Here is a 57,671-nt window from a genome sequence, read left to right as displayed (position 1 = left end):
TGTGTTAACCAAAGCCTCTTTGGCCACCCGTGAACGCTCTTCACTTTTGACGTATTTGCGGTCCAGTTCATGCGCGTAAGGGGTGGCCTGCCAATTCCAGGTATAGGGGGTGTCGCACCAGTAGCAGTAGAGGTTGCAACCAGAGGTGCGGATAAACGTGCTGGGGCGGCCGGTGTGCGGTCCCTCGCCCTGAATGGAATAAAAGACTTCGGGAGCCTTCTCATCGTTATTGGAAAGCGTGATGACATTGATATCTTTCGCCATTGACCCATACACCAGACTGATTCATTGCCCCTCTGCCCCGGCGAATAACGACTGAGCCGCCACGCCAGAGTACACCGAAGAGATTCCACACCATGCATATGGCGCCAGCCCCCATTGTAAGGCGAACCCGGACGGCTTAACACTGTTTGCAGCATTTTCGAAGCTCAGAGCCACTCAATCGCTGCAGAGGTTTTCCTGCCAGCCCCGGCAGGAATTGTGTGCATTATCAGCCCCCGGAGGGGGTACCCCCAAATCCACGTGCCAATGCAGTGCCGATACCGAAAGACCGCAAAAAAAGAGCAACAGCCACCGGATTTTCCCCGGAAGCCATCACACGCACTTACCGGTATTTAGACGACAAGTTATTACCAAATGCACGTATTGGCGTGCATTTGGTAACACTTTTTAGCGGATGGTGACACTCTAAATGGGTTTTTAACGGCTTGCTTGACTCTCCACAGCGCCCTGTGTGATAAAGGCACCCGAGGGCGAAAAGCTCAGAGAGAGTGCCCTCCCCCAAAATTATAAAAGCATTAGCTAACAACCCAATAAAGTCATAATAGTTGAAGCTGAAATCATGAAAAAAACTTACATTCAAGCATCACTGGGTATCGCAGCTGTCGCCCTGTTGACCGGCTCCCTTGCTGTCGCACTCGTTCAAGCTGGCAGTTCGGCGGGGCCCTATAAAATGGCCAGCACCAACCTCACAGACCCATCCTCGATGAGTCACGCAGAGCGCGCCACTTACATTCACCAGCAGATGGCCGCCGCGAACATCAAATTTCCCTAAGCAGCTTTAAGCGCACCGTCGCTGCCGGGTTATAGAATTACAACGTTTGGAGCTGTCCTCCCGGCGGCATTCCTTCTGGCTACCGCGCGGGTAACACACTTTTCCAGATAATGCCCCCCCAGAACCACGCAAGTAGCTCCTCACTTACCATACCGATGAGCGAACCAATCCACGCCCTATGCTCCCGGCCCCATAAAGACCGCCCTACACGGCAGGCGCTGCGCCAGGGCTCAGGCCTTCAACCCGCAGGCGGCCCACGTTGTGTGCACCAGCCGGAATTAACGCGGCCAATAATTTACGTCCCGTCAATCCTCAAGCTGAATCAGGCCCACCCCCAGCTGTTGGCGTTCGGCGTCGGTCATGCCGGTTTTGTTCATGAACGGCATGTCCTGAGTGTGTACCGAGCGCGCCAGAATGCGCGGCGCCCATTGGCGAACCTGGCTCTCGGTATCCAGTATCACTCCGGCCGGCGCCACCGTAAACACATCATCCGTTGGCTCGGCGCTGTGGCAGCTGCCACAGCGATGGCTCACAATCGTGTGCATCTCTGACAGGGTCGGAATAGCTGAGGCCGCCTGGGATGATCTTAGCGACGGCGGCGTGATCAGAGCGGCCAGCACCAGGGTGGCCACGACGGAACCGACCAACAGCGCCGGCTTGACGATGCCTTTGTGGCGCAACACAAAAAACTGCCGCACACAGGCGGTGATCGCGGTGATCGCCAACAGGATTAACCAGTTGTATTCATGCCCATAGGTCATGGGGTAGTGATTGCTGATCATGATAAACAGCAGTGGCAGGGTCAGGTAGGTGTTGTGAGTGGAGCGCAGTTTGGCCTTGGCACCCCAGCTGGGATCCACCTCGCCGCCCTGCTCAATGGCACTCACCAACGCTCTCTGGGAAGGCATGATGACCGCGAACACGTTGCCCACCATCATGGTGCCAATCATGGCACCAATATGAATATAGGCCCCGCGCCCGCTGAACAAATGCGTCAGCGCGTAACTGCTGGCCACCAGCATGAGCAGCAGCAGCGAGCTGAGCAATGCCGTGTGATTCGCCACCCGACTGTTACAAAGGACATCGTAGATAAACCAGCCCAGCACAATAAACGCCAAACCAAGGCCAATGGCCGCCGGCGCGGACAGGTCGGCCACGCGCCGATCAATCAGGTAAGCATCGGCGCCTAAATAGTAGACCGCCGCCAGCAACAGCATGCCGCTGATCCAGGTGGTGTAGGCCTCCCACTTAAACCAGTGCAGCGTGTCGGGCATCTGTTCTGGCCCTTTCCGGTATTTGCCGACTTCATAAACCCCACCGCCGTGAATGGCCCACAACTCACCGCCAATCCCGCGCGCCTGCTGCCACTGAGGGGCCGTTTGTAAATGATTGTCCAGCCAGACAAAATAAAACGAGGCGCCGATCCAGGCAATGCCAGTAATCATGTGGGTCCAGCGCAGAACCAGCTGCAACCAATCGACAATATAGGCTTCCATCAAAAAATCTCTTAATCAACTTGAAGGGTTAATCGCGGTAATCACGGCAACGTTTTAACTTACGGCGTTTGGGGCACGGCGTTTGAATCACGGCGATGGCGCAACTGCCCGGCCGCGTAGGTTTCTTGCACCGCCCGATCGTCGCCCAGCATGGTGAACACGAACAGGGTTTCAAATAAATTCCGGCACTGCTGCAAACGAAACTCCATCAATGGCGTGCAGGCTTTGTCCAGCACGATAAAATCCGCCTCTTTGCCCGGCGTGAAATTGCCGATCAGGTCGTCCATATCCAGTGCGCGGGCACCGCCCAGCGTGGCCAGGTAAAAACTCTTGAACGGTGACAATTTATCGCCGCGCAGTTGCGCCACCTTGTAAGCTTCGTTAAGCGTTTGCAAAATCGAAAAGCTGGTGCCGGCACCCACGTCTGTGCCCACGCCCACCTCGATCCCCTCGGCCTCGGCACGGGTTAAATTAAACAGGCCGCTGCCGAGAAACAGATTCGACGTCGGGCAGAACGCAATCTTGCTACGGCTGTCACTCAGTGCTTGCCACTCACGGTCCTGCAGGTGAATGCAGTGGGCGAAGACGCTGCGTTTACCCAGCAGGCTGGCCTGATCATAGGTGTCCAGATAATGCTCGGACTCGGGAAACAGCTCACTCACCCAGACCACTTCATTGGCGTTCTCGGACAAATGGGTGTGCATGTAAACATCGGGAAACTCGCGCAACAAGTCACCGGCTTTTTGCAACTGTTGCGGGCTTGAGGTCGGCGCAAACCGCGGCGTGACCGCGTAGCGCTGACGGCCGCAATTGTGCCATTTTTCGATCAGCTCACGACTGTCACGATAGGCACTGTCAGGAGTATCGGTGAGAGCGTCCGGGGCGTTGCGATCCATCATCACCTTGCCGCAGATCATGCGCAGATTGCGCTCAGCACTGGCTTCGAAAAACGCGTCGACCGACTGTTTGTGCACAGTACCGAACACCAGCGCGGTGGTGGTCCCCGCGCGCAGCAATTCATCCAGAAAACGCTCCGCCACACCGCGGGCATAGTCTTTATCGGCAAACTTTTGCTCGGTGGGAAAGGTGTAGGTATCCAGCCATTCCAGCAACTGTTCGCCATAGGCGGCAATCATTTCGGTTTGCGGATAGTGGATGTGCGTATCGACAAACCCGGGCGTCAGCAAGCCTTGGGGATAATGCGTAATGGCCGTGTCCCGGGGCAAGGTCGGCAGCAGTTCGCTGGCGTGACCCACCGCCTGGATCTTGCCGTCTGCCACCAGCAGCAAGCCGTCTTCAAAATACTCATAGGACGAGTCCAGCTGCCGGGCCGGATCGTCCAGAAAATGCAAAATCGCGGCCCGATAAACGGAGAGAGTCATGGCGTTATTCCCGCTTCAATATAAATGTTAAGTTCAGGGTCAATGGTCACTTCATCACAGTTGTGACCGGGACCACCGCGATCCACCACCAGGAAGTCGCACGTACGTTGCAGACACAAACAGTAATGGTGCCAGGTACCCTTGTGATAATTGACGCCCTGGTGAGGCAGGGCAAAAAACGCCTGCAACTGCAGGGGCTTCAGTTCACCGGCGCGCCCCACCACCACCACATAAGGATTGCCACTGAGCATGGTGAGCGACTGACTGCCCAGGGGATGACGCTCCATTTGTCGCACTCGAAACGGCAAGGTCACCGGTTGCGAACGAAAAATATTGATGATGGGGTAGCCGCCCGCATCACTGACATCCACTCGCGCCAGCTGATGGTGACGCTCGGTAAGCCCGGCGTTGATGGGGTAGTGCTGGTTGCGCTCACTCACCTCCAGCACATCGCCATAGGGGGCAAAGGCTGCTGCCGTGAGCGGTTGCAGTTTCAAGGTCACAGTGTGCATCAGCTGCCTCGATAGGTGGAGTAGCCAAACGGCGAGAGCAACAGTGGAACGTGATAGTGCTGGCCACTGTCGTCGAGACAAAACACGACGTCAACGTAGGGGTAAAACACCGCACACCCCTGGCGTTGAAAATACACTGCGGTGGCAAAATGCATACGGTAGGTTCCGGCCGGCAGCGGTCCCTCCGGGCAGAGCCCCGGCAGGCGACCATCGCTGTTGGTCGTGCCCGTACCCAGAGTGAACCAGTCGTCACCGCGGAGTTGTGCCAGCGTAATGTCGATACCTTCCGCAGGTGTGCCCAGGGACGTATCCAAAACGTGGGTGGTGATTTGACTCATAACAGTTTCTCCAGCCGCAGATGAAAAATTTTGCGCTGTTCTTCGGCGGCGTTGTTCAATTCCACCGCACGCTCATTGGGCAGACGCGCTTGCAACAGCTCCGACATTTGGGCAGCACTTTTGCCGGTGGCACAGACAATAAAAATAAACCCAAATTTGTCTTCGTACTCGCGGTTGCCTTGCGCCAGGGCCTGAATTACGTCATCGCTGGCAACCGCCACACTGGACTGCTCGCCCGCGGCCAGTGCTTTGGTGTTGCGATACTTTTCCTTGAGCGAATCGACATCACCAATTTTCGGGTGGCCGTCAAACGCCTGCAGAAAGTCATGTTCATTCAGATTGCGCCAGTGCACATCGGCGGCGGCGTGCAAGTCGGCAGCACTGTGATAGGGGCGCGACTCCACCATACGTTCTACCCAGCGCTCACTGCTGCAGCACTGCCTGAATTGTTGCCCGGCGTCCTCGTCAGACAGCTGGTTAAGTTGCTGTAAGGTCACGGCGTTATCCTCGTTCGGGGTCTGAGCTGGCGTTAACTTCAGAGCTATCGTTAACCTCCGAGCTACCGTTAACCTCCGAGCTGCCGTTCGAACCGGAAAGGATCGTGTTCGAGGCCGACCAGTTGGGTGTCCCCCAGACGCGCAAACGACTGATACCGCCATCGGGAAAAATGTTGACCTTCACGTGAGTAAATTCCGCCTCGGCCGGCACCTGTATCGGCTGAATGAACACATGCTCCTGGTCGGCATAGAGCTTTGTTTCCGCGATCACCTCGGTCCAGGCGATGTCGTCAGCCTCAATATCCTCGCGTGTGGAAGCGGTGGCCCACAGGGAAAAACGATCCGGGTAGTTGCCTTTAAAATGAGCGGTGTCCAATACCACTTTTCGTATGCTGCCAATGAGCCCCAGTTTGACGATCGCCCAGTCGTTATTGTCGTCGCGGCGGCGTTTCGTTTCCCAGCCGTCGCCCATGTTGATGCCGCGATTGGGCATCAACAAATTACTGGGCGAACTGTAAAAGCGATCGCTGCAGGCCAGTCCGCGACCGCCGTTGATGACACAGGCCAGATCCACCAGCTCACCCTCGACGTAGTTCGCCGGGTTCGCCCAGGGCTCCCCGTACACCCGCAACCGCGCCACGCCACCATCGGGAAAGATGTTCAAGCGCACGTGCGTCCACACCGGCTCGCTGTGCACATCAAACAGATGTTGTGCGTGCGGTTGAGTCGCGCTGTTCGGCAACAATTCGTGCCATACCGTTGTTGCGTCCACGTCACCGGCGACACAGGCAACGTCTACCGACACCGACTGCGGGGCGTTACCGCGAAAATGATTGGTGTCCACGTCCAGCCCGCGAATGACACCGGGGATGCCCAGTTTCAAAATGCACCAGTCGTGATCGAGGCCGCTGGGACGTTGACGGCCGTAACTGCGCCGCGATTCCCAGCCGTCCATCCACTGCCCGGTGTCGACAAAGTGGCCCGCTTTAAAAATACCCCGCCCGGGTTTCACCAGATTGCTGCAGGGCGCAAACCATTCGTCGCTGCAGGCCAGTGCCTTGCCACCCACGCGCTCGCTGAGCAGATCGATGTAGTGTGCGCTCAGGCGGTCGTCGTGGGGTTGTTGTTCGTTTTGCATAACGGTCTCGGTCAGTCTCGGTGTTCTTTATTTAAAGTCTTGCTCGTTTAAATCTTTGTTGGTTTAAACCTGTGTGCGTTTACACCTTGCCTCGTTAAAGGCGGTGTTCATTAAAAGCGTTCTGCATTACCGCGATTCGTCAAAAGCTTGGCCGGGAGCACGGCGGTGCAATATGGGCTGTCCCAGCGGTGCCCCCACCATGGCGCCCTCGGCGAACACTTGGTGTCCACGCACGTAGGTGCGCTCGACGCGACCTTGCACCGCCTTGCCCTCGTAAGGGGTGATTTTATTGCGGTACAAAATATCTTCGGCCCGCACGGTGTAGTGATGAGCATCGTCAAACACCACCAGGTCGGCGTCATACCCGGCCGCAATCCGCCCCTTACTCTGCCCAAGTCCGGCAAACTCTGCCGGTCGGCGCGCCATCCAGTCCACCACCTGGGGCAGGCTGTAGCCGCGCTGGTGAGCTTCGGTCCAGATCAGGGCCAGGCCAAACTGCAGCGACGAGATGCCGCCCCAGGCCTTCTCGATGTTGCCACTGTCGATGTGTTTTAACTCCGGCGTGCACGGTGAATGGTCAGAGACAATAAAATCAATGTGACCTTCGGCCAGCCCCTGCCACAGGCGCTGGCGATTTTCATCTTCGCGAATCGGCGGACAGCATTTGTACAGGGTTTTGCCGTCGGGAATGGTTTCGGCAAACAGCGTTAAGTAGTGGGGACAACTCTCGCTGGTGAGGCGCAAGCCCTGCGCTCGCGCCTGGACAATGGTCGGGATGGCATCGGCCGAAGACAGGTGCACCACGTGCAAGTGACCGTTCACGCCCCGGGATTTGGCCTCCTCAAGCAGCTCCACCATCATGGCAACGGCATTGTTTTCCCAGCTGCGAGGCCGCGACGCCAAAAAAGATTGATAGCTGTGGCCAATCCTGACCGGCTGTTGCGGCGGCTGCTCCAGTTCGGCGTGAATCAAGTAAGGTACTTCGTACTGCGCCAGCACCGGTATCACCCGGCGCATGTCAGCGGCCGTCACCTGGGGGAATTCGTCGATGCCCGAGTGGATGGTGAACGACTTGACGCCGAGCACCCCCGCCTCCAGTAAGGCCGGCAACTGATCAATGTGAGCGGGCACCACACCGCCCCAAAAGCCGGTATCGATCCACAGCTTGCCCTGCAAGCTGTCGAGTTTTGCCTGCAGCGCGGCGGCGGTGGTGGTGACCGGGCTGCAATTGAGCGGCATGTCCACCACCGTGGTGATCCCGCCCGCGGCGGCGGCGCTGGTGGCGGTGTTAAAGCCTTCCCATTCCGTGCGACCGGGCTCATTGACGTGCACGTGCGTATCCACCAGACCGGGCATCAACACCTGGCTGCCCAGCTCTTCGACGGGAACGTTTTGCAGCGCCACGGGAATCGCGTCCCCATCGGCAATGACCGCCACAATTTTTTCATCCTGCACGTACACCCGGGCCGCCAGCAGTTGCGTATCGACCACCACCCGCTGGCTGTGCAGGGCAAAGCTCGCAGAGCTGCCAGTATCAGGGCTGTCAATATCTGGGTTGCCAATATCAAGGTTGCTCATGAGGCTCTTCTCGAATGTCTGGGCTCGGGGATGCGTCACGGTTCAGCGCCGCCTGCACCTCTGGCCACGCCACACCGCGACGGGTTGGCCGCGGTTGTTTCGCTTGCTGTTGCTGATAGGTGTGAATGATCTCGGCGGCAATGCTGACCGCCACCTCCATGGGCAACTTGCCGCTCACGGCCGACAGCCCTACCGGGCAGTGAATGTGTTGATACTGCTGGGCGTCGATGCCGCGGTGATCAAAGCGCAGTTTGAAACGCTGCCATTTGGTCGCTGACCCAATCAGGCCGATGTAGCGGGCATCGTCGCGCTGCAGGATGGTCCGGCACAGGTCGTAATCCAGCTGATGGTTGTGCGTCATGACCAGGTAATAACTGTTGCCGGGCATGCGCGCCACCGCGTCCACCGCGTCGGTATCACACACCGCCGTCACGTTATCCGGCAAGGCCGCCATCTCAACGTCTTGCTGCAACAGCGACTCGCGTTCGTCCACCCACCACACCCGGCAGGGTAACTCCGCCAGCACCTTGATCAGGGCCCGGCCCACATGACCGGCCCCAAACAGCATCAGGTTCACCGGCCGCGGCACAAAACTTTCCAGCAGCACCGACGCCGAACCGCCACAACACTGACCCAGTTTGGCGCCCAGCGGAAAGTCTTCCAACTGCTGGCTGGCGCGGCCCTGACTGAGCAGCTCGCCGGCGCGGGCTATGACCAGATACTCCAGGTGGCCGCCACCGATACTGCCGATGCACTGCAGGTCACCCTGATCATCGGCGCTGACCACCATCTTGCTGCCCTGGTCACGGGGGGTGGAACCGCGGGCGCCGATGATGGTGACCAGCACATAGGCCCGCCCTGCAGCGTCCAGTTCGGCCACGGCCCGGGACCAGTGGCCACTCTTGAGAATAGGCGTGTTTGGCTTCATGAAGCACCTCGATTCTGCTGCTGCAGAGTGGTGATGGCCTTGATGGAGTTGATGGCGTTGAGCACGCGCTCCGGCGTGGCGGGCGTATCAAGCCGCGGGCTGAGCTGATAATCGGCCAGACTGGCGATCGCATCGCGCAGCGCCGACCACACCGAAATGCTCAGCATTAACGGTGGCTCGCCCACCGCTTTGGAATGAAAGATGGTCGCTTCGACATTGGGACTGTCGGCCAACAGCGCCACATTGAATTCGGCCGGCGTGTCGCCAATGGCCGGGATCTTGTAACTGGCCGGCGAGTTGGTTTGCAGGCGGCCATCGCCCCCCCACACCAGCTCTTCGGTGGTGAGCCAGCCCATGCCCTGAATGTAGGCCCCCTCGATCTGGCCAATGTCCAGCGCCGGGTTCAGTGACTGCCCCACATCCTGCAGAATGTCCACCCGGGTGACCCGATACTCACCGGTGAGCGTGTCCACCAACACTTCGGACACGGCGGCGCCATTGGCGTAGTAAAAAAACGGATGCCCCTGGGCCTGCTCGCGGTCGTAGTAAATTTTCGGGGTGCGGTAATAACCGGTCGCCGACAGGGAGATGCGATGCAGGTACGCCAGCTGCGCCAGCTCGCCAAAACTGAGCACTTGGTCCTCGGCGATGTAGACCCGATTGTTGTGGAAGCGCACCCGCTCGGACGTGGTCTGAAAATGTTCGGCGGCAAAGTCGGTCAACCGCTGCTTGATGGTTTCGGCGGCATTGCGGGCCGCCATGCCATTCAGGTCGGTGCCGGAAGACGCGGCCGTCGGCGAGGTGTTGGGCACCTTGTCGGTGCGGGTGGCGGTCGGCAGAATGCGCGCCATATCCACCTGCAACACCGTGGCGACAATCTGCGCGACCTTGGTAAACAAGCCCTGGCCCATTTCGGTCCCACCGTGATTGAGCTGGATACTGCCGTCGGTGTAGACATGAAGCAGCGCCCCGGCCTGGTTCAAATGCTGGGCGGTAAAGGAAATGCCAAACTTCACCGGTGTCAGGGCCAGCCCCTTGCGCAGGATCGGCTGCGAGCGGTTGAAGGCGGCGATATCCTGGCGGCGCTGGCGATAGTCGCTGGTCTGCTCCAGCTGTTCGATCAGCCCCGGCAAAATATGCCGCTCGATCGTCTGGCCATAGTGGGTGGTATCCCGACCGCCCTCGGGGCCGTAGAGGTTGTCCTTGCGCACATCCAGCGGGTCGCGCCCCACCGCACGCGCGATGTCGTCCATCACGCATTCAATGGCCACCATCCCCTGCGGCCCGCCAAAGCCGCGAAACGCGGTGTTGGAGACGGTATCGGTTTTGACCCGATGGCCGGTGATGGTGGCGGTCGGCAAAAAGTAGGCATTGTCGGCGTGAAACATGGCGCGGTCGACAATCGCATCCGACAGGTCCGGTGAATAGCCACAACCGGCACTCAAGGACATGTCGAGCCCCTGGATGAGCCCCTGGTCGTCAAAACCGACGTCGTAATCACTGACAAAATGATGTCGCTTGCCGGTGGCGGTCATATCGTCGGCCCGGGCCAGACGTACCTTGACCGCCCGCCCGGTCTTGCGCGCCAGCAGCGAGGCAATCACCGCCCACTGATTGGCGTTAGTCTCTTTGCCGCCAAAGCCGCCGCCCATCCGCCGCATGTCCACCGTCACCATACTGATGGGAATCGCCAACACCTCGGCGATCAGCTTTTGCACTTCGGTGGGGTTCTGGTTGGAGGTGTAGAGCGTAATGCCGCCTTCCTCGTCCGGACAGGCCAATGACACCTGGCCCTCCAGATACATCTGCTCCTGACCGCCGATGTGCATGCGATCACTAAGCCGGCGTGGCGCCCCGGCAATGGCCGCGGCGGCGTCACCGCGCCGTTGCGTGTGACTGGGCCGCACAAAGCTCTGTGCGGCCAGGCCCTGTTCGATGGTCAGATCGGCGGGCCAGGGCTCATAGTCCACCTGCGCCAGCCGCGCCGCTCGGCGCGCCAGGGTCTGGCTGGTCGCCGCCACCGCAAACAGCGGCTGGCCGTGGAACAGCACTTCGCCATCGGCAAACACCGGATCCCCCGGGAACACCGGACCGATATCGCGATGACCGGGAATGTCCTCCAGCGTCACCACGCTGACCACACCCTCGGCCGCCAGCACCCGACTCAGGTCCATGGACAGAATTTTGCCGCGCGCGATGCTGGCCAGCCCCACATAGGCGAACAGCGTGCCCGCAGGCACCGCCCGGTCGTCGGTAAACAGGGCTTCGCCGCTGACGTGGCGTTCAGCACTTTCGTGACGCACACTCTGTTGCACGCCGCCGCTGATCTGCTCCCGCTTGATCGGCTGCTGGTCGGTGCCGGTGGGGGTTGAGGTCTCAGGTAAGTTACGCATGTTGATTCACCCTCGACAGCAGCGTGGCGCTGGGGCTGTTGAGCTCCAGCTGCAACCGTTTCAGCAGGTTCTGGCTGACTTGCAGGCGATAGTCACTGCTGGCGCGAAAGTCACTGATCGGCGTGAAGTCCCGGGCCAGAGCGGCCATGGCCGCCGCGATGGCAACGTCGTCCAGCGGCTTGCCCAGCAGGGCCTGTTCACACTCAAGGGCGCGGCGGGGAATGGCATCCATCCCCCCAAAGGCCACGCGTACCCGGGTGACAATCTGCTGATCCAGGCTTAACAGGAAGGCGCCGCAGCTACTGGAAATATCGTCCTCAAAGCGCTTGCTGATTTTATACACCCGCAAGCTGTCGCCCGGCGCCGGCCGGGGTACCAGAATGGCTTCAATGAATTCCCCGGCCTGCAGCGCCGTGCGCTTGTAACCGAGGAAAAACTGCTCCAGCGGCAGCTCGCGCACCCGTTCAGCACCGCGCAGGCGCAGACTGGCACCGAGGGCCAGCAACAGCGGCGGCATGTCACCAATGGGGGAGGCATTGCCGATGTTGCCGCCGAGGGTGCCTTGATTGCGGATCTGACGCGAGCCGAGCCGCTCCAGCAGCTCGCGACACTCAGGGTAGAGCGCCGTCAGTGCCGGACCAAACTGGTTGTAGCTGGCCGCTGCACCAATGATCAGGTGAGTGTCGGTTTCGCTCACCCCGATCATTTCCCGCACGCGGCCGGTATAAATCAGGGTATCAATGCTGCACAGTTGCTGAGTCAGCTCCAGCGCCAGATCGGTGCCCCCGGCCACCAACCGCGCGGCGGGATAGTGCTGCAGCAGTTGCGCCAGCCGTGCGGACGTCGCCGGGGCCACATAGTGGTGACCGCCGCCACTGAGCTCTACGTCCTGGTCGCGATTCATGCTCTGCAAGACCTTAACCCACTCGGCTTCGCGCTCAGTGAAGGGATCCCGTTCCGCCTGCAGAGCCGGGTCAAACATCTGCACCGCCGCCTCGATGATGGGGCGGTAGCCGGTACAGCGGCACAAATTCCCCCCCAGAGACTCTTCGATGCGGTGTCTATCGGGTGCACTGATCTCATCCCGTCCCAACACAAACAGCGACATCACAAACCCCGGGGTACAGAAACCACACTGTGACCCGTGACAATCGACCATTGCCTGCTGCGCCGGATGCAACTGCTGCCCCTGCTTTAACTCCTCAACCGTCACCAGGTGTTTGCCGTGAACATTGCCCAACGGAGTAATGCAGGTATTAATGCTTTTGTAGTGAATCGTCTCACCGTCCAGCTCCCCAAGCGCAGCCGTACAGGCCCCACAGTCGCCGGAGGCACACCCCTCTTTGGAACCGGTGTGGTGCAGGCGATCCCTCAAGAAATCTAAAAGAGTGCAGTTGGGATCTTCATCAGTGATCCGCAGGGGTTCACCGTTTAACAGGAATTCAATCATAGGCTCTGTCTGTGTCAGGCGTTGCGCGGGCTCGGGCATGGCCATCCTCTTTTAAGCATAGGACGCGACACGCTCATCTCGCTTACATTCTGCATATTGTATGCCAAACTTGACACAAGTGTCAGGATATTAAAAGCCAATGGCGTGGCACGCTTCCTGCTTAAAACCTGACACAAGTGTCTAGTTTTTGAGTGGGAGCGATTCCCTGATGACAAGCTCTCAAGAGTAGAAGGGGATCGTGATGGAACAGACATCAACATCGGAGCTGATCTATCAGCTGGAGGACCGCCCGCCGGTGCTCAAAGCCATCTTTGCCGCCAGCCAACATCTGTTGGCATCGTTTGTCGGGATTGTCACCCCCTCACTGGTGATTGGCGGCGTCCTGGGGCTGGAAAACTACATCCCCTACCTGGTCAGCATGGCCCTGATCGCTTCCGGGATTGGCACCTTTATCCAGTCGTACCGGCCCTTTGGCATTGGCGCGGGCATGCTGTGCGTGCAAGGCACCAGTTTCTCATTTCTCGGGGCCATTCTGGGCGCGGGCTTTTTGGTCCGCAGCCAGGGGGGCAGCGATGAACAGGTGATCAGCCTGATTGTCTCACTGAGCCTGGTGGGCTCGCTGGTTCAAATGGGGCTCAGCCTGTTCATTCCTTATCTGACCCGGGTGATCACGCCCCTGGTGACGGGCATCGTCATCACCACCATCGGCCTCAGTCTCATTAAAGTGGGCATGACCGACCTGGCCGGCGGTTACCAATACCCCGACTTTGGCAACACTGAAAACCTGTTGCTGGGGCTCGGGGTTATTGCCGTCATTCTGGCCTTAAGCGTGTCCCGCAATCACTGGCTGCGCATGTCCTCGATCATTATTGGCTTGTTCGTCGGATCTCTGGCGGCCTGGCTCTGTGGCTACTGGGAGATGAATCTGCCCCGGATTGAAACCGCAGTGCATCTGCCGGTGCCCTTTCAATTCGGCTTCAGTTTTGATGGCGCCAGCTTTGTGGTGATGGCCTTGATTTATGTGATCAGCTCGATCGAGACCGCCGGCGACCTCACCGCCAATTGTGTGATCTCGCGGCAGGCGGTGAGCGGGCCCGGGTATTTACAACGGATTAAGAGCGGTGTGTTTGCCGACGGTGTAAACTCCCTGATCGCAGCGCTGTGCAATTCCTTTCCCAACACCACCTTCAGCCAAAACTCCGGGGTGATCCAGCTGACGGGAATTGCCAGTCGATATGTGGGGTGTTACGTCGCGGCGGGCCTGGTCCTGCTGGGATTACTGCCCGCCATCGGCAGCCTCCTGCAACAGGTGCCCAAGCCCGTGCTGGGCGGCGCCACCCTGGTGATGTTTGGGACGATCGCGGCAGCGGGCATCAAAATCATCAGCACTGAACAGCTCGACCGGCGCAAGATGATGATCATTGCCGTGGCCTTCGGATTCGGCTTTGGAACCGCACTGGTACCAGAGCTGTTGGCAAAAACACCGCAGATATTGCAGAATATTTTCAGTTCGCCGGTGGCGGCAGCCGGGCTAAGCGCCATTGTGTTGAGCTTGCTGCTGCCCGAGCCCCCCGCTGCAAACCAGCAGGCCGGTGAAGCCACGGCCGCAAAGCAACACGCAGCAGAGTCAAAGATGGAGACAGGAACACAATGATTGTCGAGGTAGCCTCTCACCACCCCCATAAAACCGACACCAAGAAACGTGCCGGTCGGGTGCGGAAGAAAAAAGAAAAGATTATTTTTGACGCGGCGGAACTTGAATTCGCCGAAAAAGGCTACGAAGGTGCGACCATGGACAGCATTGCCAAGCGGGCCGGGCTTGCTCGTCCCAACGTGCACTATTACTTCGACAACAAGCTCAAGCTTTACGCCGAAATTCTCTCCAGCATCCTGGAGCTTTGGGACACCGCGCTGAACGACATCCGCTGCGACGACCACCCCTACGAGGCGCTGCGAACCTACATCACCCAGAAAATCGAATTTTCCCGCAACCATCCCTTGTCTTCACGCATTTTCGCCCGTGAAATCATCTCCGGCGCGCCCCACCTGAAAGAGTACTACCAACAAGAATACCAACAGTGGTTCGGTCGTAAACTTGAAATCTTCGAGAGCTGGAGCCGTTCCGGCAAGATCGATGCGGTGGATCCCGCTCACCTGATGTTCCTGATCTGGAGCTCCACCCAGCACTACGCCGACTTTGAAGCCCAGGTTGCCGCGGCAATGGGCAAGGCCGAATTGGCCAATGAGGATTATCGCTCTGCGGCCGAAACCCTGACCGCAGTGATCACCAAGGGCATCGGCTGTTCACCCCAGGCAACCGCGGTCACCGAGTGAGCCGCCCGCATGCCCTGGGGCTGCTAACTTCCGGAAGAAGGCTCTGGTGAAGGTGGCTCTGACGAAGGCGGCGCGGGTGAAACGGATGCTGCGGAAGGCAGCGTGACCGAGTCCAGAATCGATTTTAAGCCGGGCTTATACTGGGCAATTTCCTCTTCCGAGAGCCCGACCATTTCGTAGGGAAACACCAGCCAGCAATCGGTTTCGTGCAGATAGAAGTCAGGCTTGCGCCCGGTGCGCACCCGGCCGGGTTTAAACCAGGGCGCGGCGATGCGGATCTGCTCCGGCATGTTGCGCTTGGTTTTCGCGGCCAGCTGATCAATCACCGCCTGAATACTGACCCCCGAACTGTAGGCATCGTCCACGATCAGCAGGCGATCATCCCGGTTCAGGTTTTCCAGCAGATATTTGAGGCCATGGACCTTGATGCCATCCTGACTGTCAATCATGCTCTGATAGCTCGGCAGCCCCTGGTAAGAGGTGCGAATGGCGATATGATCGGTTTTGATGCCCAGGTATTGCAGGCACTCCTGCACATAGATGCCCACCGTACTGCCCCCCCGCCAGATACCCACGACAACATTGGGCTGAAAATCACTCTGATAGATTTTTACCGCCAGGCGAAAGGCGTCCTGGATGAGTTCATGTTCGGTAATAAAGCGCTTTTTGGTGTCCGTCATAGCGTCGTGCCGCCCATCCGTTCTGATTAAAAATCCACAACCCCAACGACTGTGGGCTGTCTCTGTGTGAAGGATTCTCCTATAATTGACACAACTGTCAAAATATTTATTAAACCATGACCCATAAACTCTATCTGGACCCGCAAACCCTCCTCGAGGATTCCTTTCGCCTGGGAGCGGCCATACTCAACGACGGCTTCTACCCCGACTACATCATTGCGATCTGGCGGGGTGGCACCCCCATCGGGGTGGCGGTGCAGGAGTTTCTCGCTTACCACCAGGTCAAAGGCGATCACATCGCCATCCGCACCTCGTCTTACAGCGGAATTGATGGCCGCTCAAAACAGGTCCGGGTGCACGGCTTAAGCTATCTGGTGAAGAACATTCGCCACACGGACCGGCTGCTCATTGTCGATGATGTCTACGATACCGGACTCACCATTCAGGCCGTGATTGCCGAACTGCGTCAGCGCACCCGCCTGAATCAGCCGCAGGACATCCGCATCGCGGTGCCGTATTACAAGCCGACCCGCAACCAGACCGGTGTGGCCCCGGATTACTACATCCACGAGACCGACGCCTGGCTGAAGTACCCCCACTCGCTGGAGGGCCTGACCCACGACGAGGTTGCCCGCCATCGCCCGGAGTTATACCGCATCATTCAACCCTGTTTGCCCAACACCCCCAAATAACACACTCCCGCACAGCACACTAAAGGTGCACCAATAATCAGGTGCCTGATTAAAGTGCACCCATTCTTTGCTGCCTCCTCGCGGGCCCCTCCCACGGCCTTGACGCCGCACCCGGTTACGTTCAACCGAGGTCCTGGTGGCGGCTTTTGAGTTCCATACGCTGCAAAAACAGCTCCATAAGCGGCAAAATCCCTCAAACGCCAAAAACTGACGACCCTGTCAAGAAATGGCATATTTGTTGCTAAATTGATTTCAAGTTTTACCGCGGTGCGGCCTTCAGCAAGCCAGCAAAAGCATTTCACCCACGAACAACCACTTGCCAGCTAAAGCTTTATAACTGCAGCGCTATAACCACAGCCTTATTAACCGCCGTTTTTACTGCAGCTTTATATATTGTCACTTAAGGAAATTTTGCCATGAGCATGAACTGTAAATCCCTGTTGAGCGCCGCCATTGGCCTCGCGTCATTGTCCACGGCTACCACAGCCCTGTCAGAAGAGACGTATAAGCTGGAAGAAGTGGTGGTGATGGCGCAAAAACGCAGCGAGAGCCTGCAGGGGGTCTCCCAGGCCGTCACCGCCCTGACCGGAGACAGCCTCGACACCAAGAACATCAACTCCTTTGTCGACCTGAGCGGTCTGGCCCCCGGGGTGAACATCACCAAGAACGAAGGCTTTAAAACCGTCATCGCGATTCGCGGCCTCGGCAACGAAGCCAACCAGAACGCGGTCGCCAACCCCTCCGTGTCTTACCACATGGACGGCATTTATGTGGCTTCGCCGTTTGCCATTCAGGCCGACTTCATTGATGTGGATCGCATCGAAGTGCTGCGCGGCCCCCAGGGCACCCTGTTCGGCCAGAACTCTACCGGCGGCGCAATTAATGTGATCAGCAAACAGCCCGACTTTGACGGCATCAGCGGCAAGACCGACCTCACTGTGGGTAATTACGACCTCACCAAGCTACGCGGTTCCATCAACGTACCGCTGAGCGACAATGTGGCCATGCGCACTTCGGTCTCCCAGTACCGTCACAGCGGCTTTTCCGAAAACAAACTGACCGGCCAGGAGCTGGATCAGGCCGACAACCTCAGCGCGCGCACCGACTGGCTGTTTAACCTGGGCGAAAGCACCAGCTTGCGCCTGTTCGGCCAGTACTTTAAAGAAGATTCCAATGGCGCGGCGATCAAGGGCATCTATGACCCCGCCAGCGACCCGCGGGAACTCTACCAGGACACAACCGCCAAGTATGAACTGGAGTCTCAGGTCTATGGGGCTATTTTCGAATGGGACACCGGCCTGGCCACCGTCAAGGCGCTGGGCAGCTGGCAGAAAGACGACATTCTGGTGGTGCGCGATAACGACCGTCACTCCTACGCCAAGAATCCGGAAATCACCATCAGCGAGTTCAACCCCGAGATCAATGTTCAGGAAACCCAAACCTACGAAATCAATGTAATTTCCAATGAACCCCTGTTTGGCAGCGTCGACTGGATTGTCGGTGCCTTCTATCTGGATACGGACATCGACATCACCATTCGCGAGGAACTGGATGTGAACGGCAACGGGGTGCTGGACGGCTACCCCACCACCTTCCCGGAGGTCTACAGCGGCGATGTGGGCTTTGTCTCCGATGCACACCCCAGCCGGGAGTCGCTGTCACTCTACGGTCAAACCACCTTTCACCTCACCGAAACTCTGCGTCTGGTGACGGGGCTGCGCTACACCGAAGACGACGTGGTAAGTGAAGTCTCCAATTTCTTTATTCCCACACCGGACCTGATCCAGACGGAAACCGACGCGGTCACCGGTCGGCTGGCGCTGGAGTACGATGTCAATGAAGACAGCATGGTCTACGCCTCCTATACCCGCGGCTTTAAACCCGGCGGCAGTAACCTCACCTACGGTAATAGCAGCGATGGCTCGCCGGCGCTGGTGGATGAAATCTACGCCGACGAAAGCATCGATGCCTACGAAATGGGCCTGAAAACGGAAATGTTTGACGGTCGTATGCGCGCCAACCTCGCCGCCTTTTTCTACGAGTACAGCGACATGCAGTTCCAGGGCACCGACCCCGATGTCTTCCAGGGTGGGGTTGCCAACATTCCCGACGCTGAAATCACCGGCGTGGAACTGGAATTACTCGCCCTGTTGGGTGAAGCGTGGACACTGGATGTAAAACTGTCCGCCATGGACACCGAGATCACCTCGTCCTATGAGGCTTTGGACAACGTCAAGGCACAGCCTTATTTCTTTGGCGACGAGCTGATTCGCTATGACTTGCGCGAAGATGTGGTGGGTAACGAACTGGCCAAGGCCCCCAACCTGACCGCCGATGTCACCCTCAGCTATGAAACCCTGCTGGGTGACAACATGCTGTTTAACAGCAGCCTGCAATACACCTACCGCGGCGGCTTCAGTCAGCGCATTTTCAACAACGCCGAGGTTGATCGCGTGGGCTCGTATGACGTGGTCAATCTGGTGGCCTCGCTCGATTTGACCAGCAGCGGCTGGGGCTTTGATCTGATGGCCATGAACCTGTTCGACGAGGAAGGGGTCAACTCAAGCATGACCGATGTGTTCGGTGTGGCGGCGACCGGTGTTGAATTGATTGCGCCCCGCCAGCTGATGGCCAAAGTGCGTTACGAGTTCTAAAACGCTTGCTGGTACTGTCCCGAACCTGTCAGACCGGTGAGGCATTCACCGTCCCTGGCAGGTTTTTTATTGCCCGGTGATGACCCCTTTCACACCTGTGCTGCCGCGCGACACAGCCCACGCGTTTCCCGCCTTTCGGGACCGGGCCTGACGGCAGAAATCAACACGCGGATTGGCGCCGGCGAATTGGCTTTGGCTTTGGCTTTGGCTTTGGCAACGACAACGACATCGAAAGCCTCGAAGAATTCAGTCACAACCGAACAGAAGAGAAGAGAAGAGAAGAGAAGAGAAGAGTTTGACGGACCGGGGATCGAACCACCCGGCCCATCCGGCAAGCCCCCGCTGAGTGGAACTTGCCGCCAAGGCCGAAGAGGGAGCCCCAATGCGACCGATCACCGACCTTAAAAACACAACGTCAGGATGGGTAAAATGAAGCGACGGAAAACCTCAAGTCACTCCTCGCTCAAGTCATTCCTCGTAAGGCAGACGATGCTGGTAGTCGGACCAGTTGTTGACCAATTCATCGACCACCTTACCACCAACCCGATAAGCACTCTCCAAAGCCAACGCCAGACCGGCATAGCTCTCCCCTTCATGCAACAAACTCTCTGCTGCACTCAAGCCGGGCGCCGGCACGGTAAAATTACTCGCGGTGCGCAGCACCATCAAGCGCTGGTAATCGGCCTTGCCGGCGCGATCAAGATAAAACAAAGACTGGGCGGTACCGGTGTCTTCCATCGCCGAGGAGACAAACTGGCCCTGCCCCTCGGTCCAGTACTCCACCCACTGATTCGCCCAGCGATTCAGGTGCTGGCCGTGCCAGAACGTCATCCCTGCCAAATTGTCCCCTTTCAGTATTTGCGGTGGCAATTGCGCCTTGGGGTATTGCGTAAAGAGCGCGCGACTTTCGGCAATGGCAGGATCGTCGGGTAACTCGGTGTCTTTGGTGAACTCGTAAGCCCAGTCGGTCAGCTTGCCATTGAGGTGGAATACTTCACCCTGGTTGGGCGGCCTTTTTTCCGGGTAGGGCCCTTGACTGAACAGCGGGAAGATACCGGTGGTCCAGTCTTGCGGCAGCTCGCGCGCATCGATTTCATGCCCAAGGTCACCATCGACGACCCATTCCGCCCAAGCCGCCGAGCCGATAGAGGCGTCTTCCGGGTCAAAACCGGCAATGCCCACCACCAGCCAATAGGCTTTGCTCAGATCAAATCGGGGGTCCAACCCCAGCGCCATGATGGCCGAAGACGAGCGGTTGGTGCCCATGCCCGTCACCATGCCCAACACACCGGTATCCGGATTCAAAAACAGGTCATGATGCGACTGCGGAAAGGCAAAGCGCTGGCTCAGCTGCTGACGCTCTTTCCACAACTGAAACTCACCCGCCGCATCCCCCTCATCTTCACCCAACTCAAACATATTGACGACCACCACCTTCACCGCAATGGGCGCCGCTGTCGTCAGCAGCTCTTCCTGGCCTGCCACGTGTGGCGCACTGGATTCGCGGCAAGCAGCCAGGAAAACGATCAAAGACACAATAAAAAGACGGTTCATTTTGTTTTACTCTTGATTAATTCTTAACGAACTTTTTAACTCACTTTGCAATCACTCTGGCTTAATACCTGAAAGACTCATACCGCAAAGGGGATGTGCTTCCTCAGGGTTGCAGACAGACGCTGTAATACCGGCAGGAAAAGCCGTAACTGACCGGAGTGGTCCCCTGCAGTGCTGGCAACCCCTTGCGTTGAAACGCCTTGCTGAACTTCCCTACCCGCTGCTCATACTCATCCAGCAAGTCGGCTTTGGACGCGTCATCCAGAAAACTGAAACGCAGGGAATTTCGTCCCAGGGAAACCAACTCTCGCCAGGACAGATTAAACTCTTTGACCGCGACAAAATATTCATCCGTCAGGTTCGAATCCCACATGCCCCGGTCATCGGTACTCAGTGCCACTGGAATGCCCAGTCGTAAATATTCCGGAAACGGATGTTCACTGAAGTCATTGACGTATTGCAGCAGCAAGTTACTGATCAGATTAATCTCTACCAGATACTCACTGTTGCGCATCATCAACAGGGTATCCGGGTCCGAAATCAAGTTGACGCCATGACCGATTCGCGAGGCGCCCAACAACAGCGTATCGCGCACATGGTGATTGGGCTCGTCCACCTCACCGGCATGGATGGCCAGGGGGATGGTCGGTATTTTCTGCCTTAAGCTGCGCAACACCGGCAAAAATCGCAACGGGTAGCCTTTATCGTTGTCTTCCCGACCCACCATATTAATGCCAACGAACAAATCCCGATGGCGATCGACGAAATGGTAAATCCATGCCAGATCCTCTTCCGCATTGGGAATAAACCGCAGCAGGTAATATTGCAATCGCACCGTGACACCGGTTTGCCGGGCGTCGGCCTGATTTAGCCGGTCACGAAAAATATCCGCCACCGTATCCGGATCATATTCACTGCCATCGGGCTTTTTAAAACCGCGCATACCCTGAATAGATTCGAGGTAGGTCACACCCTCGCGGGCGAAGGCCTGCATATTCAGGTACAGCGTTTGCGCCACCAAATGCGGGTTGGCCGTGAGGTCATTCAAGCGCTGCCAGTGGGTCTGGAAAAACTCGTCCCGGCTCTCATGGGATTTGTCCAGCCGCAGACTGTTCAGCCAGCCGTCTTTCTCTTGCTCGGTGAGGTCTTCAAGGCGCTTGTATTCTGACTTCTCACAGTCACTGAGTTGATTAAAACCGCTCTCCTGAATATTTCGAAAGTACATTAAGTAAGGAGAAAAGCCGAACATGTCTGAGCCGTACTGGGCACAGTTCTCGATCGTCACCCGGGTGTAATAACGATAGCCACCGTTTTGCTCTGGATGCGTGGCTAACTCATACCACCACTCGCTAAAGTTGGAACCGGTCAGATGATTGTGCAGGTCACCGCCTTTGGGCAGCGCGTACAAAAACGAGTACAACTCTTCATCGGTTGCACTGCGCTTAAAATCTTCAAACCAGTCATCCACCGTTAGGGCGTTGACCGACAGCGGCAACACCAGTAATACTGATGCGACCGCCCGGTAAATAATTGTCAACATAGTCCGTTTAAAAACGCTTGCTGAGCTCAACACCGACAAAGCGCGGTTCATTGGTAAACGCCGTCAGGTTGAGAAAGTCGAGAGCACCATCAGCCACGATTTCGTCGGTAATGTTGCGGCCCACCAGTGCAACGTCAAGAGTTCCATCAGCCGAGGTGTAACCCACCTTGGCACCGCCAATCCAGCGCTCTTCGGCCACAAATTCCACCGATTCATAGAGAAAAATACTGGACTCACTGCGATAATTCCAATCGGTCTGAAGGTAGATCTCACCGGATTGCAGTGGAATGGTGTAATCCAAAATAATGTTATACATCCACTCCGGTGCCCGCGGTAATGCATTGCCATCCACAGACACCAGGTTTACCGGGCCATAAAATCCGGCAAACGTGTCAACTATGGGATCCAGAGAGGTACACAGTGGCGTGGCAGAACACAACTCGACGTTAAGATTGGAGTCTTCAATTTCGGTTTTATTGTAACTGAGGTTGAACGACAATTTGAAATTGTCCGTCACATAGGCTTCCAGATCCGTCTCGAATCCTGAGCCCGTGGTTTTGTCGGCATTGAGTAATTCGTTGGTATTACCGACACCCCCAGTGGCGGTCAGCTGCTGATCTTTCACCTCGAAGGTATAAACCGTGGCGTTCCAGCGCGCACGACCATCAAACAAATCCATTTTGGTTCCGATTTCAAACGAGGTGTTTTCTTCTGTATCCGCCTGACTGGTAAAACCAAAACGCCCCAGAGTTACCGGCCCACGTGATGCGGTCGCGAGGCGACTGTACACGGTGAAATCCTCCGTCACATCGTAATTGGCAGCCAGCTCCCAGCTGACATATTCATCACTGGCGTCGATGGTATCCGCCGGCGCCGTTGAGCCTGGACCGGGGATCACTTCCAACTCTTTATCATCCTCGGTGTAACGCAGACCTGCGGTGACCGCCAGCTGCGAGGTCACGAAATATTCGATCTGCCCAAAGATGGCCGCCGACGTGGTCTGTTGCTCTTGTTGCGTTAAATCCAGAAGCGTTCCGGCGTTATCGTAGTTGATGCTGTCGACGGTTATTTCTTCATCCATATAGTAGAGACCGGCCATATAGAAGAACTTATCCGTCTCCCCGGACAATCGAAATTCCTGGGTAAACTGGTAGTGATCCGACAAACCATCTCCCGAGGAGGAACTGAAAAACGCCTGTGCATTCAGTACCCCAATGGCCTCGGGACCACCCTGTATGCCACCATCCACATCCGCCAGGGAGAAGCTTTCCACCGTATCATAGGAGGTAATGGAGGTAAGCATCACGTCATTGAACTGGTACTCGATCTTGGCACTGCTGCCAAACTGATCCATCTCGTACCCACCCTGGGCATCGTGCCCCGCACGCTCCACATCAAAGCCCGACCTCAGGCCCTCCACACCCGGTGTAAACGCATTGGCATAAAACACTTGGGGTTGGTCACCGTCCTGATTAAAACCGTGAACTTTCACCAGCGCCGTCAAATCATCACTGGGCTTGTACAAGAACTGCAGCCGGTATGCCAACTCGTCGAATCCACCAAAATCATCTCCCGAACCATTGGCGGTATTGTCGATCCAGGCATCGCGCTCCTGATACTTAATCGATAATCGAGCGGCGAGCGTATCCGTCAGGCCTCCGGATATGGCCGTCTCGGTACTGATGGTGTCGCGGCTGCCATAGCTCAACTTGGCATAACCTTCCAACTCATCACTGGGCTTGACCGAATCAATTTTAATCGCCCCTGCGGTGGTACTGCGGCCGAACAAGGTTCCTTGAGGACCTTTAAGCACCTCAACTTGCGCGACATCGAAGAGGGGAATACTTTTCAGAACCGAATTTTCCAGCGCCACATCATCATAAATCATGGAAACCGGTTGGGTCGCGTTGACATCAAAATCGTAATTGCCCAAGCCGCGAACATAAAACCGCGGAGACTGGCGTCCATTGGAGGACTCAATTTGCAGACTGGGTACACGCCCGGCCAGCGCGCGAATATTTTCACCTGCGTCGAGAAAGTCTTCCACGTTTTCTGCGGTGATGGCCGATACCGCTGCGGGCACGTCGCGCAAGCTCTGCTCTCGTTTCTGCGCCGTCACAATAATTTCTTCGAGCAGAACGGTTTCGGCCTGTATCCCCGGGGCGACCGCAGCCGCAAGCGACAGCAAGGCTGGTTGAAAATATTTCTGTTTCATTCGAGTGACTCCAGTAAGGAAAAATGGGCTTTGCGGCTGAACGTCTCATGGGCCGGATTGCAGCTGCTAGCGACGAAGCAAGCGCCATGCCATTTGTTAACTACTTAGTCAGGTTTTCTCGTAACCTTATGCTTTTAAATACTTTTTTCAAAACCCTCAAATCTATATTGCCGGCCTAAATCCACCGTACACCCGTTTTCGCCCCCTCTCAGGGCATAAAGTCTCTCAGGGTAAACCCGCGCACCAATATACAGCCCCTGCGAAGCCAAATTGGCTGACGCACGGAACCGTGTTGAACTGTCGAGCTGCTTTATTGGCTCGACTGGGGCCTCTCCAGAAACACAGCCAGGGCACGTCATTACCCGACCCTCAATCCCCCTCGCGGCGGCCACCCCCCGCTGTCAATTATTCAACCAACTGGACAGCTTTTAAGTGCCCCCCACTCTAATGGGGCTTTCCCACTGCTCGGTCACTGCGTCAATACACCATGCACACGCCCAGAAATTGGTTCGAAAATTGCACCATTTGGTCAGGTTTTCAGAAGGCACTATGATAGTCATGCAAAAACCGGGACTGTTTAGCCCCGTTCTGGACCCAGACCTCAAATAAACTTCCGCTCCGATCATGCCCCTGAATGAGACAATCCATGCTAGATCAACTGTTCAAACTGAAAGCCCACGGTACGACCATCCGCACCGAAGTGATTGCCGGCCTCACCACGTTCGCCGCCATGTCCTACGTGCTGGTCGTGAACCCCAGTATTCTCGGCGCCAGTGGCATGCCCATCGAAGGGCTGATAACGGTCACCGCCCTGGCGGCTTTTTTTGGCACCCTGATGATGGCGCTCCTCACCAATTACCCCATTGCTCTCGCGCCAGGTATGGGGCTGAACGCGTTCTTTGCGTTCACCATCTGCATTACCCGGGAAATTCCCTGGGACGCGGCCCTCGGATTGGTTTTCTGGAACGGTCTTATCTTTCTTTTGCTCTCCGTCACCGGAGTACGTACCAAAATTGCGAACGCCATTCCGCCGGCGCTCAAAATTGGTGTGCAATGTGGCATTGGCTTGTTCATTGCTTTTTTAGGGCTGAAGAATGCCGGACTGGTGGTCGATCACCCGGCCACCTTCGTCACCATTGGTGATTTTTCACAGCCACCGGTCTTGCTCGCACTGGTGGGTGTCGTACTGACCATGGTGCTGGTGATTCGCCAGGTTACCGGTGCGATCTTGCTGTCGGTCATCATCATTTCACTGATTGGGCTGATCATACCGACAGCAAACGGTTACCTCACCCAGCACCCCGATTCTCTGATCGGCATGCCGGCAGGCATTGGCGACACCTTCCTGGCCATGGACTTGATGTACCCCATCGTCAATCTGAAAGACACTTGGGATATTGTCTTCGCTATGATCTTTGTCAACATGTTCGACACCATTGGTACGCTGATCGGGGTCTCCCGCCGCGCCAACTTACTCGATCGTGATGGCAAGCTTCCCAAAATGGGCCCGGCCCTGACGGCCGACGCCGGTGCCAGTGTGGTTGGCGCAATGCTCGGGACATCGCCGGTGACCTCCTACGTAGAATCCGCCGCTGGGGCTTCAGCGGGGGGCAAAACCGGTTTAACCGCGATCGTCGTCGGCATCTGTTTTTTGCTGGCGTTGTTCCTGACGCCGATCATGAAAGTCATCCCGCTCATGGCCACCACACCCGCCCTGATTATGGTGGGCATCTTAATGATGGATTCGATCCGTCACATCAACTTCGATGACCTTGCCGATTTTTCCACGGCCGTGGTCGCGCTGCTGGCCATGCCACTAACCTTCAGTATCAGCGAAGGTATTGCACTGGGTTTTATTACCTATGTCGGCATCAAGCTGGGCACGGGCCAATACAGACAGGTGACACCCTTCACGTATTTTCTTGCAGGGGTTTTCGTCATTCGCTATGCCTTTAACCTTAAGTAATATTCAGCCTGATTAGATTTCAAGATAGAGGTTTAATAACCTGGTTTCGCAGCAACGCGTTACATCCACAGTTTCTGCGAAGTTTCCTCTTGGGTTTACACCATTCTGATAGGGCCACATAAACCCTGCTACTCGTTGTGGCAGAAATCATAAAACGCAATTAACCCAAAAAAGATGCTATGACTCGGGGAAAGAAGTACCAGCCAGGAAAAATCCGGGAGCGCAATATTGAGCAGATCCTTAACGCTGCTGAACAGGAATTTGTGCTGCACGGCTTTAAGGGTGCCAGCACCCAGGCAATTGCCGAACGCGCAGGCCTGCCAAAAGCCAACCTGCACTATTACTTTAAAAACAAACTGACACTATACAACGCGGTACTGGAAAACATCATCGACCTGTGGAATTCAGGCCTTCAGGATATAACCGCCGCAGACGATCCAGCGGAGGTTATTGAAAAATTTATTCGCTTTAAAGCTCGACTGTCTTTCACTCACCCCAGGGCATCCAAAATATTTGCCACAGAAATCATCCAGGGGGCACCGCAGCTCAAGGAACATCTTCGCACCGACCAGCGGGAATGGGTCAAAACCCGAACCCAGGTCATTCACACCTGGATCGAAGCCGGAAAAATGCGCCCCATTGATCCAGCCAACCTGATATTCCTGATCTGGGGCGCGACACAACATTACGCCGATTTCGACTGCCAGGTACTGACCGTCATCAACAAGGCCGAGTACGACGAAGAGTATATCGAGCACGTCAGTCAGCAGTTGTGTGAAATCATCATGCTCGGCTGTGGGCTAACGCCGTCGCATTTGAAATAGACAGAGCTTGCCTACACCATCTGTTAATATGTCGGTCACAGCCACACGCCCGGTCAGCCCCGACCGATTGGGCGGCCCATTTGAGCAAACGTTTAAGGATACGACATCATGCCGTCAGACCACCCCACCCAGACTACTCCCCTGCGCGTCGGGCTGATCGGTTTCGGACTGGCAGGTTCGGTTTTTCACGCGCCCTTGATAGCCGCTGCCAGCGGCTTGCAGCTGACGGCCATCGTCACCGCCAACCCCGAAAGAGCGGCACTGGCACAGGCCACCTACCCACAAGCGACGGTGTACGCTCAGGCACAAGACCTGTGGCAGAACCGTGACGAGCTGGATCTGGTGGTGATTGCGTCCCCCAATCGCACTCACAAACCCTTGGCGCTGGAGGCGCTGAATGCCAGACTGGCGGTTGTGGTGGATAAACCGCTGGCCGTGTCTGCCGCGGATGCCACAGAGCTTGCGGAGCTCGCCGAGCAGAACGGGCTGTTGCTGAGCGCCTATCAGAACCGCCGCTGGGACGGCGATTTTCTGACCTTGCAGCGATTGCTTGCAGAGGGAACGCTGGGACAGGTACGCCGCTATGAATCGCGCTTTGAACGCTGGCGGCCGGAACCCAAACCGGGCTGGCGCCAATCCGGGTCCGCGGATGATGCCGGCGGGGTGCTGTATGACCTCGGCAGCCACCTGATTGATCAGGCGCTGACGCTGTTTGGCCCGGTAACCACTGTCTACGCCGAACTCGATCAACACTACCCCAACGCTTGCGTCGATGACGATTCCTTCGTCGCTCTCACGCACCGCAACGGTGTGCGCAGTCACCTGTGGATGAGCAGTGTTGCCGCCCATGACAGTCACCGCTTGCGGGTGTTGGGCAGCCGCGCGGCCTATTGCAGCACGGGGCTGGACGGTCAGGAAGCGGGTTTAAAAGCCGGCATGAGACCCGATCAGCCCAGCTGGCACGACAATATCATCGGCACCCGTGGCAGCCTGATTATTGGTGATGACCGTACTGAGTTTGCCAACGATCCGGGCCATTACCTGGCCTATTATGAACAGGTCGCCCAGGCCCTGCGACAAGGCACCCGACCGCCGGTGGATCCCCGTGACTCTGCCAGCATGCTGGCGATTGTCGAGGCCGCGCAGCAATCTGCGGCAAGCGGACAGGTGGTTACGCTGGTCAAGACCTAGTGACGCAACAGCGACACCAACTGCCAACTTGAAGGCATACCCGATGGGTCAGCTCCCGAAGCAATGAATGCAGCAGCCACTTACGGCAGCGCTTTCAATTAGGCAATGATGGCGCCGCGGCTGTTTTGATCACTGCCCCCTGAAAAATTCATGGTCATAACAGGGACCAGCTCCGAAGACTGCAGCAATCATTAATCCAAGGCTTGCTCGGTCCAGATAAAACCCCGCTTCAGCAATGCCTCTCAATAGCGAAAAGTCTCCAGTGAACTGGTTTGGCGCTCATGAATTTCGTAGCGAGGGCAGGCATAGCTGTGCCGAGTTTTTAGCAGGCATAATCACAGCAGCTGCTCAAGAAAAACGCTGTCGAAAAATACAATTTTCTCAGGGCAACTTAGGCCGCCTCGCAACGCTTGACAGAAAATCATCCCGGCATAGAAGCTGAGATCATGCGCGGTGACTTAATCAAAAAATATTCATTTAACGCACAGTTCGAGAACGACTTTTCCATCCACCAGTGTTTCTGGCAAAGTGGCGACGCACTTTCATCGCCGACAAGAACTAATGAAAGCGACGACACTGCCAACGGCGATAAAAACGAAGAAACCAAAAACTATCTCTCAAATGCTGCCCGCGTTTTCAATCATGCCATTAACCATGGCGCCTCAATCCCAACCACTGGCCTTACATGCCAAGGCGCCCGATAAGGTCTACTCTTTTAGCAAGACGCTTCCCCACCGTTAACGACCATGTAAATGCCGCATAAAGGGTATTATTGACCTGACGCTTTAAATTGAAGGGATGTAGGCCATGCACTCTCAACAGGAATCCTTATTGACGGCCATGTGGAGAGCCACAGGTGTCACGGAACACTGGCTGGAAAAATTCGGCGGCTCAGTGGACCACGCCAGCATGGCCAACCATCTGCGAATCAGTCAAGGCAGCCTGACGAATAAAGTCCAGACTTACAAAGTTTTCAGGGTGAGTGATAGCACGGGATCCTCTTGGTATCCTTTGTGGCAGCTCGGTTACCATGCGGATCCGGTGGATGGATTGACCGAAGTGCTGGTGACTCTGCGCAGGTCGCCTTATATCCATAGCGATTGGACCAAGCTCAGATTCTTTGTGGAGACCAACCCCTATCTGAGGATGAGCCTCGGCCTGGAAGTCCCCATCACCCCCGTCGAGGCATTGCGATTTGGCTACATTAACGAGGTGGTCGATTCGGCCCAAACCTATCTGAGCCACGGTGCAACTTAATGCTTGAAATACCACCCGATGATCTGGATGCAGCTGAGCTGGACTTAGAGTTGCTGGGCCCCGGAACCGCACTGCACCGGATTCATCTACTGAAACATGACGCCATAGATTATGAGACCTCAGGGCTGAACCGTTTTGATTGCCCCAGACAACACTCAAGTCTGTTCACCTGGATCAAAACCATCACTCAAAGGCTGGCAGGGAATAAGCCTGAAAACGGTGTCTGTTATTTTTCCACTTCGGTTGAAGGCGCCGTGATCCAAACCCTCATTGATGGCCAACAGGAAGATCCGCTACCCAATCTGCCCGAGAACCTGGATTGCCGCTTCGCCATAGACCGGCTCGAACTCACCACACGATCCTGCGCCGAAGTCACCGTTTCATCCCCGTTGAAGCTGGTCAAGCTCCATGCCGATGGACTGCAGAAGAACGGAATAGACGACTCCATTTACCGCTGCAAACACTCCGTTTCCCAGGCCTGGAGCAAGGTGTTTATGGACCACCCGGCCATGCCAGATGGCATTATTTATAAAATCAAAACCACTGAGCAGTTAATGGGTGTGGCGTTATTTGAACGCGCAAGGCATAAAGTCTCGGAGCCGACCTATCGAGACTCCCCACACGCCGAGCCGTTGTTTGCGAGCGATGAAATCTGGGAGGTGCTGGATTATCACAAGGTGGGGGTTGTGGATTGGTAGATACGGCATCAGGCGCACCGTCATTCACAGAGGTACAGGCAGAAATCGCAGACAATAAAAAAGGCCGATTTCCGTTGAAGGAATATCGGCCTTTTCAATCAGCAACTGTTATTGAAACAGTCACTTGAAATTGGTGCCCAGGAGAGGACTTGAACCTCCACGCCCTTGCGAGCACTAGCACCTGAAGCTAGCGTGTCTACCAATTTCACCACCTGGGCTCTTAACAGGCATCGCCTGTTGAGGACGCGCATATTAGTGATCGGAGGCCGGCTTGTCAATCGTTTACCCGCACTTTTTTGGCTTTTTTATCACTCTCTTAACGGAAGCCAGCGAACGGCCTCATGCCCCCTCAAGATCCCCCTGCAAAGCGGCAATTACAAACCGTATTCCTCGTACAGCTCCAGCACCTCCGGCTTGTTCTTGATAATCTCGTCGCGGCTCAAGCCGTCCAGCTCGTGAGGAAACACCAGCCACTGGTCCGAGACGTGCAGATAATAATCAGGGGTGATGTCGGTCTGGTTATTTTCCGGCTTGAACCAGGGCGTGGCAATGCGGATGTCTTCCGGGGTGTTGCGGCGCGATTTTTCCCGCAACCGGTCCAGCACGGCCTTGATGCTGAGCCCACTGTCGAAGACGTCATCGACAATCAACAAGGAGTCTTCCGCATTAATGTTGTGGATGATGTAATCCAGACCGTGTACTCGTACGTCTTTTCCCCGGGAAGCAATGCCACTGTAGGACGAGGTTCGGATGGAAATGTGGTCAGTGTGGACGCCACAGACGTGCAGCATTTCCTGCACCGCGATGCCCACCGGGGTGCCCCCACGCCAAACACCGACAATAAAATCTGGCTGAAATCCACTTTTATGGATTTCCAGCGCTAAACGAAAAGAGTCCTTTAACAACTCATTGGCACTGATGTAATACTTCTCGGACATATTAAGGACCCTCTGCCGGCGAAGAAAAAGCGCGCATTATAACCGCACCGCTGAAAATATATACACCCGAATGCACTTTACTCGCATCTCAGCCCGGGGCGCCCCATAACGTCATTAGGAGCAGCGCCCGTCTGTAAAAGGACACGCTGCGCCCCCGCTAACTTTAGCCCCCGGCATCGGTCTGGCCGCGGCTTGACCTTCACAGCATTGACCCGGCTGGGACCCGCTGATACTTTGGCGGAAGGTGAAAGCATAGACTTCTCCCCCCGCCTGGCGCTAGAATACCGAACTATTGTTCAACTTTAACATTCACACCGCCAACGTTCAGGTGCCCCATGACATCACAGCGCTGCAATTCTTACTACACCGCCAGTATCAACAACGAAACCGATTACCCCGAATTAGAGGGGGAACTGCGCGTCGATGTCGCGATTATTGGTGGCGGTTTTACCGGGGTCGCGACTGCGGTGGAACTGGCCGAAAAAGGCCTCAAGGTCGCCATTATCGAGGCCAATAAAATTGGCTGGGGCGCCACCGGCCGCAACGGCGGCCAGGTCACCGGCAGCCTTTCCGGCGACCAGGCGATGACCAAACAACTGCGCAAAACCTACCATGGCGACGCCGAAGAGTTCGTCTGGAACATGCGCTGGCGCGGGCACGACATCATTCAAAAACGGGTGGCAAAGTACGGCATCGACTGTGACCTGAAGCACGGCCACCTGCAAGCCGCCTACAAGCCCTCGCACATGACAGAACTGGAGGCGATGCACGAGGAAGCCTGCCGTCGCGGCATGGGTGACTCAGTCAGCCTGCTGACCAAGGCCGACATCCCGGAGTATCTCGAGAGCCCCATTTACCATGGCGGCCTGCTGAACATGCGCAACATGCACCTGCATTCGCTCAACCTGTGCATTGGTGAGGCCCGGGCGGCTGAATCCCTGGGAGCGGTGATCTTTGAAAATTCACCGGTGGAGGACATCATTCACGGCGACACCCCGGCAGTGGTCACCGCCAAGGGTCGGGTCACCGCCAATTCAGTCTTGCTGGCCGGCAATGCCTACCACAAGCTGGCCCGCCAACAACTGATGGGCACGATCTTCCCGGCATCCTTGGGCAACCTGGTCACCAAGCCCCTGGGAGACGAGGTGGCCAACGCCATCAACCCGAAAGATCTGGCCGTGTACGACTGCCGCTTTGTGCTCGACTATTATCGCCTCACCGCAGACAAGCGCTTGATGTTTGGCGGTGGCACCAACTATTCCGGCCGCGACTCCAAAAGTGTCGCCAATGAGCTGCGCCCCGCCATCGAAAAGACCTTTCCGCGGCTGAAAGGCGTCGAGATTGAATACGAGTGGACTGGCATGGCGGGCATAGTCATTAACCGGATCCCGCAGCTGGGCAAGATTTCCGATCACGTCTTTTACTGCCAGGGGTATTCCGGTCACGGTGTCGCCACCACCCACATCATGGGTGAGATCATGGCCAACGCCATCACCGGCTCCCTGACCGAGTTTGACGCCTTTGCCAACATGAACCATATCCGCATCCCGCTGAATGAATGGTTTGGCAATCAGGCCCTGGCGGCCGGCATGTGGTACTACAAAATGCTGGAAAAACTGCGTTAAACCCTAACGCTCCAATTTCTGCAGCCAGTAATACGGTCAAAAAAAAGCCAGCGGGTTCAGCGCTGGCTTTTTTCATTCAGGTGCAGAACTCAGGCGATTTTAAACCCCCATCACCTTCAGCAGCTCGTCCCGCTTGGCTTCCATCAACGCAAAATCACCGCGGGTTTCGACGTTCAAGCGCACCACCGGCTCGGTGTTGGACATGCGCAGGTTAAAGCGCCAGTCGCCAAAGCTCATGCTCAAGCCATCGGTGTAATCCACCTCCGATGCGCTGCTTTGGTAGTGGGCTTCCACCGCCGCCAGGGCCGCTTTCGGATCGTCAATCTTGTTGTTGATTTCACCGCTGCACGGGAACTGCCCAATACACTCATCCACCAGCTCCGCCAGGCTCTTGCCGGTGCGGCTCATCAATTCGGTCACCAGTAACCAGGGAATCATGCCGCTGTCACAATACGCAAAATCCCGGAAATAATGGTGCGCACTCATTTCGCCGCCATAAATGGCGTCTTCAGAGCGCATACGCTCTTTAATGAAGGCGTGTCCGGTTTTGCTCTGGATCGCCACGCCACCCATTTTTTCGCAAATCGCCTCGGTGTTCCAGGTTAAGCGCGGGTCGTGAACGATCTTGGAGCCCGGGCTCTTGAGCAAGAAGGTCTCGGCCAGCAAACCGACCAGGTAATAACCCTCGATAAAGCGTCCGGTGGAATCAAAGAAGAAACAGCGGTCAAAATCCCCGTCCCAGGCAATGCCCAAATCGGCGCCGTGTGCTTTGATCGCCGCTTCCGTCGGCGGACGATTTTCTTCCAGCAGCGGGTTGGGCACCCCGTGCGGGAAGTTGCCATCCGGCTCATGGTGTACCTTGATAAATTCAAACGGCAGGAAGGGTTCAATGGCATCGATCACCATGCCGGCGCCACCGTTGCCGGCGTTCACCACCACTTTCAGCGGTTTCAGCTCAGCGCGCTCCACATAGCCCAGCAGGTGCTCAATGTACGGCGCCCGATTGTCCAGATGCTCCAGAGTCCCACGCTCGCCCACCGGGCCAAAGTCATTGGCTTCAGCCATGGCCTTGATGTCGTTCAGGCCGGTGTCACCACTGATCGGGCGGGACCCCTCCTTAACCAGCTTCATGCCGTTGTAATCTTTCGGGTTGTGACTGGCGGTCACACAGATGCCGCCGTCCACGCCCAAATGAAAGGTCGCAAAATAAATCTCTTCGGTGCCACACTGACCGATGTGGATCACATTGACGCCAGCGTCCATCAGTCCTCTGGCCAGCGCATCGGTGAGCTCGGCACTGGACAGACGAATGTCATGCCCCACCACCACCTTGTTAGGCTTCAGAAACTCGGCGTAGGCGCGGCCGACCCGATAGGCCACATCTTCATTCAGCTCGTCCGGCAAACGGCCGCGAATGTCATAAGCCTTAAAACACGTTAATTCCGTCATACGTTACCTTCTTTACGCCTTGTAAATATTTTCATACACGTGGTTTGTGGCTTCCACAAAACCTTCCACACTGCCACAATCGAAACGGCGGCCCTTGAACTTGTACGCCAGTACGCAACCGTTTTTGGCTTGTGTCAGCAGAGCATCGGTGATTTGCACTTCGCCATTTTTACCCGGCGGGGTCTCCTCAATGATGTCAAAGATGTCCGGCGTGAGAATATAGCGGCCAATGATGGCCAGGTTACTGGGGGCGTCTTCCAGGGCCGGTTTTTCCACCATGCCGGTGACCTGAAACAAACCGTCTTTGATTTGCTCACCTTCAATAACACCAAACTTGTGAATCATCTCGTCGGGCACTTCCTGAATGGCGACGATGCTGCAGCGGAACTGCTTAAACAATTTCACCATCTGCGCCATGACGCCTTCGCCATCTTCTTCGGGCAGGCACAGGTCATCCGACAGCACCACGCCAAAAGGCTCGTCACCAATCAAACGCTTGCCGTTGAGGATCGCATCCCCCAGACCGCGCATTTCCACCTGGCGGGTAAAAGAGAAAGCCGCTTTATCCATCACCTCGCGAATGCTGGCCAGATACTCTTCCTTGTCACTGCCGGAAATCTGATGTTCCAGCTCGTAGTTCACATCAAAGTGATCCTCGATAGAGCGCTTACCCCGACCCGTGACCATTCCGATGTCGACCAACCCGGCCTCAATGGCTTCTTCAACCCCATATTGCACCAAAGGCTTGTTCACAATTGGCAGGATTTCTTTGGGCATGGATTTTGTGGCGGGAAGGAAGCGCGTGCCATAACCGGCAACGGGGAAGAGACATTTTTTGATCATATAACCATTTCCTTGCTGTATTTTGGTGCACTCTAACATCATTGTAGAATGCCTTAAGGATACTACACTTAACCTGCAATTTGCCGGCCAATCGCAGAACGCCCCCCCTGGAGCAGTGATATTTTGCCCCTACTGCGGAGCTTGGCGATTATCAGGAAGCCGCGTGGCCGAAATACCAGCCTCCTGATGACCAATCAGTCTAGACATGCTACCAACAACCGGTAGAATGGGCTCCCTTTGTGGCTGCGTATTGGCGGCCACCTGACTTACGACTGTAGAGCCAAAAACCTTATGATGGATGTATCCAACAGAAAGAACGCTTATAACCGCGATGACCTGCTGGAATGTGGCCATGGCCGCATGTTCGGTGCAGGCAATGCCCAGCTGCCTATCCCCAACATGCTGATGCTTGATCGCATCACCAGCATCACCGTTGATGGCGGTGAATTTGGCAAAGGTGAAATCGTCGCCGAACTGGATATCAACCCGGACCTTTGGTTCTTTGAATGTCACTTTCCTGGCGACCCGGTCATGCCCGGTTGCCTCGGCCTGGATGCCATGTGGCAATTAGTTGGCTTCTTCCTTGCTTGGAAAGGTAATGAAGGCAAAGGCCGTGCACTGGGTTCCGGCGATGTGAAATTTACCGGGCAGGTGTTGCCAACGGCCAAAAAAGTGACCTACCGCATCACCCTGAAGCGCGTCATTGAGCGCAAACTGGTTATGGGCATCGCCGATGGCAGCGTCAGTGTGGACGGTCGGGAAATCTACACCGCCAAAGACCTGCGTGTCGGTTTGTTCCAGAGCACAGATAACTTTTAAGAGTTTTACCTGTCTAAACTCTACCGGCTCTGAGCCCCAAAAGTCTTAAATCAGAGAAGATGACACAGCATAGAGGAAGCTTATGAAACGCGTTGTGGTTACTGGCATGGGCATTGTTTCCTGCCTCGGTAACGATAAAAATACTGTCCTGGACGCCCTGAAAGAAGGGCGCTCCGGAATCTCATATCAACCCGAGTATCAGGAAATGGGATTCCGCAGCCTCGTTGCGGGCAGCATTGATATCGACCTGAAAGAGCTGATAGACCGTAAGACTCTTCGCTTCATGGGTGAAGCTGCCGCTTACGCCTATATCGCCATGGAGCAGGCCATTACCGACGCCGCTCTCAGCGAAGAGCAGGTGTCTAACGAGCGGGCGGGCATCATTATGGGCTCCGGCGGCGCATCCTCCAAAAACCTGGTGGAGTCTGCGGATATCCTGCGCGAAAAAGGCCTCAAACGAGTGGGCCCCTATCGCGTCACCCAAACCATGAGCAGCACCACCTCAGCGTGTCTGGCCACCCCGTTCAAAATCAAGGGTGTCAACTACACCATCTCCTCCGCCTGTGCCACCAGTGCCCACTGCATTGGTAACGCCATGGAGCTGATCCAGCTGGGCAAGCAAGACATCGTCTTTGCCGGTGGCGGCGAAGAGGAACACTGGACTCTGACCGCACTTTTTGACGCCATGGGTGCCCTGTCGACCAAGTACAACGACACCCCCGACAAAGCTTCCCGGGCCTATGACGCTGATCGCGACGGCTTTGTCATCGCCGGCGGCGGTGGCTGCCTGGTGATCGAAGAGCTGGAACACGCCAAAGCCCGTGGCGCCAAAATTTACGCCGAGCTGGTTGGCTATGGTGCCACCTCAGACGGTTACGATATGGTAGCCCCTTCCGGTGAAGGCGCCGCCCGCTGCATGCGCCAGGCCTTGCAGAATGTCGACGGCGAACTCGACTACATCAACGCTCACGGCACCAGTACTCCCGTGGGTGATTTGGCTGAACTCAAAGCCATCGCCGAAGTCTTTCCCGAACAAACGCCGCCCATCAGCTCAACCAAGTCGCTAACCGGCCACTCTCTGGGTGCCACGGGTGTCCAGGAAGCCATCTACAGCCTGCTGATGATGGAAAACGATTTCATCTGTGCCTCTGCCAACGTCGAAAACCTCGACGAAAAAGCGGCCAACATGAATATCGTCACCCAGCGTCAGGACGGGGTGCGCCTGAATCGCGTCATGTCGAACAGCTTCGGATTTGGCGGCACCAACGCCAGCCTGGTGTTCCAGCGCTACGAAGACTGATCATCGACGCACCTCGGTGACTACCGCTTCATAAAAACCCAACCTTGTGTTGGGTTTTTTATGCCCGGCTTTTCCCACTCAAGCTGCGATGCGCTCCATAAGCACTCTTTATCCCATAACAAGGTATGAAGTGAGGCGTAAAAACTGCAAATTCACTGCAATAGTGCACACCAAGGGTTGATTTGCCGCCGCGCCAGACCTAACCTGCAGACTTCGACAAGGATGCTCGAAACACAATCATCGACAAACACGGAGCGTTTACCGATGCCCTATTCTGCGCCTCAATCGCAACGGCCCATCAAGTCCGCTGCTCGCCCCTCGCTTTCCCCCGACGACCTCAAACGCCTGTGCCTGTATTCACCGGTTCGCAGTATCGATAACATTCTGCTGTCGCAAGAGATTCAGCAGGCCCTGAAACTGCCCTGCCAACTGGCCACACACCCCAGCACGCTGAGTCTGCGCGAACTGATGATTTTTGACTGCCATGAGATTTCGGCAGTGGATTTACAGCAGTGGCTAACCTACTTACACAACAAAAATGACCACCACGACTTTTTCTGCGCGCTGATTAATGTCGAGCGTGAATCCGCCCACGAGCAACTGATGGAATGGCCGCAAATCAAAGGCCTGTTTTACGCCCACGCCCTGAGGCCTCAATTGTTTGAGGGCCTAAGGGCCATTCGACAGCACGGTCTCTGGCTGCCGCGGCAGCTGTGTTACGACTTTCTGTCACGCCGCCGGAGAACCCCTACCCACTCCATGGTCATCAACCTGCCCGTCAAACTGACCCCTCGGGAAATGCACGTACTTGAGGGGATTTACGCCGGACAGAGCAACGCCACCATGGGGGACCGGCTCAATTTGAGCGAGCACACCATCAAAAGCCACCTCTACAATGCCTACAAAAAGATTGGCGTGAACTCCCGTCTGGAAGCCAGCAATTGGCTGAGGGATCACTACGGTTTACTGGATCAGTTGACGGTTGGCTGAGTGGCCACCGCAGGGTGCAGGCTATTCAGAGGCCACCCCAGGGTGCCTTCTCTGGCTGCGCAATTCACCTTGGGCGAGTGGCGAGTGGCGAGTGGCGAGTGGCGAGTGGCGAGTGGCGAGTGGCGAGTGGCGAGTGGCGAGCATCAAACCGTTTAACCCGAAGAAGAGTCACACCAGCCCGTTGAAAGTTTCAGGTAATCTTGCTGGGGGCGGCTTTTTCCGGCAGCAAACGCTGTTGCACCAGCCAGGCTCGTACCAGGCCGGTTAGCCCCTGGCGCCAACTGCAAATTTGATAGCCAAAGTTATCCCGACAGCGTCGCACGGTCAGAGCCGCACTGTCGGGTTCCCCCAGCTTGGCCAACTGTTCTTCGGATAAGGTTTCTACCCGCCACTGGCGCTTGAGCAACTGCTCGCGCTGCAGAATGTCACTGACCGCTTCCGCAACATCGGCCGAAGAACAGGGGTCGCCAGACGCCAAATGAAACACCCCCCAGTTTTCCGCCCCACACAGGATTTGGTGGGTCATTGCCAGTATCACTCGGCCAATTTCCGCGGAGCTCAATGGGGCTCCGCGGCGCTGATGGGTAATTTCCAGCTCTGGCCCCTCACTGGTTAAATCTTTCAACAAACGCCAAAAGATCGACTCCCCGATGATGTCCAGCACCCAACTGACCCGCACACAGAGGTAGCGCTCCATGCGCGCCTCAAAAGCCCGCTCGGCGTCCAAAAACGCCTGCCCGGCAGCGTTCAAAGGCACAGGCACATCGTCTTCGTCGTAGGAGGATTTATTTTCCCCCCCAAACACACGGTAACTGGACAGGTGAATCACCACACAGCCCGCTTCTGGGGCCGCAGTTGCCAGGGCCGTGGCCGCTTGCACCAGCGTCAGCTGCTGGTCTTTATTTGGGGCTTCATTCCAGCCGGCCGTGTTGATCACCACGTCCACAGTGTTGTCGACCAGATACTGTTGCACAGACGCCACATCGGTCCAATCAAGACTGTTTAACGGCGGCGACAATACCGCATAGGCGCTGCTTTGAAAAACGCTGTAGATGGCTCTTCCCACTGAGGAGAAGGCGTCGGTGATGAGAATTTTCCTAGCCACAAAAAACGCGAGACTCTGTCAGGTTGACTCCGCCAAACCGCTCACTGATGGCAGCGAGCGGCGCTTGTATTCGATGCCGCTCCTCAGAACGGAATGTCGTCATCAAAGTTATCAAACCCCGGTGCAGGCTGGGGTGCCGCTGGAGCCTGACGCGGAGCTGCCTGGGGCTGGCGAGCCGGCTGCTGCCCCGGGGGCTGATGCGCTGGCGGCTGATGTGCCGGTGCCTGACCCATCCCATTCTGAGGTGCATTCTGGGGCATACCTTGCGGCATCCCCTGCGGTGGCATTTGCGGTGCGGGCTGCTGCGCAGGCTGTTGATAAGCTTGCTGAGGGGCTGCTTGTGCGTAGCCTCCCTCGTAGCCACCCTGATTCATGCCCCCCTGGTTCATACCATTGGAGTCGCCGCGGCTGTCGAGCATCTGCATCTCATTGGCCACAATTTCGGTGGTGTAACGGTCCTGGCCGTCCTGCCCCTGCCATTTGCGGGTACGCAGTGAACCTTCCACATAGACTTTTGACCCTTTGCGCAGGTATTCACCGGCAATCTCGCCCAGACGGTTGAAGAACACCACCCGGTGCCATTCCGTGCGCTCCTGCTGCTGCCCGGTCTGCTTGTCTTTCCAGCTCTCAGAAGTGGCAATGCTGATGTTGGTGACGGCATTGCCGCTGGGCATGTACTTCATTTCAGGGTCCTGGCCAACATTTCCCACCAAGATCACTTTGTTTACGCCACGCGCCATAACCCTACTCTCCTAAGATCTTTGCATGGGCCCACAGGCGGGGCCCTCATATAAAACAAATGTGTACTGCCTTTAACCCCATTGAGCCCCGAGCAGCCAGCCCAAGGATCTTCAAAAGACGTTACCCCTTCGATCAAAGCGCAAACGCTTTAACCCAAGTCAGCCTGGCCACAGCCTAAGCGACTCTGGCCCTGTGCCGGGGACCTCCATCAGGGAGCCCGCTAACCACGAAACAACAGGTGAATATGACTCTTGTCGGAGAAAGGTTAACCGGGAAAAGGCGAAACCACGAGCTTACACCAGCCAAGGCTCAACAGCCAGCCCCCGCGGGGATCCAGCGCATGCTCTTGTGTACATTTCAACAGAATGTATGAAGCTTCAGTGAGTTTGACAAAGGGCTTCGGCGGGTTTTAATAAAGCGCTTCAGCGGGTTGCACACACAAGCCTTCAACGCAGGCTTATGGAACGCCCGCCATCGCAGGTGACCGTGACACTCAACCCCTTCCGTTTACCACTCGATCCCGGCCAGGCTGTCACGGCGAAAAAACTCCGGGTCCACTTTCAGGTAGGCCACAGCTTCATCCCTGATCAGCACCACCTCCACCACACCCGGCAAGCTGGACAGCTTTTCATTGGCGCGAGAAAATTGCTCGGCCGCCAGCGGTACCTGCAAACCCTTCAGGTAGCGGGGAGAACGCATGGTTGAGGCCACCAGCACCCACAGGCCGATCATGACAACGCACAACCCAAACACGGCGGTCACTCCCTGGCTCTGCAACAGCCAGCCACCCGCCGTGCCGCCGCAGAACGCCCCCAGAAACTGACAGGTGGCATACACTCCCGAAGCCGTACCTTTCGCCCCCGCGGGAGCCAGCTTGCTCATCAGGGACGGCAGCGTGGCCTCTAGTAAATTAAAGGCCATGAAGAAGAAAAACAGGCCAACCATAAAACCGACACGCTGATGCTGCTCCAGCGCCATCACCCCCATCATCGCGCCCAACAACACCACCGCCGCCACAAACACCCATTTCATTTTGCGTTTTTTTTCTGCGATGATGATGAAGGGCACCATAGCCACAAACGCCAACACCAATAGCGGCAGGTACACCATCCAGTGTTGATTGCGGGAAATATCGAGTTGGCTTTCGAGAATGGCCGGCATCACCAAAAAGGACGCCATCAGGACAAAATGCAAAGTAAAAATGCCCCAGTTGAGTCGCAACAGCTCTTTGTTGCGGATCGTGGCGCCGAGCAATTTCGGTACGGTACCGGCATCGCGATGACGCGCTGTGGCCACCGGGGTTGGTACCCATTGAAACAAGATCCACAAGCCAATGACCGCCAGGCCCACAGTCACCCAAAACATCAATGCGAGGCCGCCCAGCCCGGCCAGTATTGGCCCGGCCACGAGGGCAACGGAAAAGGACACGCCGATGGAGGCGCCGATGGTGGCCATGGCTTTGGTGCGACTTTCATCACTGGTGAGATCCGCCACCATCGCCATAATGGCACTGGCGATGGCCCCCCCCCCCTGCAGCGCGCGCCCCAGAATCAATCCGTACACCGAGTCTGCGGAGGCCGCTATCGCCGAGCCGACGGCAAAAATAATCAATCCCAGGGCAATCACCGGCTTGCGCCCCCAGCGATCGGACAGCATCCCAAAAGGAATCTGCAATACCGCCTGGGTCAACCCATAGGCCCCCAGGGCCAGCCCCAGCAAGAACGGGGTACTGCCCGCGTAATCCTCACCATAGAGCGCCAACACCGGCAGCACCATGAACAACCCCATCATCCGAAATACGTACAGACTGGCTAATGAAGCTACCGTGCGTCGTTCAAAAGAGGCGGCTGAGGGAGTCACTGAGTTTTTCCTGATGATTAACAAAGCGAGGGATTTTACCGGATATAGCGCCTGACAGCACCCGAATGATGGGCACCGCAACACAAAAGAGGGCAAATCACTCGGCCTTGCCCTGGTCGGCCTTTATGACCGATCAGTCTTTTCTGGGCAGAGAGCTTTCCGCCGGCCAAACACTCCCCCCCTGGCCACCGAAGCCTGTACAGAACAGCACCGCTGACCGGCCCGCCCCCGCACCCTGAGCGGCCGTGAGTCATCGACATTGGTCGCCCTCCCCGCCTCAACGTTCGGCGTGGATCATCAGGTTTCGGGGGGTCAGCGCACGCTCACAGAATTCGCTCAAGGTCACGGTTGCGCCACTGTCTTGCAAAAACAGCACCCGGTCCAGGGCCAACCAGATTTCCAGGGGACGCCGAAACAAATGAGCGATCAACTCCATGCGCGTCACCAACGCTAAACGCTGCTGTCCCCGCTGCAGCCAATGATCCGCAACCGCGCCTCCCGGCCAGTCAAGCTGATGATGCGCCATCACGGCTTTGCAAAATTCAGTAAACGTGCCACTCAAATAACGGCGCGGCAACGCCGGTGCGGGCAGGTAACGATCTACACCTCGCAGCTCGCGCTGCCACTCATCAAACGACAAGCGCCACAGCAACTCCTGTTCCCGCCGTCGCCGATCGCCCTCGCCCGCGGTAACCGTTTCCTGCAGCGGCAAGCTCAAATCAGAGCGCTCCAATTGCAGCTCCGAGGCCTGCGCCGAAGACGACAGCGGCTGATACTGTGGCGTACGGATGAGGTGATAGCAGCAGGGGGACACCGTCAAGCTGTGCCCCCGCTGCGCTACCCAGTGTTGCATCAGGGTGACGTGCAAATCGCCACAGGCGTGCAGCGCAACGGCCTGCCCATCCCTAGCAAGCCACTGCCCGGACTGCGGAGCAAACGCATCGCCACAGGCAAAGGTTTGCCCGATGCCCAGGCGCTGCGCCAGCAGTGTTCCGGCGTCACACAGACTCTGCTGCCACTCAAAACTGGTCACCGCACAACCGTCGACAGACGCCAGTAAACGTCCCAAATGGCCCTTGCCGGAGCACCACTCCAGCAGCGGCCTGGCGGAAGCCGGACGCGCCGCCACGAAGTGACAGGCCTGCTGCCATTTACGGCCCGGCACAGAGACCTCCAGACGCTGCGGAATCTCCAGCCCACGCTGCGGCGATGCTGGCAACTGACACAATTCCAGCAAGCGCTTTCCCCCGCTGATCCACGGCTGCAGCCACGTCGCCAACACTTCAGGGGCTGCGTCCAGTGCGCGCAGCTGGTCGTCAGTCAGCGCCAGCAGCGCTCGCGCCAGCTCGGGGTGAGACGCCTCCCACGGCATGCTCTGCTGATGAAAGGGGCGAAACTGCCACCACGGTCGATGGGCCACCAGCAGGGCGTCCAGTTCCGCAAACCAGGCTTGATAAGAGGGAAGTTCGAGCATAACAAGAGTATCTATGGGCGTCGTTGAATGCGCAACCAACACCCGCCTTTCACAAACGGCAGCGGTCGCCCGCAAGCCTCGCAACAAAAAGCCCGGCACTGGGCCGGGCTTTTTAACGTGGCGCTAACGTCACGGGATTGGAGACTGATCCAGTGATCGCACGATCAGAGGCTCAACACCTTCTCACCGCGGGAAATGCCCGACACGCCGGAGCGCACCACTTCCAGAATCGCCGCATCGCCAACCGACTGCACAAACGCGTCCAGCTTGTCACTCGCACCGGTGATCTGAATGGTGTACACCGTGCTGGTGACGTCGATAATCTGGCCGCGGAAGATATCCACACAGCGCTTGATCTCCGCACGCTGAGCACCGGAGGCCTTTACCTTAATCAGCATCAGCTCGCGCTCGATGTGCTGACCCTCGGTCAGGTCCACCAGCTTGACCACATCGATCAACTTGTTGAGGTTTTTGGTGATCTGCTCAATCTTGTGATCGTCGCCGATGGTGGTGACGGTCAGGCGAGACAGCGTCTCGTCCTCGGTAGGCGCGACGGTGAGAGTTTCGATGTTGTAACCGCGCTGGGAAAACAAACCAACCACTCTCGACAAGGCGCCTGGCTCATTTTCCATGAGTACAGAAATAATACGTCTCATCTTAAGTCCGCTCCGTCTTGCTTAACCACATATCACGCATGGAACCGCCCGGGGCGACCAGCATGGGATAGACGTGCTCCGTAGGGTCCACGTAGACATCCATAAACACCACGCGATCTTTCATGGCAAAGCACTCTTCCATCTTCTCGCGCAACTCTTCTTTCTTGTTTACGCGGATACCCACGTGGCCGTAGGCTTCCATCAATTTTACGAAATCCGGCAGCGAGTCTTCGTAGTGAATCTCGGAGTAACGGCTGTCGTAGACCATATCCTGCCACTGCTTCACCATGCCCAGGGCCTGGTTGTTCAGGCAAATGATTTTCACCGGCAAACCGTACTGCGTCAGGGTCGACAGTTCCTGAATACACATCTGAATGGAACCTTCACCGGTGACACAGACGATGTCCTTATCGCGGAACGCAAACGCCGCCCCCATGGCCGCAGGCAAGCCAAAGCCCATGGTGCCGAGGCCGCCAGAGTTGATCCATTGGCGCGGGCTTTTGAACGGGTAGTACTGAGCCGCAAACATCTGGTGCTGACCAACGTCAGACGCAACGATGGCATCGCCGTTAGTCACTTCGTACAGCGTCTTGATCACATCCTGTGGCATGATCATGTCACCGCCGGTGTTGTAACGTGGCTGCGTGTAAAGACCGTGACGCTCGCGCCACTCGCTGATCTGTTTCCACCAGTCCGACAAGGCAGCCTCATCCGGCGTGTCCTTGGCCTCTTTCAGCAGGTCCAGCATTTCACTCAACACGCTGTCCACGGACCCCACTATCGGCACATCGGCCGTAATGGTTTTGGAAATGGACGCAGGATCAATATCAATGTGAATGATCTTGGCGTTCGGACAGAATTTGCTGGTGGTGTTGGTCACACGGTCATCAAAGCGCGCCCCCACCGCCAGAATCAAATCACAGTGGTGCATGGCGGTATTGGCTTCAAACGTCCCGTGCATGCCCAGCATACCCAGAAACTGCTTGTCATTACCGGGGTAGGCACCCAGGCCCATCAGCGTATTGGTCACTGGATAGTTCAGTGTCTGCGCCAGCTCGGTCAGCAACCGGCTGGCCTCACCCTGAATCACACCGCCACCGGCATAAATCATCGGGCGCTTGGCTTTCAGCAACATGCTGACCGCTTTCTTAATCTGGCCGCTGTGACCTTTGGCTGCCGGAGTATAAGAGCGTATCTTCAGCTTCTTGGGATACTCAAACGGAAAGGTTTCCATGGGGTCGACGGTGTTCTTGGGCACGTCAACAACCACCGGCCCAGGCCGCCCGGTGGAGGCAATGTGGTAGGCCTTTTTTATGATCTCGGGAATCTCGGAAGCGTGCTTGACCATAAAGCTGTGCTTAACGATCGGGCGGGAAACACCCACCATATCCGTTTCCTGAAACGCATCTTCGCCGATTTTATCCGTCGCCACCTGGCCGGAGATAACCACCATCGGAATCGAATCCATATGAGCGGTCGCAATGCCCGTGATGGCATTGGTCGCCCCCGGCCCCGAGGTCACCAGCACGGTACCCACTCGGCCCGTCGCACGGCTGTAGCCATCGGCCGCGTGAGTCGCAGACTGCTCGTGGCGCACCAGGATGTGTTTGACTTTGTCTTGTCTGAAAATTGCGTCGTAGATGTGCAAGGCTGCCCCACCCGGGTAGCCGAAGATGAGATCGACACCTTCTTCTTGCAGGGAGCGAATTAGCATATCGCCGCCAGAGAGCATTTCCACCTGTTTTTCCTCTTTCAAAAAACCAATAGTTAACCCTTACAGAGTAGGCCGCGGAAACCTTGTGAGCTCCCATACCCTTTTGCTGGCTAGCTTCACACTAGACACAGCACTCTATAACGATCCATAAATAAAACAGTGATGACTGAAGCTTCCCCGACTCAACTGCCCCTGTTGGCGCTGCAGCAAGCCAGGTAGGCAACGTCGGATGGACGTACCTACGCAACTGGGATGGTTCGGCAAGCGGTTAGCTCACCGGAAAGTAGATGCCAGAATCCATGAAAAACTCTGAGCTAATGACCGAGGTTACGGCTGTGATCTACACGCCATCTAGCGAACCCGCAATTCTGGCAACTTGCCCGGTAAAGTCAAGGCCCTGAAGGCTGTTTGCCGGGGTATTTTGCGGGAAACTCCCCGATTGCGACCTAATCCTGTTATTCCTGTGACTCCGGTGCTGGTGAATGGCACGAATAACAGCAATAATGGGCTAAACCGTTCAACGCCTAATGCTCGAAATTCCAAAGACCACATCGCCAAAGGAAGGATCGCTCTATCATGGCTCTACCCTATCGCTCGCTCACCCTTGTTGCCCTCGGTTTCACCCTGACCTGCCTCAGCGGCCAGGCCCTGAGCAAGGACTTCTACAAATGGGAAGACGCGGCCGGCGTAACGCACTACTCCGCACAGCCGCCCAAAGACCGGCCGTCAATCAAGGTCCGAGCCACCAACATTCGCGATACGGCCAGCGCCCCTCAATCCAGTAACGCCCCAGCCGACAAAAAAGCCGCGGCCGCCAACACCGCAGCACCCGCCGCTTATCAAAAAGACCCTGAACGCTGTGCGGCGGCCCAGAAAAACCTGAAGACCATGCAGGAACATGCCCGCATCCGAATCAAAGAGGGCGACGAATACCGCTACCTGACACCGGAAGAAATCAGCGAACACCTCAGCAACGCCCAGGCCGTCGTCGCAGAGGATTGTTAAGAGCCCAGGAACGAGTCAGCCCAGGCTGCCCTCTCTTGCTGCGCAATTCACCTTGGGCGAGTAGCGAGGAAAACACTCACGTCTCGTTACTGTCTACTCGTTACTGTCCCCTGCCCCCTGCCCCTAAGCTGTTATTTTACCCAAATTTCGACGCGCTGATTTTTCAGTTTGCCCTTGCCGCTGTTGGAGGCCACAGGCAAATAAGCCCCGAAGCCTTCCACCGGCTGACTCTTAATGCCCTCTTTGTGCAACTTCGTTTTCACCGCTACCGCTCGCAGCTTGGACAAGATCAGCGCCCGACTGTCGCTGTCATTCGCGTCCCCAAAGCCCACCAGGGTTAACTGCTTGTGCTGATTTTCTTGCCGCTGCATATAATCCACCACTCGGCGAATATCGTGCAGCGCTTTGTTATCGAGACTGGCACTGCCCTCCGAGAAGCGGAAGTTGACCGACAGGCGGCTGGCGCCTTCTGTGGCCTGCAGGTAATCCAAGGGACCCTGCCTGACCTTTTGCGCAGCAATCGCCGTTAGCGACTGGGACACAAACCCCGTCCGCTCTACCTGTTTCTGACCGGCATCCGTTTGAACAAAGTGGACAAAATCACGAATTGCAGCCGTTTTTAACGTCGGCGGTGTATAGAGGAACAAGCGCCGGGACAACACATAATCTTCGGTGGCCACACTGACCTTGTGGGGCAGCAGCGGCGCGGTGCCCTCATCAGACACCCGCAGGGCACGAGCGTGCCTCACCGAGGCCAGCCCGACAAAACCAATCCCCCCTGGATCCGCAGCCACCAAATCGGACAACTCATCATTGGATTCATACCGGCTCGCCTGCGCTGACAAGGTGTAGCGCTTTCTCAACACCAGACTTTTGAAGGTATCCCAGGTACCGGAGCGATCGTCCCGGGCAAACACGTTGATGGGCAGGTCTTCGCCGCCCACCTGCTGCCAATTGGTCACCTGCCCCGAGAAAATCGCGGCAATCTGATCCAGTGACAATTGCGTCAGTGGATTGGCCCGACTGACAATGACCGCCAACCCGTCAATGGCAATCACATGCTCGGCTTCAAACGCCCGCATGTCGCCATAGGACTGCATCCGCGCCACTTCGGCGGCCTTAATGGGGCGCGAAGACATGGACAGATCCGCGTCGCCCGCCAACAGCGCCTGAAACCCCGTGCTGGATCCGTGAGCCGCCACATCCACATACACGAAGCGTCCATTGATCGTCCCCCCCACCCGATACTCGTTCGCCACCAGGGAGGGCGTCACGTCAATATCCGCAACACCCTGCGCCTGAAAATAACCCACCAACAAGTTTTTCATCAGACTGGCCCCCACCGTATTGGAGCCCTGCACATGAAACAGGCGCCCACTGGCGTCTCCGGAAAAAGACTCAGCCGACAACATCGGAGGGAACAACAAAACGCCCAGACAAACCAGCGGGGCGGAAAACATTTTGATCAATGACAACACAGACATTTACTCACGCCAGTTAGAAACGTGACAAGAATAAGACGGTTTTATGACAAACACATGACTGACGAGTGAAGATTTGAAGATTCAGTGGCGAGTCGGCCCAGGGTCCCTTCTCTGGTTGCGCCATTGACCTTGGCCGAGTAGCGAGTAGCGAGTAGCGAGTAGCGAGTAGCGAGTACAGTATAAAACCCGTCATTGCGAGGCGCACAGCGCCGTGGCAATCTCAAGCAGCGTGGCACTAAGGCGATGAAGTGGCGAGGAACACATTAAGAAGAAAGACCCACAACAAAATCGAAAATAAAAAAAAGGCCGTCGCGGGGGCGACGGCCTTTTTTTGAGTTGCGGCAGAACGTCTGTTCTGGAGCAATTACTTCTTGGCGCGTTTGCGCTCGTTTTCAGTCAGCAATTTCTTGCGCAGACGAATGCTGATGGGGGTCACTTCCACCAGCTCATCGTCTTCGATGAATTCCAGTGCCTGCTCCAAGGTGTGCTTGATGGGTGGCACCAGGGTCAGGGCTTCGTCAGTACCAGAAGCGCGAACGTTGGTCAGCTGCTTACCCTTCACCGGGTTGACCGCCAAATCGTTAGCGCGCGAGTGAATACCGATCACCTGGCCTTCGTAAACCTCAACCGCGTGCCCCAGGAACAGGCGACCGCGACTTTGCAGGTTGAACAGAGAATAAGCCGCTGTCTTACCTTTCAGCATGCTCACCAGAACACCGTTCTGACGAGTGAATCGCTCACCCGCTTTGACCGGACCGTAGTGATCAAAAATGCTGGTCATGATGCCGGAACCGGAGGTCAGGGTCAGGAACAAACCGCGAAAACCGATCAAACCGCGCGAAGGCATGATGAACTCAAGGCGCACACGACCTTTGCCATCGGGCTCCATGTTGGTCATCTCGGCTTTGCGCAAGCCCAGTTCTTCCATGATGGAACCCTGATGTTGTTCTTCCACATCAATCACGACTTGCTCGAACGGCTCCTGGATCACGCCATCAACTTCTTTCTGAACCACTTCCGGACGCGAGATGCTCATTTCAAAGCCTTCGCGACGCATGGTTTCAATCAGCACCGACAAGTGCAGCTCGCCACGACCGGAGACAATAAATTTGTCCGGGGTATCGCCCTGGCGCACACGCAAAGCCACGTTGTGAATCAATTCCTGATCCAGACGGTCTTTGATGTTACGCGTGGTCACGAACTTGCCTTCTTTACCGGCAAACGGTGAATCGTTGACGATGAACGTCATGCTCACGGTAGGCTCGTCCACACTCAAAGCGGGCAGCGCTTCCACGTTCAGAGGATCACACAGGGTGTCGGAAATGCTCAGACCATCGATACCGTTGATACACACGATGTCGCCAGCTTCGGCCAGTTCGGTCTCAACCTGCTCCAAACCCAGATAGCCTTTGACGTTCAGGACCTTACCCTTGCGCTCTTTACCGTCCGCCGATTTCACCACCACCTGCTGGTTGGGCTTGAGGGTACCGCGGGTAATGCGGCCCACACCGATAACGCCTACATAGCTGTCATAGGCCAGGGCAGAAATCTGCATTTGGAAAGTGCCTTGCGGGTCAACATCCGGTGCCGGCACCTTCTCCACAATCATTTCGTACAGCGGGGTCATGTCTTCCGCCATATCTTCGGGATCCAGACCGGCGATACCATTAATGGCCGAAGCGTAAATCACCGGGAAGTCCAGCTGCTCGTCAGTGGCACCCAGGGCATCAAACAGTTCAAACACCTGATCCATCACCCAATCCGGACGTGCACCCGGGCGGTCGATCTTGTTGATGACCACGATGGGCTTCAAACCCTGCTCAAACGCTTTCGAGGTCACGAAACGGGTTTGCGGCATAGGACCGTCCACGGCGTCAACCAACAGCAACACCGAATCCACCATTGACAGTACGCGCTCTACCTCACCGCCAAAGTCGGCGTGTCCCGGGGTGTCCACGATGTTGATGCGGTAGTCATTCCAGCTGATCGCGGTGTTTTTCGCCAGGATGGTAATACCACGCTCTTTTTCCTGGTCGTTGGAATCCATGATGCGCTCAGCGCCGGCATCTTTACGGTCCAGTGTGCCAGACTGACTCAGGAGTTTATCAACCAGGGTAGTTTTACCATGGTCAACGTGGGCAATAATGGCGATATTACGGAGTTTCTCGATCACAACGGAGGTCTCAATGCGGGCCTGCGACCCGGTAAGAGGGGACTGGCCAAGGAAAAAAGGTGCGGCATTATACCTGTGAACCGTCGCCGATAAAATAACCAATCCGAAATTAAACCGTGACGGGGCCCCTCTCCTGAGGGCCAGAGCCTTTTTCTGGACCTTCCCCCAAGAGCAAAGACTATAAATACCCCCAACAGAAAACACCCTTTGAGACACCAGCGCCCAGGCATTTCAACACCTGGGCCTTTATTTCAACACCCGGGCCTTAAGGAGACCCCCGATGAGCAAGATTCCAGCAAAAGCCATAAAACCCCGGTTCAACAACCGCTTCAGCCGCCAGATCGCCCCGCACGTCAACCGCGAACTGAAACTGGCCCAGCGTGCTGAACGTGCGGGCAAAAATCGCCAAGCCTTCCAGCACCTGGAGAACGCGCATGTGCTGGGGCAGGCCTCCACCTACTGGCACGTCAAAGCCCACTGGCAGATGCTGCAATGGGCCGCTCGCCAGAGGCAGCTCTCGGAATTCATCGGGCAGGTAATCCGGGTCTTCGGGGCCGCCACCAAGACTGTCTGGGGACTGGTGCCACAGGGCAATACCGGCGGCGCCAACATCAGTCCGTTCGCCACCCTGCCCATCAACCCGAGACTGCAGCAGCTCATACACGCCGCCAAACAGTCATCCGCCAGACAGTCGTCATCCGCCAGAGCCGGCCACTGAGCCTGGCAGGGCCCGTCATTCGAACGCAGGGGGTGCACATCAAAGGGCAGGCGGGCGGACGGCTGCAACGGGACCTTGCAAGTCAGAAAACAGGACCGCCACAAAGCCAGAGACGAGTTAAGCCCGTTTTACCACGGTGCGCAAATAGTCCAGCACCTTTGCAGCCGGCAGAGGGCGGGCAATCAGGTAACCCTGACCCTCTCTGCAGCCGTGCTCCAGCAGGGTATCAAACTGCTGATGGTTCTCAATGCCTTCGGCCACGGTATTGAGCCGCAGCTTCTCACACAATTCCAGCACCGACAGCACAATGGCCCGGGACTCCCCTTCCTCCTGCAACCGCATGACAAAACTGCGATCGATCTTAACCGTGTCAATGGGCAGGCTGCGCAGGAACGTCAGGGACGAATAACCGGTGCCAAAATCATCCAGACAAACTTTCACCCCCACCGTGCGCAGGGCGTAAAGATGCTGTCTCACCAGTGCCTCGTCAGTGAGAATGCTGGTCTCGGTCAACTCAATTTCCAGCCGGCTTAACGGCACGTTGAATTGTTCCGCCAACGAAATCAGGTGTTCGGCAAAGTTTTCCTGAGCCATTTGCCGGGCCGAAATATTCATCGCAATGCGCACACCGGCGGGCAGCTGGTCGCACCACTCATTCAATTGATGCAGCACTTCGGCCATCATCCAGTGTCCCAGTTCGTGGATCAGCTGTGACTCTTCCGCCAAAGGGATAAATTCCGCCGGCGACACCACCCCTTTTTCAGGGCTGTGCCAGCGAATCAGCGCTTCAAACCCGGAGACCTCAAGGGTCTTCAGACTGATCTTGGGCTGGTAGTGGATTTCAAATTCACGATTCTGCAGCCCCTTGGCAATGCTGTGTTCCAATTCAAGGCGCTGATGCACCTGGGCGTTCATGGCCTCTGTAAACAGGTAATACTTGTTCTTACCCAGGCTCTTGGCTTCGTACATGGCCATGTCGGCATGGCGCAGCAAGGTTTCCGCATCCTCGCCATCGCTGGGAAACATGGCAACCCCAATACTGGCGCCGACAGACACCTGACCACCGTCCAGCTGCAACGGCTCGTTGATGTCCACAATCAACCGCTCGGCAATCAGCGCCGCCTCACGAGGGTCGTGGATGTTGTTCAGCACCGCATTAAACTCATCACCACCGCGACGGCTGATCACCTGCGGCAGCAAATGGGCATTGCGACTTTCCGCCAGCAGGTCACCACTGCGCAAACGCCGCTGCAACCGGTGCCCAACCTGCACCAGCAGCTCATCACCGGCGGCGTGCCCCAGCCGGTCATTCACTTTTTTAAAATCATCGAGATCAATAAACAACACCGCCAGCTGCCCCTGTGTGCGCTTGGCGCTCTCAATCATGGTGGTCAGGGTCGATTTCAGAGTCGTACAGTTCGGCAACTGTGTCAGCGGATCAAAGTAGGCGAGATGCGCAATCTGACGATTCGAGTCCTGTAACTGGCGCCCCATCACCCGGAAGGCCTCCGCCAGCTCACCCAACTCGTCATCACTGCTGACATCAATATCCGGCCGGTAGTTACCGTCCGAAATACGGCGGGTGGTCTGGATCAGGACCGCAATCGGACGCAGGATCAGACGCGCCACTTTGGAGTAAAAAACAAGCCCGATCAGGGCAAAAATAATCGCCGCCGCCGGCAGCAGCACCTTCAGCAGATCGAGGCTATTGCGCTGAATAGCGCCCTGATCAATCAGCGAACCCAGCCACAAATCGGGCGCCACCTGCTGCATATTTAACTGAAATCGAACGCCGGCGATCTCGCGCTCAATGAACTTTTGCTGGCCCTCGCTAACACCAAATTCCCGAGAGGCGTCCACCGGCAAACCCGCCACCGAAATGGCTGAAGATTTGACGAGAAAGTTGCCGTTATTGTCACTGAAAAACAAACGGGTAATGCTGCTGTCACTTTCATTGACCATGCGCTCAAAAGAATCGAGCCGGCTGAATGTCACCACATAACCGAGGGCATCGCGGGGCGCATCGACGAAAACCGGCTGTGAGCCCTGCCGAGGATCGAGTGTGCTATCGGCCGGGATCGACACCGGCGCCAGTGATTGCAGCCAGCGCCCGCCGCTTTCATCGGCGTGAAAACGGCGGGCAATACCGGACTCGATGATGTCAGCGGCCTGCCTCAGGGAGAGGGTATCCAGCTGCCGCCCGCGCACCACATCAGCGGTCGGGGCGTGCAACAAATACTCACCCTGGCGGTCAAACAGCAACACCTGCTCCACCCCCACACTGAAAGCCTGAAAGCTGTCAAAACTGGTCTGCACGGCTGAGCGGTTAAATTCCAGCGGCGACGCCGCCCGGCGAGCCAACGCTTCCACCAGCAGCGCATTTTCGGAGAGTTTCTTTAACGCCCTGGAAGCGCGATCAATTTCAGCCCGGGCGCCAATGATCAGCTGGCTGGCGATATTGCGCTGATAACTCAACGCCTCGGCACGTAACTTATGCTCAAAAAACCAGTACACGCTGGCACTCAGCACGGTAAATGACAACAGCAACAAGCCCAGCAAGGTGATCAGCAGCCGCCCTCTCAAGCCCATGACGATAGTTGCACCCTGCCAGCTGCCTGCCCATCCGCCATGTGCAGGTCATGCCGCGGGGTAGCGGCGTTCACCGCCGCCTCGTTGCTCTGAGCCCTCACGCCTACCCCCTGTTCACAATCGATCACAATGCCCCCGGCAATTATCAATACAAATCTCGATACTCAGAGGCACAAACGTGACAAACCGTTTCGACCGAAACAAGCACCAACCTGCTGCGGTGCCCCAAAAAACCTTGCCGCAGCGCACAGGCAACGAGAAACACCGTTAATCTTCTGGGCGGTACACACCCAGATTGCTGTAGCCAGCATCCCGTAAATTTGCCGCGTGCAACTGACTCATCACCCCCTTGTCACAGTAAAGCAGGTAATCGCGGGTTTTATCCAGAGCCGGAAACTCCGCACTGAGTTTATAAAAGGGAATCGTCAACACCTCGACGCCCTCTATGCGCAGAGGGCGCAACTCGGTTTCATCCGGGTGGCGAACGTCGATCACCACCTGTGCCGACTCGACCTGCTGCTGAACGCCCACCTGCACGTCCTCGTCGAGATCGTCCATCACTTTATCAATGTGCACTGTGCGACGCTCGGTAATGGCCGCTTCCAATACCGCCATATCAAACTTCGATTCCTCGTGCGCCACCCGCATTTCCTGTGCCCGGGTGGTCGGCTTGCGTGAAATCACCCCACAGTATTCCGGCATCGCCGCGGCAAACTCTTCGGTACCGATACGCCGCGCCACATCAATAATCTCCCCCTTGTCCATGGCAATCAAAGGGCGCAGCACCAGGGTATCGGTCACACTGTCGATCACCGCCAGATTGGTCAAAGTCTGACTGGACACCTGCCCAATCGCCTCACCGGTCACCAGCGCCTGAATCTCCATTTCTTCCGCCACTTTGGACGCGGCCCGCAACATCATTCGCTTGAGTACCACCCCCATCTGGGAGTTATCGACTTTTTCCAGGATCTCGGACACCACATCCTCAAACGGTATGGTGACAAACATCACCCGGTGCGAGGCGCCAAACTTCTTCCACAGATAGTAAGCCACTTCCTTAACACCCACCTCATGGGCGCGGCCGCCCAGATTGAAAAAACAATAGTGGGTGCGGATACCTCGCTTGATGGTGAGGTAGCTGGAAACCGTGGAATCAAAGCCCCCGGAGATCAACGACAACACCGGCTCCTGACTGCCCAGCGGGAAGCCCCCCAGGCCCTGGGTCTGTGTTTCGATCACGTGCAGCTGATCGCGCTTGATTTCCATACGCACCGTGATATCTGGATCTTTCAGTTTCACCCCCTTGGCCTCGGTGTGCTGATTCAGCCCACCCCCCACGTAACGCTCTACCTCAATGGAGGAAAACTCGTGGTCGCCATTGCGCTTGACCCGCACACAAAAGGTTTTATCTGCCAGCGCATCCGCCCAAATGGCTTTGGTCTTCTGAAAGATGTCCTCCAGATCGCCCAGCGGAAAGGTCTGCACCTTGGAAAAGTAAGCAATGCCCGGCGTGTGGGAGAGAATCTCAGCCACTTCAGCGATGGCCACAGGGTCGTCCGTTTCGGCCATTACATCAATTTTGTCCCAGTCACGAACCACCTGCACCGGAAACTCCAGCTCCCGGCACAGCTCTTTAAGGTTCTCACGCAGATGCTTGATAAAGCGCTTGCGTACGGGCGGACTTTTGATGGTAATTTCAGGAAACAGCTTGACGATGAAATGCATTGATTTGGGCCCATTAGCACAGAGATGGATCGAAGGCGCGCGATTATAAATCAACCAGCGCCAACACTCACCTTTCGGGTCAACTTTTAAACATCGAACGGCAAAGACCGCCCCTTCAGCCCTTTATGCACCATTATGGAATACCCCCGACCACGCCGCACCAAAATAGTGCAGACAATGCGGCTGATTTTTCACAAATTCAACGTCAGCGCCCAATTACCGGAGCCTTGCGCCTTATTTTGACGCTGGCACACTATTTGCCCTGTTATCGGTCACTCTCTCTTGCGTCCTGACCGCAAAACGTGAAGAATGCGTGACTGACTTCCCGCAGACTCACTAGCTACTGGGACACAAGGAAGGCTTTTTCAACACTCTTGTTATTCGGCGTCGGTTAAATTGACTTTAGCTTTCACGGTAACCGGGGTTTATTTTGTCTAGGCTAGACCCATTTTTGGAGGCATCCACATGTCAGAGAATACTCTGAACCTGATCAAAGAAAGCGAAGCGCGTTGGGTTGACCTGCGTTTCACCGATACCAAAGGTAAAGAACAACACGTATCCATTCCCGCTAGATACTTGGATGAAGAGTTCTTCGAAACCGGACAGATGTTTGACGGATCTTCCATCTCCGGCTGGAAAGGTATCAACGAATCCGACATGATCCTGATGCCAGACGACAGCACTGCTATCCTCGACCCGTTCACCGATGAGCCGACTGTTATTCTGCGTTGTGACATCGTTGAGCCTTCTACTATGCAGGGTTACGAGCGCGATCCACGCTCTGTTGCCAAGCGCGCTGAAGAGTACCTGAAGTCCACCGGTCTGGGTGACACTGCTTTCTTTGGCCCTGAGCCAGAATTTTTCGTTTTTGACGACATCAAATTTGGCTCAGACATGTCTGGCTCTTTCGTCAAAATCAATTCAGAAGAAGCGCACTGGTCCACCGGCTCTGAATTTGCCGATGGCAACATGGGTCACCGTCCACGCGTTAAAGGCGGCTACTTCCCAGTGCCTCCTGTCGACAGCCTGCACGACATCCGCGCCGCCATGTGTTCCGCTATGGAGCAAATGGGACTGGACGTAGAGGTTCACCACCACGAAGTGGCGACGGCTGGTCAGTGTGAAATCGGTGTAAAATTCAACACACTGGTAAAGAAAGCTGACGAAGTTCAGGTTCTGAAGTACTGTGTACACAACGTGGCACACGCTTACGGCAAGACCGCAACCTTCATGCCCAAGCCTATCGTTGGCGACAACGGTTCCGGCATGCACGTTCACATGTCTTACTGGCTGGATGGCGTTAACCAATTTGCGGGTGACGGCTACGCGGGCCTGTCTGAAACTGCCCTGTACTACATCGGCGGTGTGATCAAGCACGCGAAAGCCATTAACGCTTTCTCCAACCCAGGCACCAACTCCTACAAGCGTCTGATTCCTGGCTTTGAAGCACCGGTTATGCTGGCTTACTCTGCCCGCAACCGCTCTGCCTCTATCCGTATTCCTTATGTTTCTTCTCCTAAGGCTGTACGTGTTGAAGCTCGCTTCCCTGACCCCATTGCCAACCCATACCTGGCATTCGCTGCCCTGCTGATGGCCGGCCTTGACGGTGTTAAGAACAAGATCCACCCTGGCGATGCTGCGGATAAAGATCTGTACGATCTGCCTGCAGAAGAAGCCGCTGAGATCCCACAAGTTGCGGGTTCACTGCGCGAAGCTCTGGAATGTCTGAAAGAAGATCACGAGTTCCTGACTCAAGGTGACGTGTTCACCAAAGACATGATCGACGCATACATCGAGCTGAAGATGGAAGACGTCTACAAAGTTGAGCACACCACTCACCCACTGGAATTCGACCTGTACTACTCTGTATAAGTCGACCGCCTGTGTGTCAGTGTTGAGGCAACGGCTGCTGCGCTAACCGCGCTGGCAACCCGCCTCAGAAAAAGCCCCGGCCCGCCGGGGCTTTTTTATGGTTCATCGCGGATTGGCGTGAAAAGGTAGGAGACGACGGTAAAACCGGTTAGTTTTGAGTTCGCCAAAACAACAAACCCAACCGACTTACCGCCGCCTTATGAATGCTAATCTTCTTGCC

General features: G+C 56.4%; 46 protein-coding genes and 1 tRNA gene (1 of these 47 running past the window's edge). 18 read left to right on the top strand and 29 right to left on the bottom strand.

The window, feature by feature from the left end; genetic code table 11:
• Positions 1-264: the 5' portion of a 7-carboxy-7-deazaguanine synthase QueE gene (locus G8770_RS11945; protein ID WP_167186742.1), read on the bottom strand. The gene continues 495 nt to the left of window position 1, outside the view; 264 of the gene's 759 nt are visible here — the first part of the coding sequence; the start codon lies at positions 262-264; the stop codon falls past the left edge of the window.
• A gap of 577 nt (positions 265-841) precedes the next feature.
• On the opposite strand from G8770_RS11945, the gene G8770_RS11940 reads away from it, so the two are divergent.
• Positions 842-1,054 carry a hypothetical protein gene (locus tag G8770_RS11940; RefSeq protein WP_167186739.1) on the top strand — a complete coding sequence of 71 codons (213 nt, stop codon included), beginning with the start codon at positions 842-844 and terminating at the stop codon, positions 1,052-1,054.
• A gap of 305 nt (positions 1,055-1,359) precedes the next feature.
• On the opposite strand, the gene G8770_RS11935 is transcribed toward G8770_RS11940, so the two are convergent.
• From G8770_RS11935 to xdhA, 10 genes are all read right to left on the bottom strand, one after another.
• Positions 1,360-2,550, bottom strand: coding sequence for a urate hydroxylase PuuD (locus G8770_RS11935; RefSeq protein WP_167186737.1), 1,191 nt, complete (start codon positions 2,548-2,550; stop codon positions 1,360-1,362).
• 59 nt (positions 2,551-2,609) lie between these two features.
• Positions 2,610-3,932, bottom strand: a complete 1,323-nt coding sequence (gene guaD, locus G8770_RS11930) for a guanine deaminase (RefSeq protein ID WP_167186734.1) — start codon at positions 3,930-3,932, stop codon at positions 2,610-2,612.
• The gene (locus G8770_RS11925; RefSeq protein WP_167186731.1) at positions 3,929-4,444 is read right to left on the bottom strand and encodes an ureidoglycolate lyase; all 516 of its coding nucleotides are present in this window, start codon (positions 4,442-4,444) and stop codon (positions 3,929-3,931) included. The genes guaD and G8770_RS11925 overlap by 4 nt, the downstream gene beginning before the upstream one ends.
• The gene (gene uraH, locus G8770_RS11920; RefSeq protein WP_167186728.1) at positions 4,444-4,782 is read right to left on the bottom strand and encodes a hydroxyisourate hydrolase; all 339 of its coding nucleotides are present in this window, start codon (positions 4,780-4,782) and stop codon (positions 4,444-4,446) included. Before uraH ends, G8770_RS11925 begins: the two co-directional genes overlap by 1 nt.
• Positions 4,779-5,279 carry a 2-oxo-4-hydroxy-4-carboxy-5-ureidoimidazoline decarboxylase gene (gene uraD, locus G8770_RS11915; protein WP_167186726.1) on the bottom strand — a complete coding sequence of 167 codons (501 nt, stop codon included), beginning with the start codon at positions 5,277-5,279 and terminating at the stop codon, positions 4,779-4,781. The genes uraH and uraD overlap by 4 nt, the downstream gene beginning before the upstream one ends.
• A gap of 4 nt (positions 5,280-5,283) precedes the next feature.
• Positions 5,284-6,417, bottom strand: coding sequence for an allantoicase (gene alc / locus G8770_RS11910; RefSeq protein WP_167186724.1), 1,134 nt, complete (start codon positions 6,415-6,417; stop codon positions 5,284-5,286).
• Positions 6,418-6,543: 126 nt separating this feature from the next.
• On the bottom strand, positions 6,544-7,995 hold the full coding sequence (gene allB / locus G8770_RS11905; protein WP_167186721.1) for an allantoinase AllB: 1,452 nt from the start codon (positions 7,993-7,995) through the stop codon (positions 6,544-6,546).
• The gene (xdhC, locus tag G8770_RS11900) at positions 7,982-8,923 is read right to left on the bottom strand and encodes a xanthine dehydrogenase accessory protein XdhC (RefSeq protein WP_167186718.1); all 942 of its coding nucleotides are present in this window, start codon (positions 8,921-8,923) and stop codon (positions 7,982-7,984) included. The genes allB and xdhC overlap by 14 nt, the downstream gene beginning before the upstream one ends.
• The gene (xdhB, locus tag G8770_RS11895; protein WP_167186715.1) at positions 8,920-11,316 is read right to left on the bottom strand and encodes a xanthine dehydrogenase molybdopterin binding subunit; all 2,397 of its coding nucleotides are present in this window, start codon (positions 11,314-11,316) and stop codon (positions 8,920-8,922) included. Before xdhB ends, xdhC begins: the two co-directional genes overlap by 4 nt.
• The gene (xdhA, locus tag G8770_RS11890) at positions 11,309-12,805 is read right to left on the bottom strand and encodes a xanthine dehydrogenase small subunit (protein ID WP_243760457.1); all 1,497 of its coding nucleotides are present in this window, start codon (positions 12,803-12,805) and stop codon (positions 11,309-11,311) included. The genes xdhB and xdhA overlap by 8 nt, the downstream gene beginning before the upstream one ends.
• Before the next feature lie 202 nt (positions 12,806-13,007).
• Here xdhA and G8770_RS11885 point away from each other — a divergent pair, with 202 nt between their 5' ends.
• The gene (locus G8770_RS11885; RefSeq protein ID WP_167186712.1) at positions 13,008-14,420 is read left to right on the top strand and encodes a uracil-xanthine permease family protein; all 1,413 of its coding nucleotides are present in this window, start codon (positions 13,008-13,010) and stop codon (positions 14,418-14,420) included.
• A complete protein-coding gene (locus G8770_RS11880) occupies positions 14,417-15,100 on the top strand; it encodes a TetR/AcrR family transcriptional regulator (protein WP_167186708.1) in 684 nt (227 codons plus the stop codon). The genes G8770_RS11885 and G8770_RS11880 overlap by 4 nt, the downstream gene beginning before the upstream one ends.
• A 23-nt stretch (positions 15,101-15,123) precedes the next feature.
• On the opposite strand, the gene G8770_RS11875 is transcribed toward G8770_RS11880, so the two are convergent.
• Positions 15,124-15,780, bottom strand: coding sequence for a phosphoribosyltransferase (locus tag G8770_RS11875; protein ID WP_167186705.1), 657 nt, complete (start codon positions 15,778-15,780; stop codon positions 15,124-15,126).
• A gap of 116 nt (positions 15,781-15,896) precedes the next feature.
• Between G8770_RS11875 and G8770_RS11870 the strand changes: the two genes are divergently transcribed.
• Both G8770_RS11870 and G8770_RS11865 read left to right on the top strand, forming a co-directional pair.
• On the top strand, positions 15,897-16,472 hold the full coding sequence (locus G8770_RS11870) for a phosphoribosyltransferase (RefSeq protein WP_167186702.1): 576 nt from the start codon (positions 15,897-15,899) through the stop codon (positions 16,470-16,472).
• Positions 16,473-16,888: 416 nt separating this feature from the next.
• Positions 16,889-19,126 carry a TonB-dependent receptor gene (locus G8770_RS11865; protein ID WP_208022220.1) on the top strand — a complete coding sequence of 746 codons (2,238 nt, stop codon included), beginning with the start codon at positions 16,889-16,891 and terminating at the stop codon, positions 19,124-19,126.
• A 468-nt stretch (positions 19,127-19,594) separates the two neighbouring features.
• Here G8770_RS11865 and G8770_RS11860 read toward each other — a convergent pair whose 3' ends face one another.
• The 3 genes from G8770_RS11860 to G8770_RS11850 form a co-directional block, all read right to left on the bottom strand.
• Positions 19,595-20,680, bottom strand: coding sequence for a purine nucleoside permease (locus G8770_RS11860; RefSeq protein WP_167186699.1), 1,086 nt, complete (start codon positions 20,678-20,680; stop codon positions 19,595-19,597).
• A 103-nt stretch (positions 20,681-20,783) separates the two neighbouring features.
• Complete coding sequence (locus G8770_RS11855) at positions 20,784-22,220, bottom strand: adenosine deaminase family protein (RefSeq protein WP_167186696.1); 1,437 nt, start codon at positions 22,218-22,220, stop codon at positions 20,784-20,786.
• 7 nt (positions 22,221-22,227) lie between these two features.
• Positions 22,228-24,435, bottom strand: a complete 2,208-nt coding sequence (locus G8770_RS11850; RefSeq protein WP_167186694.1) for a TonB-dependent receptor — start codon at positions 24,433-24,435, stop codon at positions 22,228-22,230.
• 646 nt (positions 24,436-25,081) lie between these two features.
• Here G8770_RS11850 and G8770_RS11845 point away from each other — a divergent pair.
• The 6 genes from G8770_RS11845 to G8770_RS11820 all read left to right on the top strand — a co-directional run bounded on the left by G8770_RS11845 (position 25,082) and on the right by G8770_RS11820 (position 30,371).
• Entirely contained in the window at positions 25,082-26,401 is a 1,320-nt protein-coding gene (locus G8770_RS11845; protein ID WP_279537151.1) for an NCS2 family permease, read from the top strand.
• A 179-nt stretch (positions 26,402-26,580) separates the two neighbouring features.
• Positions 26,581-27,225 (top strand): TetR family transcriptional regulator C-terminal domain-containing protein, encoded by a 645-nt coding sequence (locus tag G8770_RS11840; RefSeq protein ID WP_167186688.1) that lies wholly within the window; start codon positions 26,581-26,583, stop codon positions 27,223-27,225.
• A gap of 108 nt (positions 27,226-27,333) precedes the next feature.
• The gene (locus G8770_RS11835; protein ID WP_167186686.1) at positions 27,334-28,416 is read left to right on the top strand and encodes a Gfo/Idh/MocA family oxidoreductase; all 1,083 of its coding nucleotides are present in this window, start codon (positions 27,334-27,336) and stop codon (positions 28,414-28,416) included.
• Positions 28,417-28,826: 410 nt separating this feature from the next.
• Entirely contained in the window at positions 28,827-29,120 is a 294-nt protein-coding gene (locus tag G8770_RS11830) for a hypothetical protein (RefSeq protein ID WP_167186683.1), read from the top strand.
• 103 nt (positions 29,121-29,223) lie between these two features.
• Positions 29,224-29,673, top strand: a complete 450-nt coding sequence (locus G8770_RS11825; protein ID WP_167186680.1) for a hypothetical protein — start codon at positions 29,224-29,226, stop codon at positions 29,671-29,673.
• Positions 29,673-30,371: an RES domain-containing protein gene (locus G8770_RS11820; protein ID WP_167186678.1), complete on the top strand. Its 699-nt coding sequence runs from the start codon at positions 29,673-29,675 to the stop codon at positions 30,369-30,371. Before G8770_RS11825 ends, G8770_RS11820 begins: the two co-directional genes overlap by 1 nt.
• Positions 30,372-30,502: 131 nt before the next feature.
• Here the strand turns inward: G8770_RS11820 and G8770_RS11815 are convergent.
• Positions 30,503-30,589, bottom strand: a tRNA-Leu gene (locus G8770_RS11815).
• Between the two features lie 156 nt (positions 30,590-30,745).
• The gene (locus tag G8770_RS11810; RefSeq protein WP_167186675.1) at positions 30,746-31,309 is read right to left on the bottom strand and encodes a phosphoribosyltransferase; all 564 of its coding nucleotides are present in this window, start codon (positions 31,307-31,309) and stop codon (positions 30,746-30,748) included.
• A gap of 335 nt (positions 31,310-31,644) precedes the next feature.
• Here G8770_RS11810 and G8770_RS11805 point away from each other — a divergent pair, with 335 nt between their 5' ends.
• A complete protein-coding gene (locus G8770_RS11805; RefSeq protein WP_167186672.1) occupies positions 31,645-32,934 on the top strand; it encodes an NAD(P)/FAD-dependent oxidoreductase in 1,290 nt (429 codons plus the stop codon).
• 99 nt (positions 32,935-33,033) lie between these two features.
• Here the strand turns inward: G8770_RS11805 and G8770_RS11800 are convergent, their stop codons facing one another.
• Together G8770_RS11800 and galU are read right to left on the bottom strand one after the other, a co-directional pair.
• Entirely contained in the window at positions 33,034-34,383 is a 1,350-nt protein-coding gene (locus G8770_RS11800) for a phosphohexomutase domain-containing protein (protein WP_167186669.1), read from the bottom strand.
• 12 nt (positions 34,384-34,395) lie between these two features.
• A complete protein-coding gene (galU, locus tag G8770_RS11795) occupies positions 34,396-35,226 on the bottom strand; it encodes a UTP--glucose-1-phosphate uridylyltransferase GalU (protein ID WP_167186666.1) in 831 nt (276 codons plus the stop codon).
• A 294-nt stretch (positions 35,227-35,520) separates the two neighbouring features.
• On the opposite strand from galU, the gene fabA reads away from it, so the two are divergent.
• The 3 genes from fabA (at position 35,521) to G8770_RS11780 (ending at position 38,335) form a co-directional block, all read left to right on the top strand.
• Positions 35,521-36,045, top strand: coding sequence for a 3-hydroxyacyl-[acyl-carrier-protein] dehydratase FabA (fabA, locus tag G8770_RS11790; RefSeq protein WP_167186988.1), 525 nt, complete (start codon positions 35,521-35,523; stop codon positions 36,043-36,045).
• Positions 36,046-36,127: 82 nt separating this feature from the next.
• Positions 36,128-37,345, top strand: coding sequence for a beta-ketoacyl-ACP synthase I (gene fabB, locus G8770_RS11785; RefSeq protein WP_167186663.1), 1,218 nt, complete (start codon positions 36,128-36,130; stop codon positions 37,343-37,345).
• 264 nt (positions 37,346-37,609) lie between these two features.
• Entirely contained in the window at positions 37,610-38,335 is a 726-nt protein-coding gene (locus G8770_RS11780; protein WP_167186661.1) for a helix-turn-helix transcriptional regulator, read from the top strand.
• 190 nt (positions 38,336-38,525) lie between these two features.
• On the opposite strand, the gene G8770_RS11775 is transcribed toward G8770_RS11780, so the two are convergent.
• The 6 genes from G8770_RS11775 to G8770_RS11750 all read right to left on the bottom strand — a co-directional run bounded on the left by G8770_RS11775 (position 38,526) and on the right by G8770_RS11750 (position 45,909).
• Entirely contained in the window at positions 38,526-39,440 is a 915-nt protein-coding gene (locus G8770_RS11775) for a sugar nucleotide-binding protein (protein WP_167186658.1), read from the bottom strand.
• 83 nt (positions 39,441-39,523) lie between these two features.
• Positions 39,524-40,180, bottom strand: a complete 657-nt coding sequence (ssb, locus tag G8770_RS11770) for a single-stranded DNA-binding protein (RefSeq protein WP_167186655.1) — start codon at positions 40,178-40,180, stop codon at positions 39,524-39,526.
• 508 nt (positions 40,181-40,688) lie between these two features.
• The gene (locus G8770_RS11765) at positions 40,689-42,041 is read right to left on the bottom strand and encodes an MFS transporter (protein ID WP_167186652.1); all 1,353 of its coding nucleotides are present in this window, start codon (positions 42,039-42,041) and stop codon (positions 40,689-40,691) included.
• Positions 42,042-42,318: 277 nt separating this feature from the next.
• Positions 42,319-43,515: a methyltransferase gene (locus tag G8770_RS11760; protein ID WP_167186649.1), complete on the bottom strand. Its 1,197-nt coding sequence runs from the start codon at positions 43,513-43,515 to the stop codon at positions 42,319-42,321.
• A gap of 164 nt (positions 43,516-43,679) precedes the next feature.
• Complete coding sequence (ilvN, locus tag G8770_RS11755; protein WP_167186646.1) at positions 43,680-44,171, bottom strand: acetolactate synthase small subunit; 492 nt, start codon at positions 44,169-44,171, stop codon at positions 43,680-43,682.
• Between the two features lies 1 nt (position 44,172).
• Positions 44,173-45,909 carry an acetolactate synthase 3 large subunit gene (locus tag G8770_RS11750; protein WP_167186643.1) on the bottom strand — a complete coding sequence of 579 codons (1,737 nt, stop codon included), beginning with the start codon at positions 45,907-45,909 and terminating at the stop codon, positions 44,173-44,175.
• A gap of 552 nt (positions 45,910-46,461) precedes the next feature.
• Here G8770_RS11750 and G8770_RS11745 point away from each other — a divergent pair.
• Positions 46,462-46,890 carry a DUF4124 domain-containing protein gene (locus tag G8770_RS11745; protein WP_167186641.1) on the top strand — a complete coding sequence of 143 codons (429 nt, stop codon included), beginning with the start codon at positions 46,462-46,464 and terminating at the stop codon, positions 46,888-46,890.
• Between the two features lie 131 nt (positions 46,891-47,021).
• Here the strand turns inward: G8770_RS11745 and G8770_RS11740 are convergent, their stop codons facing one another.
• Both G8770_RS11740 and typA read right to left on the bottom strand, forming a co-directional pair.
• Positions 47,022-48,374 (bottom strand): substrate-binding domain-containing protein, encoded by a 1,353-nt coding sequence (locus G8770_RS11740; protein ID WP_208022218.1) that lies wholly within the window; start codon positions 48,372-48,374, stop codon positions 47,022-47,024.
• A gap of 364 nt (positions 48,375-48,738) precedes the next feature.
• Entirely contained in the window at positions 48,739-50,547 is a 1,809-nt protein-coding gene (typA, locus tag G8770_RS11735; RefSeq protein ID WP_167186636.1) for a translational GTPase TypA, read from the bottom strand.
• A 280-nt stretch (positions 50,548-50,827) separates the two neighbouring features.
• Between typA and G8770_RS11730 the strand changes: the two genes are divergently transcribed.
• The gene (locus G8770_RS11730) at positions 50,828-51,265 is read left to right on the top strand and encodes a DUF3703 domain-containing protein (RefSeq protein WP_167186633.1); all 438 of its coding nucleotides are present in this window, start codon (positions 50,828-50,830) and stop codon (positions 51,263-51,265) included.
• 117 nt (positions 51,266-51,382) lie between these two features.
• On the opposite strand, the gene G8770_RS11725 is transcribed toward G8770_RS11730, so the two are convergent.
• Positions 51,383-53,854, bottom strand: a complete 2,472-nt coding sequence (locus G8770_RS11725) for a putative bifunctional diguanylate cyclase/phosphodiesterase (protein ID WP_167186631.1) — start codon at positions 53,852-53,854, stop codon at positions 51,383-51,385.
• Between the two features lie 267 nt (positions 53,855-54,121).
• Positions 54,122-55,579, bottom strand: coding sequence for a tRNA uracil 4-sulfurtransferase ThiI (thiI, locus tag G8770_RS11720; RefSeq protein WP_167186628.1), 1,458 nt, complete (start codon positions 55,577-55,579; stop codon positions 54,122-54,124).
• 465 nt (positions 55,580-56,044) lie between these two features.
• Between thiI and glnA the strand changes: the two genes are divergently transcribed.
• On the top strand, positions 56,045-57,451 hold the full coding sequence (gene glnA / locus G8770_RS11715; protein ID WP_167186625.1) for a glutamate--ammonia ligase: 1,407 nt from the start codon (positions 56,045-56,047) through the stop codon (positions 57,449-57,451).
• Positions 57,452-57,671: the final 220 nt, after the last annotated feature.

Source organism: Pseudomaricurvus hydrocarbonicus (assembly GCF_011602365.1).
GTDB classification, from domain to species: Bacteria; Pseudomonadota; Gammaproteobacteria; order Pseudomonadales; family Cellvibrionaceae; genus Pseudomaricurvus; species Pseudomaricurvus hydrocarbonicus.
This window is presented reverse-complemented; position numbering and strand designations above follow the sequence as displayed.

What these genes read in the sequence shown, in the direction of transcription:
- G8770_RS11855 (WP_167186696.1), bottom strand. Translation starts at nt 22,220, where the DNA reads ATGTTGACAATTATTTACCGGGCGGTCGCATCAGTATTACTGGTGTTG.
- G8770_RS11850 (WP_167186694.1), bottom strand. Translation starts at nt 24,435, where the DNA reads ATGAAACAGAAATATTTTCAACCAGCCTTGCTGTCGCTTGCGGCTGCG.
- allB (WP_167186721.1), bottom strand. Translation starts at nt 7,995, where the DNA reads ATGAGCAACCTTGATATTGGCAACCCAGATATTGACAGCCCTGATACT.
- G8770_RS11800 (WP_167186669.1), bottom strand. Translation starts at nt 34,383, where the DNA reads ATGACGGAATTAACGTGTTTTAAGGCTTATGACATTCGCGGCCGTTTG.
- G8770_RS11810 (WP_167186675.1), bottom strand. Translation starts at nt 31,309, where the DNA reads ATGTCCGAGAAGTATTACATCAGTGCCAATGAGTTGTTAAAGGACTCT.
- G8770_RS11760 (WP_167186649.1), bottom strand. Translation starts at nt 43,515, where the DNA reads ATGCTCGAACTTCCCTCTTATCAAGCCTGGTTTGCGGAACTGGACGCC.
- alc (WP_167186724.1), bottom strand. Translation starts at nt 6,417, where the DNA reads ATGCAAAACGAACAACAACCCCACGACGACCGCCTGAGCGCACACTAC.
- G8770_RS11805 (WP_167186672.1), top strand. Translation starts at nt 31,645, where the DNA reads ATGACATCACAGCGCTGCAATTCTTACTACACCGCCAGTATCAACAAC.
- ilvN (WP_167186646.1), bottom strand. Translation starts at nt 44,171, where the DNA reads ATGAGACGTATTATTTCTGTACTCATGGAAAATGAGCCAGGCGCCTTG.
- G8770_RS11725 (WP_167186631.1), bottom strand. Translation starts at nt 53,854, where the DNA reads ATGGGCTTGAGAGGGCGGCTGCTGATCACCTTGCTGGGCTTGTTGCTG.
- xdhC (WP_167186718.1), bottom strand. Translation starts at nt 8,923, where the DNA reads ATGAAGCCAAACACGCCTATTCTCAAGAGTGGCCACTGGTCCCGGGCC.
- G8770_RS11730 (WP_167186633.1), top strand. Translation starts at nt 50,828, where the DNA reads ATGAGCAAGATTCCAGCAAAAGCCATAAAACCCCGGTTCAACAACCGC.
- ssb (WP_167186655.1), bottom strand. Translation starts at nt 40,180, where the DNA reads ATGGCGCGTGGCGTAAACAAAGTGATCTTGGTGGGAAATGTTGGCCAG.
- G8770_RS11940 (WP_167186739.1), top strand. Translation starts at nt 842, where the DNA reads ATGAAAAAAACTTACATTCAAGCATCACTGGGTATCGCAGCTGTCGCC.
- G8770_RS11875 (WP_167186705.1), bottom strand. Translation starts at nt 15,780, where the DNA reads ATGACGGACACCAAAAAGCGCTTTATTACCGAACATGAACTCATCCAG.
- G8770_RS11860 (WP_167186699.1), bottom strand. Translation starts at nt 20,680, where the DNA reads ATGAACCGTCTTTTTATTGTGTCTTTGATCGTTTTCCTGGCTGCTTGC.
- thiI (WP_167186628.1), bottom strand. Translation starts at nt 55,579, where the DNA reads ATGCATTTCATCGTCAAGCTGTTTCCTGAAATTACCATCAAAAGTCCG.
- G8770_RS11845 (WP_279537151.1), top strand. Translation starts at nt 25,082, where the DNA reads ATGCTAGATCAACTGTTCAAACTGAAAGCCCACGGTACGACCATCCGC.
- xdhB (WP_167186715.1), bottom strand. Translation starts at nt 11,316, where the DNA reads ATGCGTAACTTACCTGAGACCTCAACCCCCACCGGCACCGACCAGCAG.
- uraH (WP_167186728.1), bottom strand. Translation starts at nt 4,782, where the DNA reads ATGAGTCAAATCACCACCCACGTTTTGGATACGTCCCTGGGCACACCT.
- G8770_RS11835 (WP_167186686.1), top strand. Translation starts at nt 27,334, where the DNA reads ATGCCGTCAGACCACCCCACCCAGACTACTCCCCTGCGCGTCGGGCTG.
- G8770_RS11780 (WP_167186661.1), top strand. Translation starts at nt 37,610, where the DNA reads ATGCCCTATTCTGCGCCTCAATCGCAACGGCCCATCAAGTCCGCTGCT.
- G8770_RS11840 (WP_167186688.1), top strand. Translation starts at nt 26,581, where the DNA reads ATGACTCGGGGAAAGAAGTACCAGCCAGGAAAAATCCGGGAGCGCAAT.
- fabB (WP_167186663.1), top strand. Translation starts at nt 36,128, where the DNA reads ATGAAACGCGTTGTGGTTACTGGCATGGGCATTGTTTCCTGCCTCGGT.
- G8770_RS11880 (WP_167186708.1), top strand. Translation starts at nt 14,417, where the DNA reads ATGATTGTCGAGGTAGCCTCTCACCACCCCCATAAAACCGACACCAAG.
- G8770_RS11865 (WP_208022220.1), top strand. Translation starts at nt 16,889, where the DNA reads ATGAGCATGAACTGTAAATCCCTGTTGAGCGCCGCCATTGGCCTCGCG.
- G8770_RS11745 (WP_167186641.1), top strand. Translation starts at nt 46,462, where the DNA reads ATGGCTCTACCCTATCGCTCGCTCACCCTTGTTGCCCTCGGTTTCACC.
- G8770_RS11935 (WP_167186737.1), bottom strand. Translation starts at nt 2,550, where the DNA reads ATGGAAGCCTATATTGTCGATTGGTTGCAGCTGGTTCTGCGCTGGACC.
- G8770_RS11820 (WP_167186678.1), top strand. Translation starts at nt 29,673, where the DNA reads ATGCTTGAAATACCACCCGATGATCTGGATGCAGCTGAGCTGGACTTA.
- G8770_RS11870 (WP_167186702.1), top strand. Translation starts at nt 15,897, where the DNA reads ATGACCCATAAACTCTATCTGGACCCGCAAACCCTCCTCGAGGATTCC.
- galU (WP_167186666.1), bottom strand. Translation starts at nt 35,226, where the DNA reads ATGATCAAAAAATGTCTCTTCCCCGTTGCCGGTTATGGCACGCGCTTC.
- G8770_RS11740 (WP_208022218.1), bottom strand. Translation starts at nt 48,374, where the DNA reads ATGTCTGTGTTGTCATTGATCAAAATGTTTTCCGCCCCGCTGGTTTGT.
- guaD (WP_167186734.1), bottom strand. Translation starts at nt 3,932, where the DNA reads ATGACTCTCTCCGTTTATCGGGCCGCGATTTTGCATTTTCTGGACGAT.
- G8770_RS11885 (WP_167186712.1), top strand. Translation starts at nt 13,008, where the DNA reads ATGGAACAGACATCAACATCGGAGCTGATCTATCAGCTGGAGGACCGC.
- xdhA (WP_243760457.1), bottom strand. Translation starts at nt 12,805, where the DNA reads ATGCCCGAGCCCGCGCAACGCCTGACACAGACAGAGCCTATGATTGAA.
- fabA (WP_167186988.1), top strand. Translation starts at nt 35,521, where the DNA reads ATGGATGTATCCAACAGAAAGAACGCTTATAACCGCGATGACCTGCTG.
- G8770_RS11925 (WP_167186731.1), bottom strand. Translation starts at nt 4,444, where the DNA reads ATGCACACTGTGACCTTGAAACTGCAACCGCTCACGGCAGCAGCCTTT.
- G8770_RS11825 (WP_167186680.1), top strand. Translation starts at nt 29,224, where the DNA reads ATGCACTCTCAACAGGAATCCTTATTGACGGCCATGTGGAGAGCCACA.
- glnA (WP_167186625.1), top strand. Translation starts at nt 56,045, where the DNA reads ATGTCAGAGAATACTCTGAACCTGATCAAAGAAAGCGAAGCGCGTTGG.